Source organism: Lysobacter ciconiae (assembly GCF_015209725.1).
GTDB classification, from domain to species: domain Bacteria; phylum Pseudomonadota; class Gammaproteobacteria; order Xanthomonadales; family Xanthomonadaceae; genus Novilysobacter; species Novilysobacter ciconiae.
Window position 1 is genome coordinate 398604 of sequence record NZ_CP063656.1, and the last position, 57671, is coordinate 456274.

The following is a 57671-nucleotide window of genomic DNA, read 5'->3' on the forward strand; positions in this document are numbered from 1 at the left end:
GCATTGCGCTGCGCGGCCGCCACATCCTCGCCGACGGCGCAGACGCAGAGCACGCGGCCGCCAGAGGTGACGATCCGGCCATCGACCAGTTTGGTGCCGCCGTGGAAGACCTTGCTGTCGCTGCCGTTGCCGGTCTCCGGCGGAATGCCGGCCGGGAAACGGATCACGTCGCCGGTGCGCGGCGTGTCGGGATAGTTCGCCGCCGCCATCACCACTCCCAGCGAGGGTCGCGGATCCCACTGCGCCTGCTCCTGGTCAAGGCGCCCATCGATGCCAGCCTCGATCAGATCGAGCAGATCCGACTGCAGGCGCAGCATGATCGGCTGGGTCTCCGGATCGCCGAAGCGGACGTTGAACTCGATGACCTTCGACGCGCCGTCGGCGTCGATCATCAGCCCGGCGTAGAGGAAGCCGGTAAACGGGATGCCGTCGGCCGCCATGCCGCGCACGGTCGGCTCGATCACCTCGCGCATGATCCGCGCGTGGATCTCATCGGTAACGACCGGTGCCGGCGAATAGGCGCCCATGCCGCCGGTGTTGGGGCCGGTGTCGCCGTCGCCGACGCGCTTGTGGTCCTGGCTCGTCGCCATCGGCAGCGCGGTCACGCCGTCCACGAGCGAGATGAAGCTGGCCTCCTCGCCGGTCAGGAACTCCTCGATCACCACCTGCGCCCCAGCCGCGCCGAACGCGTTCCCCTGCAGCATGTCGATGACCGCCGCTTCAGCCTCGGCCAGTGTCATCGCCACGATCACGCCCTTGCCGGCTGCGAGGCCGTCGGCCTTGACCACGATCGGCGCGCCCTTCTCGCGGATGTAGGCGATCGCCGCATCGACCTGAGTGTGGACGGCGTAGTACGCGGTGGGGATGCCGTGTCGCGCGAGGAAGTCCTTGGCGAAGGCCTTGCTGCCTTCCAGCTGGGCAGCGGCGGCGTTGGGTCCGAAGATCCGGTGGCCGGCGGCGCGGAAGCGGTCGACGACCCCGGCCACCAGCGGCGCTTCTGGCCCGACCACGGTCACCTCGATGTTTTCGCGGGCGGCGAGCTCGAGCAGCCCGTTGATGTCCGTCGCGGCCAGATCGACGTTGCGGCACTTGGCCTCGGTCGCGGTGCCCGCATTGCCCGGGGCGACCAGCACCTCGGAGACGCGCGCTGACCCGGCCAGCTTCCACGCCAGCGCGTGCTCACGGCCGCCGGAGCCGATGACGAGGATTTTCATTGCGGTGTGTTCCCTGACGCGTGGCCCGCGATTTTACCCGACCCGCTCGATCGGCCGGTCCGGTCCGCACAACGATGCCAGCGCCGGCCGGATATCGGGGAAGTCGAACACGAAACCCGAGGCGGTCAGTGCCGTGGGCACAACGCGCTGACCTTCCAGCACGAGGTCGGACTGCTCGCCCAGCGCCAGCCGCAGCGGCCATGCGGGCGCCGGCAGCAGTGCGGGTCGGTGGAGAACACTGGCCGCGGCGTTGGCAAAGTCGGCCTGATGGACGGCGCCGGGGGCAACAAAGTTGTAGGCCTCGACAGGTGCGGGCGCCGCCTGGCTGCTCTCTTCCCCGCGCGTGGCCTCGCGCGGCCAGAGATGGGCCATGCCGCGCAGCAGGTCGTGGATGTGGATCCAGGACAACCACTGCCGCCCGGTCCCGGTCCGTCCGCCCACGCCGAGCTTGAAAGGCAACAGCATCATCGGCAGCGCGCCGCCGTGCCCCAGCACCAGCCCGAAGCGCATACACGCGACCTGCACTCCGTAATCGGCGGCCCTGGAGGCTTCCGCCTCCCACGCCTGGCACAGCTGCGACATGAATACCGGCTGCGGTGGACTGTCTTCCGGGAGTGGCGTGTCGTCGCCCTGGCGCTGGACGCCGTAGTAGCCGATCGCCGAGCCGTTCAGCAGCAGCGCCGGTTTGTGCGTGCTGCGCGAGATCCACTCCACAAGGCTGCGGGTGGTGCCGATCCGGCTCTGCATCAAGGTCTGTTTGCGCCGATCCGTCCAGCGCGCGCCGAGGATTCGTGCGCCGGCCAGGTTCACGATCACATCGACACGATGATCGTCCGGCAGAGATGCCATGTTGCCAATGGCATAAACCCGGCCATCAAACAGCGAACGCGCACGCTCCGGATCACGCGAGAGCGCAGTCACTGCGTGGCCGTCGTCCAGCAGGGCACGGACCAGCTCCTGGCCGATAAAGCCGGTCGCGCCGGTCACCAGGACGTGCTGCTGCTCATCGCAGAATCTGATCGGTTTCACGGGCTGCTCCGTTAGAGCGGGGCTACCGGCGTGCGCGCCATCGGGCGTGCTGCCAACAGCCCCCCAAGCGTGCGTCCTGTGTATATCAGGGCCGGGCGAAAGCCCGTGTGTTGGGCACCATCGCCGGACCCACACCGTTTCGCGGCAAACACCTACGCTTGCGCGTGCATTCCGGTCACCAGGGCACCCGCTTTGGAACGCCCGCCCCGGATGCAAGGCGTCGGCCACTGCCCTAGTATTGAGCCGTCCATGGAGAGGCACATGAGCAGCGGAGTATCTGTTCCCCAGGCCGTGCTGGCCGCATTGTCCCGGTATCGCGACGCCGACCGCCTGTACGCACTGGCGGTGGGCGGCGCGTCGTCCGATCTGATCGTGGAGCGCTGGCAGGGCCGCGAGAGCCTCTCGCAGGGCTTCGAGTGGTGGATTGACGCGCTCTCAACCGACGCCGGCCTGGACCTGGACGCGCTGCTCGGCCAATCGGCCACCTTGTCGACCCACGCCGCGGACGGCGGACGCATCCCGCGGTCGGGACTGATCCGCCAGGCCGAGTGCGTCGGCAGCGATGGCGGCCTTGCCAGGTACCGCCTGTGCCTGGTGCCGTGGACCTGGCTGCTTACCCAGGGCCGCCACAGCCGCGTGTTCCAGGACCGCACGGTACTGGAGATCGTCGAGGCGGTGTTCGATGACTACGCGCCGCTGGCCAACTGGCAGGTCGGCGACGAGGTCGGCCCGTTCCTGGCGCAGGTGCGCCCGCGCAGCTATTGCGTGCAATACCGGGAAACGGATTTCGATTTCGTCAGTCGCCTACTGGCTGAAGAGGGCCTGGGTTGGCGGCTGCAAGAGACGGGCGAAGGTGGCCACGAGTTGGTCCTCTTCGCGCGCAGTGGCAATTGCCCGCAGGATGAGACCGCTGCAGGCGGTGGTGGCATCCGCTTCCACCGCAGCGACGCGACCGAGTCCAGCGATACCGTCCAGTCCCTCGGCGCGCAGCATTCGATTGCCGCCACCGACATCACCCTGCTCAGCCACGACTACAAGAGCATGTCGCTGGCGGCCAGCGCTCCGTTGGATGAGAGTGCCACCGACCTGCGGCTGGAGTCGTATGACGCTACCGGTGCCTACAGCTTTGCCAGTCAGGCCGAGGCCACGCGCTACGCCGGGCTGATCGCAGATGCGGCACGAGCAAAAGGGGCGCGCTGGATAGGGCGCTCGACGGTGCGCAGCTTTCGCGCAGGCCAGTGGTTCGCGCTTACCCAGGCGCCGGTCAACGGCGATGCGCCCCCGGAGCTGCTTCTGGTGGACGTACAACAGGCCGGCATCAACAACCTGCCTGACGCCGTGCGCGAGGGTGCTTCGGAGCATTTCGGCGCCGCGCCGCCGATCGCGGAACCGGTTGCCTTTGGAGCGGGCGGGGATCGCGCGGCGTCACTTTCGGCCAGCACTGGCGCCTTGATCGCGTCCGCTGCGGATGGGAACGGATCGGACGCAAAGAACTGGCAGGCAATCTGGGCCCGCGCCGAAGCCGTCGGCTATGCCAACAGCTTCATCGCCGTCCCGCGCGAGCTGCCCTGGCGCCCCGTGCTGGCTGATGACACCGGGCGGCGCATCAACCCGCGCCCGACCGCGCCCGGCTACCAGAGCGCCATCGTCGTCGGCGATGGTGGCTCCCCGCACGCCACTGGAGTGAAGGAACTGCACTCCGATGCACTCGGCCGCGTGCGGGTGCGCTTCCACTTCCAGGAGGATCAGCGCGCTTCGACTGCCGCCGACAGCTGCTGGCTGCGCGTCGCCCAACGCTATGCCGGCCCCGGCGTGGGCAGCCAGTTCCTGCCGCGCATCGGCCACGAAGTGCTGGTGGGCTTCCTGGACGGCGACATCGACCGCCCGATGGTCGTCGGTGCGCTGTACAACGGCCAAGGCGAAGGCGGCATCGCCCCGACCCCGGGTGGTGCGGCCGCTTCCACCGACGCCAACGACCTGTTTGCCCAGGCCGCCGACCATAGGCCCAGCGCCCAGGCCAACCGCGCCGGCGGCAACGCGCCGGCTTGGCACGGGATGAGCGCGGACGCCGACGGCCACCGTAACGCCGCCGCGATGAGCGGGTTCAAATCCAAGGAGTTCGGTGGCGATGGCCATAACCGGTTGGTCTTTGACGACAGCGACGGCCAGCTGCGCCTGCAACTGGCGACCACCCATGCCGCGACCCAGCTCAACCTGGGTCATCTGATCCACCAGTTCGACAACTACCGCGGCAGCTTTCGCGGCGAGGGCTTCGAGCTGCGTACCGACCAGTGGGGCGCCGTTCGGAGCGAGCGCGGCCTGTGGATCAGCGCCAGTGCCAACGATGCCGAGGCTCCGGCCGGCGAGCACGTGGCCGCGTTGGCCCTGCTGAGGCAGGCCAGCCAACTGGCCGGTTCGTTCAACGAGATGGCCACCACCCACCAGACCGTCCGATTGGCTGCGCATCAGGGCGCGACAGCCGCCAACAGCTCGCGACTGATAGAGGATCAGGCCCCGTTGGAGGCACTGCTGGCAAGTGCGGGAACCGTGGTGACCGGTGCCGCGTTCGGAGAAGGCAATGACGAAGCCCCCGAGCGCAACCCGGCCGGTGGTGACGGCCGCGTTCCCCACAGCGGCGACGCCATCATTGGGCTGACGGCCCCTGCCGGCATCGGAATCGTGGCGGGTCAGAGCCTCCACTGGAGCGTCGGCGAGACTCTGACGATGGCCAGTGGCGAGGCCAGCAACCTGGCTGTCGCCGGCGACCTGCGCATCCACGCCGTCCAAGCGATCGGCTGGCTGGCCGGCGCAGTGGACGGCAATGTCACCAGCGAGCACGCGCTGGCACTGGTGACCGCCGAAGGCGAGCTGGACATCCAGGCGCAGAAAGACGCGATCAAGCTGCAGTCACGCGACCGGCTCAAAGTGGTCAGCGCCAACGCCGAGGTCGATCTTGCGGCCGGCAAGACGGTGCACCTGGCGACCAGCGGCGGGGCAAGCATCACCATAGAAGGCGGCAACATCGTTATCGAATGCCCCGGCAACATTACCGTGCATGCGGCGAAGAAGTCGTTTGTGGGGCCGGCACAGCTGAGTCGGGAGATGAACAGCTGGCCGGAGACGAAATTCGACCAGAGCTACGTGGTACGCCATCGCGCGACCGACGAGCCCATGGCCGACACCCGAGTGGAACTGACCCGTGCCGACGGTGCGCGCATGTCGCTGGTCACCGACGCTGAGGGCAAGCTACCGATACAGAAGGGTCTGGGCCCGGAGAAGGTTGTAATCAAGATCCTCGGAAAGGAATGAAGCAGGCATGCCACGGAAGGAAGACGAAATCAGGATTGGCTCCCATGAAACCGACGGGAAGGGGAGTCCGGTAACCCACACAACGCTGAGCCCGACCAGCGACATCCGCCAGCGGGCCATCCTTGCCCAGCCCACCGCCGTGATCCCGATCATTTTCTTACCGGGGATCATGGGTACCAACCTCAAATCCAATACAGGCTCCAAAGTCTGGCGGCCGCCCAACACCGACGGCGTATTCCCGATCCTTGGTGCGATGGGGCAGATGTTCGCCTATGTGTTTCGTGGGCCCGCGACCCGGCAACGGATGCTGGATCCGACCAAGGTGGAGGTGGATGACCGAGGGTCCATCGATACCGGTGGCGCGCTTGAAAAGGCCGTCGCAAAGGACCGCGGCTGGGGCGCAGTGATGCGCTCTTCCTACCACCCCGTGATGGCGCTGATGCAGAAACGCCTCAACAACATCATGGAAGCGGGCGGATTGCTGGACTGGTGGAGTGAAGAGGGGCAGCACAGCCCGGCCGACTACGGCGACGAAAAGGCGAGTACAGCGCTTAGTGTTGATGATTTCAAGCACGCTGCCGGCTATCGATATGAAGTCTGGGGCGGCGGCTATAACTGGCTGCAGTCCAACGAAGATTCTGGACAGGACTTGATCGATTACATTGATAACGTCGTGCTCGCCCATCACCGCGCCAAAGGGCAAAACGTGAAGAAGGTGATCCTGGTGACCCACTCGATGGGTGGGATTGTCGGTCGAGCGATTGCCAGGGTCCACGAGTACGGCAAGCTGCTCGGGGTCGTCCACGGCGTAATGCCGGCCACCGGCGCGCCTGCCACATATCACCATTGTCGATGCGGTTATGACGGCGTCTCCCAGATCATCCTGGGACGAAACGCAAAGGAGGTCACTGCAATCGTGGGCAACTCGCCAGGCGCACTGGAGTTGCTTCCCAGCGCCGACTACGGCGATGGGCGCGCATGGCTGAAGATAGGCGGACCTGAAGATAATCCATCTCATGCACTCCCGGTATCCGACCCATACACCGAGATTTACCACAGCAGGGAATGGTACGGACTCGTTCCGGAGGAAAGCATGGAGATGCTCGATCCAGCGGGGCTGCATTCAGAGCCTGAATTCGAAGGGGCTGAAGCGGTCGGGTATGAACGCTTCACCCGCCTATTGAGTGACACCCAGCGCTTCCATGAGTCAGTTTCCGGCAAATATCCCGAGCCCGCATTTGTGCACTATGGCGCTGACGAAAGAATGCATGGGTGGACTGACGTCCATTGGCAAGGGGCCCATCTGCCTTCGCTGGAAGGAACGAGGGGCAGTAAGGATAACGGCAACGGGAAGATTAGCATCAAAAACGGTGGCCAAGTCGTCCAACTCAATTTCGGGGAGGCGGATCAACCCGGCGATGGCACCGTTCCGACAGTTTCCGGCGAGGCTCCCAGCAGGGCAGGAGTATGCGCAAGCTTCAGGCAGGGTAGTCAAGGGGCAGGCGCGCGCGTCGTAACTAACGGAAAAGGGAAGGATAAGGGTTACGACCATCAGGATAGTTACAACGACTCGCGGAGCCAGTGGGCGACGCTTTTCAGTGTGACGAGGATTTCGCGAGAGGCAGACTGGGCATGAGTATTTGCAAGGTTCCAATAATCGCTTTCGCTGTCGCCATACTTATTGCAATAACAATACCTGTAGCTGCCGGGCAAGGATCAAAAATGACAACTTACGACCATGGACAAACGGCCACACATTGCTTCGGTCGCCATTTGCTCGATCTTCCCTCCAGCAGCACTGTCAAGTCGAGCTTCGTCGTTGGCGGAGCATCTGTTGAAGTGCGCCGTGGGATAGATGCGCACGAGTTTGCCGCGCTGGTGGAGGCAAACGAGAAGAGACTGCGAACAGCACCCCACAAAACTGAAGGATCCATGTTTCGCGATCGCGTCGACTTTCAGCCTGATCGGATTTTGCTCTCCTCGTGGTTCAGCCCCAACAGTACGGCCACGAACAAGGACATGCTTTATACCCGTATGGCCGACGCTTCGGTCATGCACGTGTTTTCCGTTGAGGGAAGTGGCAGCAACCCGGCAAGGGCCAAGGAATACATGCTGCGCGTTTCGAGAAACCTGAGTCATCGGGCGACGGGTGAAACTCCGGAGGCTCCTGGATTCTGCATCGATCAAGGCCTGATTACTATGAGCAAGCTCAACAAGGAGGAGGTCACTGCGAGTGTCCGAATCAAGGAGCGGCCAGGGCTGACACTCCACTTTATGTCGTACGTCACCGGCGCACCCGACAAGCCGCTGCTGCGCCGCAACTCACGGATCCCGCCCGGCTACGAAGGCACCGCTGCCGGGATGAAGCGTCTCCGTCGCGGAGACCGCAATATAGGTCCGATCAAGGGGCAGGAACTGCTCGTCAGGGGAGACGCAGGCGGCAAGCGCAGCTACGAGTTCCTGTGGGAAAGCCAGGGTGAGAAGGCATCAATCGAGCACCCGTTCCTTTCACTGCGTATGTCAACGACAGACGACACGGACGAGAATGGCGAGATCATGGATGCACCGTTCCAGGACGACTCCCTGGCGCTGGCCTTCTGGGACTCGATCCTGAGCACACTTCGACTGCGCCCCGGCGCAATCAATTCCGGTGGCGCCGACCTTCGATAGGCGGCCCGTCTGCGTGTTGTAGATAAGCCGCGGCCGGCTTGAGCGGGCATCATGCCCGTCATGCCCGCAGCCACACCCCTGAACGCCTCCACCATCACGCGCCGCGCGATCGCGAGGCAGGCGTGGCCGATCATTCTTGCCAACGCGGCGGTGCCGACGCTGGGTCTGATCGACACCGCTGTGATCGGGCATTACGGCAGCGCGGCGGAATTGGGCGCGTTGGCGCTGGGCGCGTTGTTGTTCAACTTCGTCTATTGGAGCTTCGGGTTCCTGCGCATGGGAACTACCGGCTTCACGGCGCAGGCGGCGGGGGCGGGCGACGAGGCGGAGGTGCGTGCGACGGTCGGGCGCGCGGTTTTGCTGGCGGTCGGCTTGGGCATTGCGTTGATGGCGCTGCAGGGTCCGACAACCTGGCTGTACTTCGGGCTGATGGACGGCAGCGACGAGGTGGAATCGATATCCGAAGCCTATTACCGTGCGCGCATCTGGGGCGCACCGGCAGCGCTGACCCTGTTCGTGTGCAGTGGCTTGTTGATTGGGCTCGGGCGCAGCCGGACATTGCTGGGTGTGCAGTTGCTGCTGAACGGACTGAACGCCGGGCTCGACATCTGGCTGGCGGGTGCACTCGGGATGGGCGCCCGCGGCATCGGGCTTGGCACGGCCATCGCGGAGTGGCTTACGTGCGGCGTGGCGGTGTTGGTGGTGGTGCGTCTGCTGCGGGAGCGGCATCACGACAAGGAGCCGTTCCTGCCTGGGGTGCGGATCCGCAACTTGGCTCGGCTGCGTCAGGCCATGGCCGCCAACGGCGACATCATGGTGCGGACTTTGTGCCTGTTGTTCGGCTTTGGCTGGTTCGCCAATGCCGGAGCCCGCTTCGGCGATGTGGTTCTTGCTGCCAACCACATCCTCTTGCAGCTGGTGTCGTTCAGCGCGTTCTTCCTGGACGGCTTTGCCTTTGTGGCCGAAGCACTGGTGGGCGCGGCCTGGGGCGCGCGCGACCGGGCCGGGTTTTCCCGCGTCGTGCGCCTGAGCAGCGAGCTGGCCGCGGTTACCGCGCTGGCCCTGGCCGCGCTGATCCTGCTGTTCGGCGGAACCGCCGTGGCGGGCCTGACCAACCTGCCGGCGGTGCGCGAGGTGGCCATCGGGCATCTGCCGTGGACGGCGCTGTACGTGGTGTTGTCGGTCGCGGCGTTCCAGCTCGATGGCGTGTTCATCGGCGCCACGCGAACGCGTGAAATGCGCAACGCCAGCCTGCTGTCACTCGCCGTCTACCTGCTCGCCGCGTGGCACATGACGGCATTGTGGGGCAATCACGGGCTCTGGGCCGCGTTTGTGGTGTTCGTCGTCGCCCGGGCGCTGGCGCTGGTGCCGTACTACCGAAAATTGGGCACCAGCCCCGCACTCAATGGCGGAAGTGGCGCACTCCGGTGAACACCATCGCGATGCCGTGCTCATCCGCAGCCGCGATCACTTCCTTGTCGCGCATCGAGCCGCCGGGCTGGATGACCGCCTTGATGCCGGCCGCGGCCGCGGCATCGATGCCATCGCGGAAGGGGAAGAACGCATCGCTCGCCATCACCGAGCCCGGGACCGACAGGCCCGCTTCCTCGGCCTTCAGTCCGGCGATCTTTGCCGATACCACGCGGCTCATCTGGCCGGCGCCGATGCCGATGCTGCGCAGGTCGCGGGCGTAGACGATCGCGTTGGATTTGACGTACTTGGCGATCTGCCAGGCGAACATCAGGTCGTCCAGCTGCGCCGCGGTGGGCGCCAGGGTCGAGACGACGGTGAGCTCGTTGCGGCCCACCTGGCGGTTGTCGGCCGACTGCATCAGCAGGCCCGAACCGATGCGCTTGAGGTCGAACCGGTTCCGCCCGTCGCCGTGCGGGATCTTCAGTACGCGCACGTTGGCCTTTTTGGTGCAGTAATCCAGTGCGCCCTGTTCGTAATCCGGTGCGATGAGCACCTCCACGAACTGGCGGTCGAGGATCGCCTTGGCCGTGGCTTCGTCCAGGGTGTCGTTGAACGCCAGGATGCCGCCGAATGCCGACGTCGGGTCGGTGGCGAAAGCCGCCTCATAGGCATCGGCGTTGCTGGCGGCGACCGCGACCCCGCACGGATTGGCGTGCTTGACGATGACGCAGGCGGGAGCATCGAACTGGCGAACGCACTCCCAGGCGGCATCCGCATCCGCCAGGTTGTTGTAGCTCAGCTCCTTGCCCTGCAGCTGGGTAAAGGTGGCCAGCGTGCCCGGCAGCGGGTCCGCGTCGCGGTAGAAGGCGCCTTGCTGGTGCGGGTTCTCGCCATAGCGCAGGTCCATCATCTTGATGAAGTGGCTGTTCTCCTGCGCTGGAAATACCGCGCGAGTGCCATCTTCGCTGATCGAGGACAGATAGTTGCTGATGCACGCGTCGTAGGCGGCGACACGGTTGAACGCGGCCACCGAGAGCGCGAAACGGGTTTTCGCCGACAGCGCTCCGTTGTTGTCCGCCAGCTCGCCGAGCAGGGCGGCGTACTGGGCCGGATCGGTCGCCACCGCGACGCGGGCGTGGTTCTTCGCCGCCGAACGCAGCATCGCCGGGCCGCCGATGTCGATGTTCTCGATGATGTCGTCCATGGAGCTGTCGGGGTCGGCCGAGACCCGCTCGAACGGATACAGGTTCAGCACCAGAAGGTCGATCGCATCGATGCCGTGCTCGGCCATCACTGCGTCATCGATGCCCGCGCGCCCCAGCAGGCCGCCATGGATTATCGGGTGCAGGGTCTTGACCCGTCCGTCCATCATCTCCGGGAAGCCGGTGGCCTCGGACACGTCGGTCACCGCCAGACCCGCCTCGCGGATCGCCTTGGCGGTGCCGCCGGTGGAGAGCAGCTGCACGCCGTGGGCGGTCAACGCGCTGGCAAGATCGATCAGGCCGGTCTTGTCGGAGACGGAAAGCAGGGCGCGGCGAACGGGAACAAGGTCGGTCATTGCGGGCACGAGGGGCTGCGGTGGGGCAGCCATTGTAAGGGCGCCGGCCGCGGGCTAGACCAGGCCGTATTCGCGCAGCTTCTTGCGCAGGGTGGCGCGGTGGATGCCCAGCATCGCGGCGGCGCGGCTCTGGTTGCCATCGCAGTGCGTCAGGACTTCGGCGAACAGGGGGATTTCCAGCTCGCGCAGGGCGATCTCGTAGAGGTCCGCGTTCGCGCTGCCGTCCAGGTCGCGCAGGTAACGCCGGATCGACGTTGCGACGTGATCGCGCAGGGGCACCCGATTGCCGGAACGGATGGTGTCGGTGCGAGTGGCTGCAGCATTCAAGTCGTGTCCCCCCAGACAGTGACCGCCTGTCGCGTACGATGCGCCGCGTTGTGCGGGGCGACGACAGTCGATGAGTCTAGCCTGCGCGGCCGCTCGACAAAACCCGCGGCAGTGGTTTTCATCGGAAATCGAAGTTGAAGGCGACGATCGGGGTCGCCGGTTCCGCGATCCGGAACGACACGCTGGCGCTCTGGCCGGAGGCGAGTGCGGCCTCGTGCGCGGTGTCGGAATGGTAGTCGGTCGGCTGCAGCATCCGCGCGGCCACGGCCTGGCCATTGACGTCGGTCAGTTGCAGGTAGAGGACGGGCCAGGCCTGCGGCAGGGGAGCGTCGTTGCGGAAGCTGGCGCTGACCTCAAGCACGCCGGACTCGTCGGAAGCCGGGCGGACATCGCGCGCGAGCATCGTGTATGCGGCCGGCTCGTGCCACAGCGGGACCTCGCAACCCAGCGCCGCGCATACGCTGGCGATGACGGGGCGCCAGCGCGCACTGGCCGCCAGTTCCGCCCGCTGCAGCAACAGCAGTTGCAGGATCAGGACCGCCGCAAGCAGGCCGAAGGACACAACCCATGGCCAACGCGGTCCGTGGGGGCGGGCAGCCATGCCGACGGTGCGCGCGAACGTCGGGCGTCGGTGGCCGGCGCGCGGATGGCTGACCTTCGCGGTGCTGCGTCCCGCAGGGGGCGACAACTCGGTGCTCGCCTCGCCGCCGACCACGGACTGGATATGCGCACCTGGTTTCGTCGCACCACGATCCGGCCCCGCGCCGTGACCGGTCGGATGTGCCGATGACGGCGCCGGAGGCGTTGCCCCGCTCCCGGAACTTGCCTCGGCGATCGCGGCGGTGCGGACCGGCGTCGTCTCCTGCGTGTCACCAACGTCTGCCTTTGCCGGACCCATGGCGTCGGCAGCCACAACCGGGGCGTCGAGCGTTTTTCCGCAGCGGGGGCACGACTGCGTTGCGTCGCCGCGGCCGACGATGAGCGCAACCAGGAATCCGCAGTGGGGGCAGGGCACGAACATCGCCGCAGTTTAGCCGAGGCGCGCGGGCAGATGACTGCCTGCAAGGCCTGCGCTATCGATCACGCGCAGGCGGGTGCGTCAGCGCCGACGCACGCCGTCGATGCGGATCCAGTCATCCAGCCGTGCGACCTGCAGCTGTTCGAAGGCAGCATCGAATCGCGCGATGACCTCGTCCTCCTGGCCGGCCAGGATGCCCGACAGCGCAATCCGACCGCCGGGAGCGACGCGGGCGGCCAGCTCGTCGGCCAGCGAAATCAGCGCGGAGGCGAGGATGTTGGCGACCACCACCGGGTAGCGCATCGCGGCCGGCTCGTCCTCGGGCAGGTAGACGGCCAGGCGGTCGCGCACGTTGTTGCGCTCGGCGTTGTCGGCAGTCGCGATCAGCGCCTGGGGATCGTTGTCGACGCCGACCGCGCCGGCCGCGCCGAGCTTCAGTGCCGCCAGTGCGAGGATGCCCGAGCCGCAACCGAAATCCAGCACCGTGGCATCGTCCAGCTCGCCGCGTCTCGCCAGCCCGTCCAGCCATTGCAGGCACAGGGCGGTGGTCTGGTGCGTGCCCGAGCCGAATGCGAGCCCGGGATCCAGCCGCACCACGGCACTGCCGTCGCGGTCGGCGCCTTCGGGCAGCGCATGGTTCCACGGCACGATCCAGGTGCGCTCGCCGAATTTCAGCGGCTCGTATTGGTCCATCCAGGCCCGTTCCCAGTCCTGGTCGGCGACCTCGCGGAATTCGACATGCGACCAGTCGATGCCATCGTCGGCCGCCTCCAGCGCGTGCAGCAGCAACTCGCGCGGCGTGGTGCCGGGAAACAGCGCGGTCAGCGACAGCTCGGCCCACAAGGGCATCGCGCCGACGCCGGGCTCGAAGATCGCCTGCTCGTCGGGCGCGTCGGCGTGGGCGTCGCTGAGGGTGACCGCCAGCGCGCCGACATTCTCCAGCGCCCGCTCGTAACGGGGCTGGTCGACTTCGGTGCACGGCAGGGTGAGCTCCAGGAATGGCATGGTCGGCTCAGCTGATCGCCAGCGACTTGTCCTTCTGTTCCTTCAGGCGCCGCTCCAGGTAGTGGATGTTCTGGCCGCCCTGCTGGAAGCCGACGTCGGCCAGGATGCGCTGCTGCAAGGGGATATTGGTCTTGATGCCGTCGATCACCATCTCGCTGAGCGCCACGCGCATGCGCGCGATCGCGGTCTCGCGGTCGGGGCCGTGCACGATCAGCTTGGCAATCATGGAGTCGTAGTTCGGCGGCACGCGATAGCCGGCATACAGATGGCTGTCCACGCGCACGCCGGGACCACCCGGCACGTGGAAGTCGGTGACCAGGCCCGGGCTGGGCATGAAGGTCTCCGGGTCCTCGGCGTTGATCCGGCACTCGATGGCGTGGCCGCTGATGACGATGTCTTCCTGCTTCAGGCGCAGCTTCTGGCCGCTGGCGATCATCAGCTGTTCGCGGATCAGGTCGATGCCGGTGACCATTTCGGTGACCGGGTGCTCGACCTGGATGCGGGTGTTCATCTCGATGAAGTAGAAGCGGCCGTTCTCGTACAGGAACTCGAACGTGCCCGCGCCGCGGTAGTCGATCCGGATGCACGCATCCACGCAGACCTTGCCGATTTCGGCGCGCTGCTCGTCGGTGATGCCCGGCGCCGGGGCTTCCTCGACCACCTTCTGGTGGCGGCGCTGCATCGAGCAGTCGCGCTCGCCCAGGTGGATCGCGTTGCCTTGGCCGTCGGCGAGGACCTGGATCTCCACATGGCGCGGGTTCTCCAGGAACTTCTCCATGTAGACCATGTCGTTGCCGAACGTGGCCTTGGCCTCTGCCTTGGTGGTCTGGATCGCGGTGACCAGCGCCGCCTCGGTGTGGACCACGCGCATGCCGCGTCCGCCGCCACCGCCGGAGGCCTTGACGATCACCGGATAGCCGATCTCGCGGGCAATCTTGATGTTGGTCTGCGGGTCATCGCCCAGCGGGCCGTCGCTGCCGGGGACGCAGGGGACACCGGCTTCCTTCATTGCCCGGATCGCCGCGACCTTGTCGCCCATCAGGCGGATCGTCTCGGCCTTGGGGCCGATGAAGATGAAACCCGACTCCTCGACGCGCTCGGCGAAGTCGGCGTTCTCGGCCAGGAAGCCGTATCCCGGGTGGATCGCCTGCGCGTCGGTGACCTCGGCCGCGGAGATCAGCGAGGCCATGTTGAGGTAGCTCTCGGGCGAGGGCGCCGGGCCGATGCACACGGATTCGTCGGCCATGGCGACGTGCTTCAGGTTGCGGTCCACCGTGGAGTGCACCGCGACGGTATGGATGCCCAGGGCGTGGCAGGCGCGCAGGATGCGCAGCGCGATTTCGCCGCGGTTGGCGATGACGACTTTGTCCAGCATTGCCACGGCCTCAGCCGATCACGAACAGGGGCTGGTCGAATTCGACCGGCTGACCGTTCTCGGCCACCACCTTGAGGATGGTGCCGGACGCATCGGCCTCGATCGGGTTGAACATCTTCATCGCCTCGATGATGCCGATCGTCTCGCCGGCGGTGACCGTCTGGCCGACCGTGACGAATGCCGGCTTGTCCGGCGAGGGGGAGGTGTAGAAGGTGCCGACCATGGGCGCACGCACAACGTGGCCGTCGGGCAGCTCGTTTCCGGCGGCGACGCTGCCGCCGGTGGCGGCCTCGACCGGCGAGGCCATCGGCATCGGCGCTGGCGCGGCCGCCACCGGCTGCTGCGGCGCCGACGCCATCACGGTGCCGCGCGGGGTGCGCGCAAGGCGCACGGACTCTTCGCCTTCCTTGATCTCGATCTCCGCCAGGTTGGACTCTTCCAGCAGGTCGATGAGTTTCTTGATTTTGCGCAGGTCCATGGGAGGTCCTCTGTGGTTGTGTCGGTGGGCCGCGCACCGCGGCCAAAAGGGGTCAGGCCGGCGTCGCGGCCAGGCGACGCAGCGCCGCATCCATTGCGCAGCGGTAGCCGGCGGGGCCCAGCCCGGCGATCACGCCGACGGCCAGGTCGCTGAAATAGCTTGTATGGCGGAAGGGCTCGCGCGCATGCGGATTGGACAGGTGGATCTCGTAGAACGGTAGCGCCGCCGCCGCCAACGCATCGCGAAGGGCGACGCTGGTGTGGGTGAACGCCGCCGGATTGATCAGGATCACCGCGGTGCCATCGCTGCGCGCCGCCTGGATGCGGTCGACCAGCACGTGCTCGGCGTTGGACTGCAGGCTGGCGAGCTCATGGCCTGCGCCAGTCGCGATCGCGCGCAGTTCCGCGTCGATCTCTGCGAGTGTCGTGCGGCCATAGATCTCCGGCTCGCGTTCACCGAGCAGGTTCAGGTTGGGGCCGTGCAGGACCAGCAGTTTTGCCATGGGGCAGTCGCAGTGGAAAGCACGGAAGTGTGGCGGAGTGACCGGCCACTGTCCAGAAAATAACGGGTAATTCGCCGAAGTTACGCTGATTTAAGCGTCTGTTTGAATTTCAGCGGCGCTGCGGACTGGTGCATCGTTGACCTCATCTCTCGACCCAGGCATCGATTTCGCCATCGCGGAACGGGCCGATTTTCTGCTTCAACAGCCGGCCTTGTGCGTCGAGCAGGACGGTGTAGGGCAGGACGCCCTTGACGTTGCCCAGCTGCACGCCGGCATCGGCCGGTCCGGCCGCGTCGATCAGGATCGGGTAGCGCACCGGCACGCGCTCAAGGAAGGCGCGCACGGCGTCGGCGTCGTCCAGCGCAATGCCGACCACCTGCACTCCGTCGGCGCCCTGCTTGCCCGCGAAGCGGTCCAGCTCGGGCATTTCCTCGATGCACGGGCCGCACCAGCTGGCCCACAGGTTGATCAGTTGCGGACGCCCCGCGTGGGCCTGCGGCAATGGCATCAGCGCGCCGTCCAGTCCGGGCAGTTCGAGCGTCGGGATCGGTTCACCCCGGCGCGCGATGGCCAGACCGTCCGGCGGGGTTGGCGCCGTAGCGGCGAGCACGTCCTGCAGCGCCCGCTGGCCGATCTCGGTGCGTATCAGCGGTGCCGGCGGGTTCAGCCAGATGCTCAGGCCGACGCCTGCCATGGCCGCGAGCACTGCGGCGATCACGATTTTGCTGTTCTGGCCCAACTCAGAACGCTTCCACGGCGGCATCGGCCAGGGCCTGGCGGACGATGTCGGGGGTCAACACGGTGGGCAGGATCTGTCCCTCGCCGCCGCCGCTCGGAAACACCACGTAGAGCGGCACGCCGACCGCCTTGTGTCGCTGAAGGAACGCGGTGAGCGCTGGATCGACGTTGGTCCAGTCACCCACCAGATAGGCCGCATCGGCATCGTCGAGCGCGCGCTGGAATCCCTCGCGTCCCAACACGGTCTTCTCGTTGGCCTTGCAGGTGACGCACCAGTCGGCGGTCATGTTGACGAACACCACGCGGTTGGCGGCGCGCAGGTCGGTCAGGCGCTGTTCGCTGAAAGGCACCTTCACCAGTTGGCCTTCGCCGACGGCGGCGTGCTCCAGCACCTTGTCCGGCAGCGGATGGGTATGGATGAGCCACAGCGTCCATCCAGCGCCGAGCAGGGCGATGACCGCCAGCGACGTCGCCCAGGGGCGGGCCCGCGTGCGCGAGTGGTTCCAGGCCCACGCGCCGAGCGCCACCAGGACCGCAGCAACCATCCACAGGCCGACCGCGTCGGCGCCCAGCTGCTTGGCCAGTACCCAGGCCAGCCACACCGCGGTCAGATAGAGCGGGAAGGCCATGACCTGCTTGAAGGTTTCCATCCACGCGCCGGGGCGCGGCAGCGCGCGGGCCAGGGCGGGCACGAAGCCGATCAGCAGGAACGGCAGCGCCAGCCCGAGTCCCAGGGCGAGAAACACCGCCATAGCGATGGCGGCCGGCGCGGTGAAGGCCCAGGCCAGCGCCGCGCCCATGAACGGCGCGGTGCACGGCGTGGCGACCACGACCGCCAACACGCCGGTGAAGAAGTCACCCGCGGGACCGGAGCGCGTCGTCAGGCCGTGGCCGGCGCCGGTCCAGCGACCCGCCAGTTGCCAGACACCAGACAGGCTCAGGCCGAGCGCCAGCATCAACAGCGCGAGCAGCGCCACCACGACGGGCTGCTGCAGCTGGAAGCCCCAGCCCAGCGCGAGTCCCGCCTGCCGCAGGCCCAGGGCGAGAGCCCCCAGTGCCGCGAAGCTGAGCATCACCCCGGCGGTGTACCAGAGCGCCTGCCGGCGCGCCACGCCCGGCGTGTGGCCGTGACCAGCCAGCGACAGCACCTTCAGCGACAGCACCGGCAGCACACACGGCATCAGGTTGAGGATCAGCCCGCCGATGAGGGCGAACAGGAGGATCAGCAACAGGCCCGGTGCGGAGTCCGGCGCGCCAGCGCTGGTCTCGATCGCTGCGGGAGACGCGGTGGATGCAGCAAGCCCCGCGTCGCTGGCGGCGAACGGGTCGTCAGTGCCCAAGGCAGCGCCGGATGCAAGATCGCTGCCCACAGCCGCTGCGTCGGTTTCGGCGGCGCCCGGCAGTTGGGACGCGGTACCGTCGGGGCCGGCTGCGGTCGCCTCGCCGGCCGCCGCAGCGGGAGTCATCCCCCCGGCGTCAGCCCCGGGTTTTGCCGTTGCCGTGACCGTTCCCTTCGGCAGGTCGATCGCGACCTTGCGGGTCATCGGCGGGTAGCAGATGCCGTCGTTCTGGCAGCCCTGGAAGGTGGCGGTCAGCTTGACGGTCGTGGCGTCGGCACGTTCGCGCAGCAGCGGTACCGGCACGTCGATCTGGTCGAAATACACCACGACATCGCCGAAATGCTCGTCGCGGTGCTGGCGTCCGGCCGGCCAGCGCGGCTTGCCGAGCGCGATGCCGCCGTCGGTCGACTCCAGGGTCAGGCGGGTGTTGTCGCGATACAGGTAATAGCCCGACGCCGGGCTGAAGCGCAGCAGCAAGGCGTCGCCGTCCCCGGCGATCGCCTCGAAGCCGAACGCCTGTTCGGCGGGCAAGGGCATGGCGTCGGCGCCGCCCGCAGCACGCGGAAACAGCGCGTTGCCGCCGGGGCCGCCGCCGGCCAATGGTTTGCCCAGCAGGTTGGCGGCCTTGCTGGCGGGTGCCGCAGTGCGGGCCGGCGGGACCGAGGGCAGCGCCACGGTCAGCTTGCGGGTCTGCGGCGGGTAACAGATGCCGGCGTCGGCGCAGCCCTGGTATTTGACCGTCAGGGTGGTGCTGGCACCGCGCGCCTCGCCCGGCAGCTGCGCCGTCAGGCGCTTGCGGTAGGTTTCCACCTTGCCGAAGAACTCGTCCTCGTGCGGCTCGCCGGGCGGCAGCTGCAGCTCACCGGCCGCAAATCCGGCATCGCTGGTCACCGAGGTGCGGTGGCGATACAGGTAATACCCGTCGGCGATCTTCCAGTGGATGGCCACCGCGCCCTGGTCGCTGGCGCGGGCGTCCACGGCGAAGGCCTCGTCGACGGGCAGCAGGTCGTCGGCATTGACCCCCGCCATGGCCGGCAGCGCCAGCCCGGCCAGCAATGCAAGAGCGGTCAGGCCCGCGCCGGCGCGACCGGCCAGCCGGTGGAGCGCCGAGGTGTTGGCGAAGCAGGAGGCGAAGGATTTTGGCACCGGGCGTCGGCGGGGTTCAGTCATCATCTCGGGTCTGTTCCACGACCCAGTCCAGGTAGGGCGCGAGTCCGCCGACCGCTTCGACCGCGATCAGTTCGGGAAGTTCGTAGGGGTGCAGCGCGCGGACCCGGACGGTCAGCGAATCCAGCTGGTCCCGGGTGGTCTTGATCATCAGCAGCACTTCCTGTCCGTGCTCGACCCGGCCCTCCCAGCGGTAGGTGGATCGGACGCCGGGCAGCTGGCTGACGCACGCAGCCAGACGCTCGCCCACCAGTGCATCGGCGACGGTGTCGGCACTGGCCCGATCCGGACACGTGCAATAAGCGATCAGGACGGACATGGTGGTGATTGTACCGGGCCGGCCAGGGGTTCGCCTTGTGTCCGGATCGGCCGCCCGGTGTCGTCATTAGGGGTCCACGCGGCCGGTTCTGCCGCCGCAGGCCAACGGTCGGCGCCACGGGCGCACGGGTCTTTTTTCAACGACAAGGAGAGTGACGATGCACGCACAAAGGCACACAGGCGGGTTTGCGCTGGCGGTTCTTGGCGGAGCGCTGGCAATGATCACGCTGCCGGCCTGCGCCGCTGCCGGAGCAGGCGACTTCACCTCGGCGCCCGGCTATGTCGCCGTCGACGTGGACACCACCGCGTGGGATGACTACTACACCGCCGAGCGGTTTCCCGGCCAGGGCGGGTCGGTGTTCATGCCCGATGCGGACCTCATCGCGCCGGTACGCGCGATGCTGCTGATGGAGTACAGCGAAGGCACGCTTCCGCACGCGCGTTACCGGGTGACCTACGACATGCTCAGCGACGCCACCGACCCCGACGCGACCGTCAGCGAGGTGGAGGTCACCCGCATCAACCTGGGCCCGGCGTTTCGCGAGCAGGCCCTGGAGGGCGTGCCGGTCGAGCACCAGGCGCCCCTCGAGGCGTTCGGAGTGGGTCCGCACGTCAGCTGGCGCTTCCAGATGGCGCCGATCCAGGGAATGACCGCCCACGTCGTGGCCGCCGGCCGCAGAGAATTGTCCGATGCCCAGGTCGCGGCCTTGGATTGCCTGGGCGCGCCGTGTGCGCAGCTGGACTCGGCCGAAGGCCCCGCTGGCAATTGGGAGGAGCGCGAGGCGCCGGCGGCGGGCGCCGACTACCGCGCGCTTACCGTCGAAGGCCCGGATCCGGCTTACGTTGTCGACCAGTTGCTGTCGGTGATGCTGGGTGAGGACGGCCCGCAGCCGACCGGTCCGGCCGGTTCGGACCAGCCGCCCCGCATCACCCTGGTGGTCTCGGTCAACGCCGGCGGTCAGGACGTCATGACCACCGGGCTGGGTCGCAATTCGGTCGTGTACGACGACGCGATCGGTACGGTGTGGGTGCGCTCGGCGCAGCACGCCGACACGCCGGCCGAGATCAGCGAGCTGCAGGTGCCGCGGCAACGCTGAGACATTCCGTCCGGCCCAGCAACCGCTGCCGGACTACTAAGGAGCGACAACGGATGAAAGTTTCAGGTCTCAAGGTAACGGTCGGCATCGCCGTGTCCCTGGTGATCGGCCTCGGCGGTTGCGGGGCGCCAGACCAGGGCAGCGCGGTGCCCGCCAAGGCCGCTGCGGAGGCCAGGCGACAGGCCGCGGCGGTCACCTTTGCGCGCGTCGTCATTGCCACCGATGCCGGCGAGTTCTGGTTCCAGCCGGCCTCGTGCTCGGTGGGTGAGGAGGATGGGGCGCAGGTGTTCACGGTGCACGGCCCGGGCAAGGGGCCCGACGGCAAACCGGTGTACGTCAATATCGACGGCGCCGACCAGGGCCCGATGGCCGATACGGACGTGCGCATCCATGTCGGCGTGGAGGCGCACCTGAAACACGGCGATCCGGCCTGGATCTCCAACAGCGCGGTATCCCACCAGTTCGACGTGCCGGCCACGGCGGTCAACGTGCAGGGCGATACCGTCGTCCTGAGCGGCGTGGTGTTCAGCGCCGACGGCGACAGCCGCCTGGAAGTCAGCGGCCCGATCCGGATCGACTGCGGCAGATAGGCGCGGCGTCGAAGCCAGCAGTGCTGCGGTCCTAACACGGTTATCGATCCGGCAACGTGAATCGATGGAAAACATGACGTAAATGGGCAATACTCGCCCCGGGCTGACAGGAGTTGGCCATCGACAAGGGGTCAGGTGTGGGGGGATGGGCACAGGACGTGCCGCGCTGGATGCCAATCCCGAACCAGAAGGAGCGTGTTCCGTCAGGACGCGCTCCTTCTTTTTTTGTCCGCGGAGCGCGGTACGGCCGCACGCGGGAGAAAAATCTTCGCGGCAGGCCTTGAAAGCCGGCCCGCGCGCCCCATCTTCTGTCGCAGTCCCGGTGCGCCGGGCATGTCTGCATGGGCCGAGCGCCTGCACAGGCATTCCAAATCACTGTATTCCGGATTTTTCAACCATCTACGAGGTTGCTGCAAATGAATATCAAGCCGCTGTTCGACCGCGTGGTCATCAAACGCATGGAAGAAGAGAAGATGTCCGCGGGCGGCATCGTCATCCCTGATTCGGCCACCGAGAAGCCGATCAAGGGCGAAGTCGTCGCCGTCGGCGCCGGCAAGGCACTGGACAACGGCAGCGTGCGCGCGCCGCAGGTCAAGGTGGGCGACAAGGTGCTGTTCGGCAAGTACAGCGGCACCGAGGTCAAGCTGGATGGCACCGACCTGCTGGTGGTGAAGGAAGACGACATCTTCGCGATCCTGGGCTGATCCAGACGTCTCCGGCCACACCGGCCACACCCTTTTTTCCACAATTCCTGTTTGAGGTTCTAGATCATGGCTGCCAAGGAAATTCGTTTCGGCGAAGACGCGCGCTCCAAGATGCTGCGCGGTGTCAACACGCTCGCCAATGCTGTCAAGGCGACTCTCGGCCCGAAGGGTCGCAACGTTGTGCTCGACAAGAGCTACGGCGCCCCCACGATCACCAAGGACGGCGTGTCCGTCGCCAAGGAGATCGAGCTGGCCGACAAGTTCGAGAACATGGGCGCGCAGATGGTCAAGGAAGTCGCCTCGCGCACTTCCGATGACGCCGGCGACGGCACCACCACCGCGACCGTGCTGGCCCAGGCGTTCATTCGCGAGGGCATGAAGGCCGTTGCCGCCGGCATGAACCCGATGGACCTGAAGCGCGGCATCGACAAGGCCGTCACCGGCGCTGTCGCCGAGCTGAAGAACATCTCCAAGCCGTCCTCCAGCAGCAAGGAAATCGCCCAGGTCGGTACGATCTCGGCCAACTCCGATGCCAACATCGGTGACCTCATCGCCAAGGCGATGGACAAGGTCGGCAAGGAAGGCGTGATCACCGTGGAAGACGGCTCGGGCCTGGACAACGAGCTGGACGTGGTCGAGGGCATGCAGTTCGACCGCGGCTACCTCTCCCCGTACTTCATCAACAACCAGCAGTCGATGCAGGCCGAGCTGGATGACCCGTTCATCCTGCTGTACGACAAGAAGATCTCCAACGTCCGCGACCTGCTGCCGATCCTGGAAGGCGTGGCCAAGGCCGGCAAGCCGCTGCTGATCGTCGCCGAAGACGTCGAGGGCGAGGCCCTGGCGACCCTGGTTGTCAACACCATCCGCGGCATCGTCAAGGTCTGCGCCGTCAAGGCCCCGGGCTTCGGCGACCGTCGCAAGGCGATGCTGGAAGACATGGCCGTGCTGACCGGTGGCACCGTGATCTCCGAGGAAGTCGGCCTGGCGCTGGACAAGGCGACCATCGAAGACCTCGGCCGGGCCAAGAAGGTCCAGGTCTCCAAGGAAAACACCACCGTCATCGACGGCGCCGGCGAGACCGGTGGCATCGAAGGCCGCATCAAGCAGATCAAGGCGCAGATCGAAGAGACCTCTTCGGACTACGACCGCGAGAAGCTGCAGGAGCGCGTGGCCAAGCTGGCCGGCGGCGTTGCGGTGATCAAGGTCGGTGCCTCGACCGAGATCGAGATGAAGGAAAAGAAGGCCCGCGTTGAAGACGCCCTGCACGCGACCCGCGCGGCAGTGGAAGAAGGCGTGGTCCCGGGCGGCGGCGTCGCCCTGATCCGTGCGCTGGCCGCCATTGTCGACCTGAAGGGCGACAACGAAGACCAGAACCACGGCATCACCATCGCCCTGCGCGCGATGGAGGCCCCGCTGCGCGAGATCGTGATCAACGCCGGTGAAGAGGCCTCGGTGATCCTGAACAAGGTTCGCGAAGGCACCGGCAGCTACGGTTACAACGCGGCCAATGGCCAGTACGGCGACATGCTCGAGTTCGGCATCCTGGACCCGACCAAGGTGACCCGCACTGCGCTGCAGAACGCGGCCTCCATTGCCGGCCTGATGATCACCACCGAAGCGATGGTGGGCGAGCTGCCGAAGAAGGACGAGCCTGCCATGCAGGGCGGCGGCGACATGGGCGGCATGGGTGGCATGGGCGGCATGGGCTTCTAAGCCACTCCCCAGCGACACCGCGACAAGGAAAAGCCCCGCTTTGGCGGGGCTTTTCTGTATCCGGCCCTCAGGAATCGATCGCGGACCTGGACCCGGACTTGGATCGGGGAGCGGGTCGGCGTCAATTCCTGAGCTGATCAGTTCAATTTTGCACTGCAGCGTGCAAGGCAATAACGAATCCTTCACAGTCGACCTGCATCCCGACGTGGGGGAGGGAGCAGGCCCGCAACCGGTTCGTCCGGGGCGGGCTTTTTATTTTCCGCTCCGGCGCGACGGTCACGGGGCTCGGCTGATCCACGCGTGACGCCATGGGCCACGATCCGCTCATGCGACTATCCGTCCCATGACTCCACCCCAACCAATCGAACCCGCCGTGCTGCTGCGACAGCTGGAGCCTGCTGGTATCGCCGAGCTGGACGACTCCGCCACCGCCCGCTTGCAGGCCGTGGCCATCGCCAGCGACTTTGCGATCGACACCTTCGCGCGCCAGCCCGGCCTGCTGGATCGGCTGTTGCAGGACGATGGCGCGGTTGCGATGCCGCCGCCCGAGCTCGACCACGGTGCTCCCGAGGCATGGCCGTCCGCCTTGCGGCTCTATCGCGCCGCTGAATCCACCCGGCTGGTGTGGCGCGACGTGCTCGGACTGGACGGAATCGACACGACGCTCGCCGGCACCACCATGCTCGCCGAACGTTGCCAGCAACTGGCGCTGGACGCGCTGGAGTCGAGCTTCATCGAGCGCCACGGCGTGTTGCGGGACGCCGCGGGCAGCGTGCTGCGACTGGTGGTGCTGGCACTGGGCAAGCTGGGCGGAGGCGAGCTGAACTTCAGTTCCGACGTCGACCTGGTCTACGGCTACGAGCCGCCGGGCGACCCGGCTGCCGCGTCCGACGGACCGCGGCCGCTGGCGGCGGAACACTACTTTTCCCGCCTCGGCCAGAAGCTCGCACGCCTGCTGGACGACGTCACGGTCGATGGTTTCTGCCACCGCGTGGACCTGCGCTTGCGTCCCTACGGCAATGCCGGGCGCGTGGCCTGGTCGTTCCCCGCCATGGAGCAGTACTTCCAGCGCGAGGGGCGCGACTGGGAGCGGTATGCGTGGCAGAAGGCGCGGCCGGTGGCCGGCGACCTGGCGGCCGGCACGGAGTTCCTGGAATTGCTGCGCCCGTTCGTCTACCGGCGTTATCTGGACTACGGCGCGCTGGACGGCCTGCGCGCGATGAAGGCGGCCATTGCCGCCGAAGTGGCACGCAAGGAGCTGGCCGACGACATCAAGCGCGGGCCCGGCGGGATCCGGGAGATCGAATTCCTCGCCCAGGCGCTGCAGCTGATCCGCGGCGGGCGGGATCCGGACCTTCGTGAGCGTTCGCTGCAGCCGGCGTTGGCCGCGCTGGTCAAGGCCGGGCAGGTGGAGGCCAGGACCGGCGCGCAACTGACCGAGGCGTACCGTTTCCTGCGTCATCTGGAGAACCGCCTGCAGATGTTCGCCGACCAGCAGACGCACGCCTTGCCCGTGGAGCCGACGATACGAGAGCGGATCGCCATCGGCATGGGTTTTGCCGATTGGGACGAACTGCGGGTGGAACTGGAGCGCCATCGCGGGATCGTGGCTGAGGAGTTCGCGGCGTTGCTGGCGCCCCGCCACGGCAACCGCAGCGACGGGACGCTCGCCGAGTATTGGCTGGCGCTGCCCGACGGCGGGGACGCGGCGGTGCTCGCCGAGGCCGGTTTCGAGGACGCCTCCAGTGCCGACAGCCTGTTGCGCGATTTCGCCCGCAGCCCGGGCGTCGTTGCGCTGACCGACGCCACGCGGGCGCGGCTGGACCGGGTGTTGCCCGCGTTCATGGAGGGCGCGGCGCGTTCCAGCCGCCCGGCGCTCGCGTTGCGGCGCCTGCTCGCGCTGGTGCAGAACATCCTGCGCCGGACCGCCTATCTGGCGCTGCTGGACGAGCAGCCGGCCGCGCTGGCCCGGCTGGTCCGTGTGACCAGCCAGAGCGCGTTGCTCGCCGAACGCGTCGCGGTGCATCCGCTGCTGCTGGACGAACTGCTCGATGCCAGTGTCGCCGGCGAACTGCCGGGCCGCGCGGAGCTTATCCAAGCGTGCGCGCAGGTCGGCCTGCAAGGCGACGGCTCGGGCGCGCGCCGGGCGCCGGGCCACGGCGGTCGCCCGCCTGCGACACCGGAGGTCCGCAGCCAGGAAGACGTGGAAGCCGTGCTCAACGCGCTCAACGAAGTGCGCCAAGCGGCCAGCTTCCGCATTGCCATGGCCCACCGGGACCATCGCCAGCCGGCAGTGGACAGTGCGCGCCAGGTGGCGTGGCTGGCCGAGGGCGTGGTGAACCGGGTGCTGGCGATGGCGACGCGGGAAATGCTCGGCGCCCACGGCGAGCTGCCCGCAACGCGCTTCGCGGTGTTCGGCTATGGCAGCCTGGGCGGCGAGGAGCTGGGGTTCGATTCGGATCTCGACCTGGTGTTCCTCTACGACACCCCCGCCAGGGCGGGCGGTATCGACGCGGTGTCGGACGGCCCGCGACCGCTGGACGCGGCGCGCTGGTCGGCCCGCCTGGCGCAGAAACTGGTGGCCTTGCTGGAGGCGCCCACGCGCGCCGGTCGCCTCTACGAGGTGGACGTGCGCCTTCGCCCGGACGGGGCCAAGGGCGTGCTGGTATCGAGCCTGGCCAGTTTTGCTGCCTACCAGCGCGAGCGCGCCTGGAACTGGGAGCACCAGGCGCTGGTGCGCGCCCGCGCGATCGCCGGTGACCCCACCCTCGCCGAGGACTTTGCCGGGGTACGCACCGCCACGCTGTCGCGGCCGCGCGATCCGGACCAGCTGCGCGACGACGTCTCGGCCATGCGCGCGCGCATGCGCGCCGAACTGGACCGCAGCAAGGACGGCGTGTTCGATCTCAAGCAGGGTCAGGGCGGGCTGGTGGACCTGGAGTTCGTGCTGCAATCGCTGGTGCTGGAGCATGCCGCCAGCCGACCCGAGGTACTGGGCCGGCAGGACACCCACGGCCTGATCGTCGCCGTCCACGAGGCCGGAATCATCGACGAGGACACGCGCACCCAGTTGCAGGCCGCGCACGAGATCCTGCTCTCCCGCAGCCTGGACTGCAGTCTGGATCGGCGGCCCCGACGGATGGTGCCCGACGCGCCGGTGGCGCGTGCCCGCGCCGCGATTGAATTGGCCGCGCGCGAGCACGGGCTCGACTTCAGTCGCCGGCTGTGAGCGGCGCCGGCTGAAGGGACAGTCGCTGACGGACCTCGTCTGCCACCCGACCGGTTTCGCGCAGCGGCGTGACCGGGAAGTCCGCCAGGCCGTCCTCGAGTGCGCGCACGCGACCCAGTTCAAGCAGGCGATCCACGAATCGGCGCGGACGCCCGCCCAGCCGCTCCAGCCCGGCGACGAACACCGGTGCCTCGGTAGCGCACGCCTCGGAGAGCATGTTCACCGATTCGGCAGTGCACACGATCCGGTCCGCGCAGGCCAGCAGGCCGGGGTAGGGATTGGCGCCGTCGCCCGGCGGGGTGAACAGCATCCCGCTGCGACCGGCGAAATGCTTTTGCAGCCGCTGACCCAAGCCGGCGGGACTGCGGCGCGAGGTGGTCGCCATGATGCAGCCGCCCGCGGCGTCGACCTGGCGCATCACGCCCAGGGTCAGCGCCTCCAGCCAGTCCGCGTCCAGCTTGGCGTGCGCGCTGGCACCGCCCAGCAGCAAGGCGGTGCGCGGTTGCGGCAGGGTCGCCAGGGCTGTGAACCGCACCCGCGCCTCGTCCAGCCAATGGGCGTTGACCGGATGCAGGCTGCCGAGCACGGGGATCACGTTGCTGCCCACCAGACGGTCGTGCTCGGGCGCTATCACCAGGTCCCAGTGGCGTGTGGCGATGCGTGGATCGAGGATCTGCACCGTCGCACTGCCGCGGCGCCCGAGCAGCCGGGTCGCCAGTGCGGCCTGGCGCCCGCAGCCGATGGCCAGGGCGGGCGGCCGGGCCAGCGCCGCGTGGAACTCGGCGCCGAAGGCGCGCGCGGCGGCGACACCGCGCGGCGCGGTCCAGCGCCACGGCGCACGCGTGTCGAGCTGCCAGTCGCGCATCGGCATGCCCAGCGCCCGCCCCAGCGCCTGCGCCTGGCGCAGGTTGCCGGCGTTGCCGTCGGTGATGGTCCAGACGCTCGGGTTGTTTGCCTGCCGTTTCATCTGTGTCCGCAATACGTTCCAAAGTTGCGCCCGTGCGTGGCGCCTGCCAGCGCCTACACTGACCGGCTTGGCAGCCCGCACGGCGGGCGCCGCATCCACACGGAGATCATAGATGCCCCCGACCCGGACCGAAGCACTTGCACCGGCAGCGCTGGACCAGCTGTTCCGTACCGCGCGCACCCACAACGAGCTGGGTGGCGAGATCAGCGACGACACCCTTCGCCAACTCTACGATCTGGTGAAGTGGGGCCCGACCAGCGCCAACATGTCGCCGGCGCGCTTCGTTTTCGTGAAGTCCGCTCAGGCCAAGGCGCTTCTGGAGCCTGCGCTGGATGAGGGCAATCACGCCAAGACCATGGCCGCCCCGGTTACGGTGATTGTCGGCTTTGACGAGGACTTCCACGAAAAGCTGCCGTACCTGTTCCCGCATACCGATGCGAAGAGCTGGTTCGCCGGTCCGCGGGAAGGCCGCACGGCAGCGGCGTTTCGCAACGGCAGCCTGCAGGGCGCATACCTGATTCTCGCGGCGCGCGCGCTGGGACTGGACACCGGGCCGATGTCGGGTTTTGACAACGCCAAAGTGGATGCGGCGTTTTTTGCCGGCACCGCGATAAAGTCGAATTTCCTCGTCAACCTCGGGTATGGCAACGCCGCGAAGATCTTCCCGCGCTCGCCACGGCTGTCGTTCGAGGAGGCTGCGCGGATTGCCTGACGGTCCGTGATGCCTGCCACCGCTGAGCCCTGCCACCTTCCCCCAGATAACCGGAGTTCTCCCATGATCAAACGCCTGCTCCTCGCCGCCGCGCTGGCCACGACCGCGACTTTTGCCATCGCCGCGCCGGTTACCTACAAGCTCGATCCCAGCCACACCAACGTGATCGCGCAGTGGAACCACTTCGGCTTCTCCAACCCGGTGGCGCACTTCGGCCAGGCCGAGGGCGTGCTGGTCTACGACGCCGAGAATGTCGCTGCTTCCAGCGTGAAGGTCACCCTGCCCCTGTCGGGCCTGAACACCTTCACCGCCAAGTTCGACGAACACGTGCTGGGCAGTGATTTCTTCGACGCTGCCAAGTTTCCGGTGGCGACGTTCCACAGCACCGCGGTGGAGTCGGCCGGCGAGGGCAAGCTCAAGGTCACCGGCGAGCTGACGATCAAGGACAACACGCATCCGGTGGTGCTGGACGTGACCCTGAACAAGGTGGGCGAGAACATGGGCAAGCAGCCGACGATCGGTTTTGATGCCCACACCACGATCAAGCGCAGCGACTTTGGCGTCGGCATGTACGCGCCGGGCGTCAGCGACGAGGTGGACATCCGCATCACCACCGAGGCCTCGGTCGCCAAGGCCAAGTAGGAAACCTCAGGTGATCGTTGAGCGCCGCGCGGCCTCCCGCGCGGACGGCTCGTCCGCGGCGGACGGGCTTGAGCGGTGGCAGAGCTTCTCCGGCGGGGCGCACTACGACCCGCAATGGATGGGCTTTGGCGCGCTGCGGGTGCTCAACGAGGATCGGCTTGCGCCCGGTGCAGGGTTTGCCCCGTGCCGGCGCGCGAACATGGAAGTGCTCACCTGGGTGCTGTCGGGTGCCCTGGCGCACCGGGACGACAGCGGTGCGGAACGGGTGATCCAAGCCGGCGGCCTGCTGTGGCTGGGAACCGGCCACGGGATGCGTTACCGGCATTGCAACGCGTCCGACGCCGAACCGGTGCATTTCCTGCAGGCCTGGCTGCAGCCCGATCGCGTCAACGCCGAGCCCGCCTCAGCCGTCCGCGCGCCCACGCCGGGCGACGGCTGGCAGCTGCTGGCTTCGCCTGACGGGCGCGATGGCAGCGCGGCGATCCGCCAGGACGCGCGCGTCTACCGGTCGGAGCTGGCACCGGGAACCTCGGCGATTCGCACGCTCGACCCCGCGCGTCGCTACTGGCTGCACGTCGCCACCGGCGCGGTGCGCGTCGATGGACGGGATTTGTCCGCCGGCGACGGCCTGGGTTTCAGCGTCGAGTCCGGCCAGCTTGAATTGGCCGGGGCGGGCGCCGCTCCGGCTGCGCTGCTGTGGTTCGAGCTGCCAGCTTGAGGCAACTGCTAAACTGGCCGTCTTGTACCGTCCGTGATCGCCGCCATGACCGCAGTCCATGACCACCCCACCCAGGCCAACGCCGAGCGCCGCTACACCGTCACGCGCGCCGACCTGCCCTTGAGCTGCCCGACGCCGTCGATGGCGCTGTGGAATTCTCACCCGCGCGTGTACCTGTCGATCGAGGAAGACCTGGAGAGCACCTGCTTCTACTGCGGCGCGCACTTCGTCCTGCAGGACTGATCCAACGCGATGCGCCCGATGACGGTGGTCCAGCTGCTGCCGGCGCTGGAATCGGGTGGGGTGGAGCGCTCAACGCTCGAGATCGCCGAGGCCCTCGTGTCGGCCGGCCATCGTGCCATCGTCGTATCCGCCGGCGGCCGCCTGCTGCCGCAACTGCTCGCCCTTGGCGGAGAGCACGTGACCCTGGATATCGGACGCAAGTCGCCACTCACGCTTTCGCGCGTACTGCCGCTGCGCCGGTTGCTGCAACGCGGTGATATCGATATCGTCCACGTGCGCTCGCGCCTGCCGGCCTGGATCGCGCGCTTCGCACTGGCCGGGATCGAACCCGTGCGCCGGCCGCGTCTGGTCTCCACCGTGCATGGGCTCAACTCGCCCTCGCGCTACAGCGCGGTGATGGTCGGCGGCGAACGCGTGATCTGTGTATCGCAGAGCGTCCGCGATTACATCACGGGCCATTACCCGGCGACCGACACCACGCGCCTGCGGGTCATTCCCCGCGGGATCGACCCGTCCGCCTTCCCGCCTGCGGCGCTGCCCGATCGCGCCGCGCGCGCGTGGGCTGCAGCGCAGCATCCGGCGCTGGCAGGCGATGGCCCGTTGCTGCTGCTGCCCGGGCGCGGCACGCGACTGAAGGGCCACGCCGACGCGGTCGAGCTGCTGGCGCGCTTGCGGGCCGACGGTGGCGACGCGCGGCTCTGGCTGCCGGGCGCGCGCGAGCGCGGGCGCGAGGACTACATCGCCGAACTGGAAGCCATGGCGGCGGCGCGGGGCGTCGCCGATGCGATCGCCTTCACCCAGCCCACCGATGCGATCGCCCGCGCCTACGCGGCGAGCGATCTCGTGCTCCAGCTCTCGCGCAAGCCCGAGGCGTTCGGACGCACCGTGATCGAGGCGCTGTCGGTGGGCCGGCCGGTGCTTGGCTGGGCCCACGGCGGCGTCGGTGAGCTGCTGTCACGACTGCAGCCGCAGGGCGCGGTGCCGCCGTTCGACGCGTCGCTGCTGCACGAGCGGGCGCTCGCGCTGCTGGACCGCGGGTCGACAACAGCCGGTACGATGCCCGATCTGTCCGACTTCACCCTGCATGCGATGCAACAAGCGACGCTGAATGTCTATGCCGAACTCATCAACTGACCGGTCCGCCCGCATCGCCGCCGAGCGCGGCCCGGCCGGGCGGGCGATCCAGGGCTGGCGCTGGGCGCCGGCGTGGATCCTGGCCTACGTCGCGCTGTGGCCCGCACCGGGTTATGCCGAGGCGATCCTGGTGCTGGGGGCGCTGGTGGCGATCGCCAAACTGGTCAGCTCGCGCTTCCGCGGCGGCGTGAGCCTGCTCAGTGGCGAGGCCTGGGCGCTGACCAGCGTGCTGTTTTTTGCCTACTGGGTGCCGCAACTGGTGTCGACGTTCGACTCCATCGATCCCGGGCGGGCGCTGCGCGAAGCCGCGGTCGACCTGCGCTATCTGCCCTTCCTCTGGCTGGCGGCCGCGGCGGTGGCCAACGAGCGCGGGCGTCGCGTGACGTTTGGTGGCCTGGCGACCATCATTGCCGTGTGGACCGTGGACGCGCTGATCCAGGCAGGTACGGGCACCAGCCCGCTGTTTTTCGGCATCGATTCGATCAAGCAGGCGATCAGCGGACACGCGATGTGCAGCGTGAGTCAGGTCGCCGTCGTGGATCGCCTCAGCGGCGTGTTCGGTCCGTGCAACCTCAAGCTGGGCATCGTGCTCGCCAGCCTGTCGCCGTTCGCGCTCTACGCGGCGGCCAAGCGCGCGCATGCGCTCGGCTGGCTGCTTGCGGCGGCCGCGGTCGGCGTAGTCGTGATGCTGGCCGGTTCGCGGGCCTCGTGGATCACCTACCTGCTGGTGCTGGTGTTGTCGGGCTGGCGCCTGCTGGGCTGGAAGAAGCTGCTGGGTGTGTTTGCCGCCGGGGCGATCCTCCTGGGCGTGCTGGGCGTGGTGTCCAGCGATGTGCGCCAGCGCCTGGAGCGCACCACCCATGTCTTCGCGGTCAGTGAGGAAGGGGTCGACCGCGCGCTCTCCGGTCGTACCCGGATCTGGGGCGCTGCGCTGTGCATGGTCCGCGAGCATCCCTTCAACGGTGTCGGCGCGCGCGGCTTCCGCGAGGCTTTTCCGGCCTGCGATCCGCAAAGCGACCAGCAGGCCGAGTGGGGAGAGGGGCCGGCCTTCCACGCCCACCAGATCGTCCTGGAAATCCTCAGTGAAACCGGGTTCTTCGGCCTGGTGATGTGGCTGGCCGGCGCGGCCCTGGCGTGGCGCGCGTGGCGTTTCGCCGATGCCCAGGCGCGCGAGCGGGCGCGTCCGGCGATGCTGGCGCTGGTGGTCACCGTGTTTCCGCTGAACACCCACCTGGCGTTCTATTCGACGTTCTGGGGTGGCCTGACGCTGCTGCTCGCGGCGCTCTACGCGGGCAGCCTGCTGGCGGTGCGCAGCACGCCTGAGACCACCGGTACGGAGTGACTAGCGCGGCTGGTAGGGCGAGCTGTCGCCCGGCGGCCGGCGTTTGAAGCGCCGGTGGATCCACAGATACTGGCTGGGCGCCTCGCGCACCATCGCCTCGATCGCGGCATTGACGCGGGTGCTGTCCGCCACCGCATCGCGGGACGGGAAGTCCTCCAGCTGCGCACCCAGCCGGAGCACGTAATCCGCGCCTTCGCGGCGGTGGAAGAAGGGCACCACCGCGCAGCCGGTCATTCGGGCGAACTGGTGGGTGGCGGTGATCGTCGCCGCAGGCACGCCGAAAAACGGCGCGAACACCGTGTCCTTGCCGCGCATGTCCTGGTCGGGCGCGTACCAGAGCAGCCCGCCCTGCTTGAGGTGGCGCATGGCCGGCCGCAGCTCGGCATTGGCGAACATCGCGCTGGCGTGGCCGAGGCGACCGCGCTTGACCGCCCACTCCATCACTGGACCGCGGTGGCGCCGGTACATGCCGGCCAACGGCAGGTGGTCGCACATCAGCCGCCCGCAGATCTCCAGGGTCATGAAGTGGCCCGACACCAGCAGCACGCCACGACCGCTGGCGCGGATCGCCTCGACCGCCTCCAGGCCTTCGATGCGCACCGTTCGCCGCATCGGTTCGACCGATCCCCACCAGGCGCGTGCGAATTCGAACAGACCAATGCCCAGGTCCCGGAAGTTGTCGCGCAGCAGCCTCTCTCGTTCCGCGTCGGACATGCCGGGAAAACACAGGGCGAGGTTGGTCCGGGCGGCGCGCCGGCGGTCACCGGCGACGCGCAACGCGAGTGCGCCGACTCCAGCGCCGAGTACGCGCTGCAAGCCCCACGGCAAGCGGGCGGCGATCAGCAGCACGCCCAGCCCCAGCCACGCCGGCCAATGCCGCGGGCTGAGCGGCGCCGGGCCGGGCGAGGTCGGGCTTGCGACGCCGCGGTCGCGCGGAGGGGATGCTGGAGCCATGCGGTGGATTCTACCGGGCCCGTGCCGGGTGAGCCGCCTGCCTCGGCAACGCTCGGCCGAGTCGGCGCGCAAGGGTCGTACAGTATCCTCAGCCGATGCGAACAGACCTGATCGAGCGCCTCCTGCGCGGCCTGTATTCGACCGTGTTGTACCTGCTGGTGCCGCTGACGGTTTACCACCTGATCTGGCGTGGCTTTCGCCAGCCCAGCTACTTCCAGCGCTGGAACGAACGCTACGCCCGTTACCGCGATTCCCCGCATACCGGCACCCTGTGGCTGCACGCGGTGTCCGTGGGCGAGGTCAACGCCGCCGTGCCGCTGGTGAATGCGCTGCGCCGCGGCCGACCGGACCTGCACCTGCTGGTCACCACGATCACCCCGACCGGGTCGGAGCGCGTGCGGGCGCTGTGGGGGCATGACGTGGAGCACGTCTACCTGCCCTATGACCTGCCCGGCGCGGTGGCGCGCTTCCTGCGCCATTACCGGCCGCGCGCGGCGCTGATCATGGAGACCGAGTTGTGGCCGAACCTGCTGTTCGGTTGCCGCGACCATGGCGTGCCGGCCTACATCCTCAACGCACGCCTGTCGGAACGCTCGCTGCGCGGTTACCGCGTGCTCGCGCCGCTGGTGAGCCGGGCGCTGCGCACGGTGACCACCGTGGCGGCGCAATCGATGGCCGATGCGATGCGCTTCGTGCAACTGGGCGCACGCTCCGGCCAGGTCGTCGACGTGGGCAACCTGAAATACGACGTCATGGTGCCCGAGGGCCTGGAGGCGTTTGCCGACGAATGCCGGACCCACTGCGGGCGCCGGCCGGTGTGGATCGCCGCCAGCACGCACGAGGACGAGGAGGCCGCGGTGATCTCCATCCACCGGCGGCTGCGCGAGCGCTATCCCGACCTGCTGCTGTTGTGGGCGCCGCGCCATCCGGAGCGGTTCCGGGTGGTCGCCGAGCACGCGCGCGCATCGGGGTGGGAGGTGTCGACGCGCTCCCGGGCGCAGTGGCCGTCGGCGACAGACGCGGTGTTTGTCATCGACACCATGGGCGAGCTGCTGCCGTTCTATGCCTGCGCGGACGTCGCCTTTGTTGGCGGCAGCCTGCAGGAGGTGGGTGGGCACAACCTGCTGGAGCCGGCGGCGGCCGGCACTGCGATCGTCACCGGTCCGCACCTGCACAACTTCGAGGAAATCTCGCGCCAGCTCGATGAGGCCGGCGCGTTGCGGATCGGCCAGGACCCGATGGGCGTGGGCGGCGCACTGGAGGAACTGCTGGCGGATCCGGCGCTGCGCCGGCAGATGACCTCGGCAGGGCAGCTGCTGGTGGAATCCGGCCGCGGCGCGCTCGCCCAGACCCTGGTGCTGCTGGCGCCCGCGCTGGGGCCCGGGCAGCGTGATTCGGCCTAGTGCTGGATGGGCGAGGCCACTTCGGCCTCGGCGTTGACCGTCAGCAGGCGGTTGATCTCCGCGACGTCTTCGATGTCCAGTGTGCCCGCCGCTTCTTCCAGCACCAGTCGCTGCTGCAGGTGGTTGTATCGCGCCAGGGCGTACGCCTGCTGGGCAGTGAACAGGTTGCGCTGGTTCACCAGTACATCCAGAACCGTGCGGGTGCCGACTTCCAGTCCGACCTGGGACGCGTCGTAGGCGGCCTGCGCCGATACCAGCGCCAGGCGCCGGGCTTCCACTTCGCTGACCCCGGCCACCAGCGTCTGGTAGGCGTTGCGGGTATTGCGTTCCAGCGCGCGCCGCTGCTGCTCGAGCTGGTCGCTGGCGACATCACGCTGGGCCACGGCCTGGCGCACGCGTGACTGGGTAGCGCCACCGGAGAAGATCGGCACCGACAGCGTCACCCCGACCTGCGGGCCGCGGCTCTCGCTCTCGATCGGATTGGTCACCGAGCCCGGCAGCCCGCTGGCGCTGAAGGTGTTTTCACCCCAGGTCTTGCCGTCCGAATAACCACCGCCCAGATAGAGCGTCGGCCAATGGCCCGAGCGCGCAGTGCCGACGTCGGCTTCGGCCGATTCCACCTGCAGTTCCTTGGCCCGCAACGCCGGGTTGTTCTCCATCGCGGTCTGCACCCAGCCATCGGCGCCGTCGGCGACCGGCAGCGCGGGCTGGAAGTCCTGCGGCAGTCCTTGCAGGTTGCGCACGGGAACACCGGTGATTTCGGTCAGCGCCTGGTAGGCGTCGGCCACGGCATTGCGGGCGACGATCGTGTTGGCCCGCGCGCTGTCGAACTGGGCGCGCGCCTCATGCACGTCGGTGATCGGCGCCAGGCCGACCTCCAGCCGCTTGGAGGCGAAGTCGAACTGCTTCTGCAGCGCCTGCTCGGCGGCTTCGGCGGCGGCCAGGGTTTCCAGCTGCACCAGCACGTTGAAGTAGGTGGCCGAGGTGCGGGTGATCAGGCTCTTGCCCGCCGCGTCGAGCTGGAAATCGCTGGCGCGCGCCAGCGCCTTCTGGCTGTCGAGGATGGTGAAGCGGGCGCGGTCGAAGATCATCTGGTCCACGTTGACGCCCAGGCGCCGGGTCGTGGTCTCGGTCTCGACGTTGCCGGTGAAGGTGATCGGTTGGCCGGTCACCGGGTCGAACTGGTTCTGCGTGGCCGGCCCTTCGCTGCGGCTGCGGTTGTAGGACGCACTGCCGTTGATCTGCGGCAGCATCGCCGCCCGGGCCTGCACCGCGCCCTCGCGGGTCGCCAGCCGTCCGGACTCGGCTGCGGCGAACTGCGGATCGCCGGCACGCGCCAGCTCATAGGTCTGGAGCAGGTCGGCCGCGCCGGCAGTGGCGGGCAGGAGCGCAACGACGAGGGCGAGTACGAGTGGGCGGGTGATCATGCGGGGTCCTTGCGCTCAGAATTCGAAGGCGGGTACGGGTGCCGCACCGGCGAGATAGGGAATGTCGGTCTCGAACAACGATTCAATGCGCGATCCGTTGACGTCCACGTGCACCAGCACGGTCTCCATGACCGGCGAGCGCCCGCGCACGATCAGCATGCGTCCGCCGGGCTTGACCCATTCCAGGAACGCCATCGGGATCGTGTCCACCGCGCCGGTCACGCAGACCACATCGAACTGGCGGGCGGTGCGGTAGGAAAACGCATCCGCGTGGATGACCTCGACGTTGGCGATTGCGCGCGCCGTCAGGTTGGCGCGACCCAGCTCGGCCAGCTCTGCATGCTTCTCGATACTGACCACGTCGCGCGCCAGGCGCGACATGCACGCGGTGAGGTAACCGCTGCCGGTGCCGACCTCCAGCACGTCCTCGTCGGGCTGCAGCAGCAGCGATTGCAGCATGCGCCCCTGGATGACGGGCTTGAGCATCACCTGGCCCTGCGGCAGTGGCAGGTTGCTGTCGGTATAGGCCAGGTTGCGGTGTGGCGCCGGCACGAACGGCTCGCGCGGCATGGTCGCCAGTACGTCCAGGACCCGCGCATCCAGCACGTTCCAGGGGCGTACCTGCTGCTCGACCATCAAGTCCCTGGCCTCGGCGTAGTCAATCATGGTCATCGGGTCGAATCTCGGGCTATGCGTGTCAACCGCGTATTGTACCGGCGACGTGCCACAGCATCACGTCAGCGGGGCCTGTGGCGGAGTGCCGGAAGTCACCGCGACCAAGGTCACGGCTGGCGCATGGACTGGTCCGGGCTGGCGTATGCACGCAGGAACACGTCCACCGCGGACGCCAGGTGGGCGGGAACCTCCGCGGCGGCCAGCCCTTCCAGTCCCAGCAGACGCCGCGCGTGCGGCTCGCCCTTCAGAAGGGCGAGCAACTGCCCGGCCGCCCGCGCCAGCTCGGCGGCGTTTTCGGGATCCAGACGCAACTCGCCCAACTCGGCGCGACGCTTCAGCAGCGCCGCCAGCTCCTGGTGGATGCGGGCGGGGCCTGCCTCCCAGAACGTGCGGACCACCGGCGAGTCGGCCAGCTGCGGCGCCGACAGCATGCGCAGCGCGCCGATCGCCTCCTCGCTGCTGGCCATGGCGTGGAAGGCGCGGGCGATCTCCAGCAGGTGCTCACGCAGCGGCGCTCCGGACGCGCGGTCGAACAGCGCATGCGGCAGTTGCAGCTCGCAGTACGAGCCCACGGCGGCGGCGAACAGGTTTTCCTTGTCGCCGAAGTGGCTGTAGACGGTCAGCTTGGAGACGCTGGCGGCCGCCGCGATCTGGTCCATGCTCACGCCGTCAAAACCGTGCTGCAGGAACAGTAGCCGTGCCGATTCCAGGATCGCCGCGCGCTTGGCCGGATCCTTGGGGCGTCCGGGACCCGCCGGGCCCGACGAGGCCGGGCGGCCTGGCGGGGTGGATCCCGAACCGTGATCGCCGCGGAGGTGCGAATCGCTCATCACCCAATACTAGACCGGGGAGTTTTATATTTATACAGTGCCTGCCACTCCAAGCGCTCAACCCGGGAATCGATCCGACATGTGCAGCCGTAGCCGAACCGGTCGCTCCGCCTCTTTGTTGGGCAATCTCACTGCCGCGCTGCTGGTGCTGCTGGTGGCCGCCTGCACTGGAAGCGATCCCGAGCCCCAGGAAAAGCCTCCCGTGCTGGTCGTGCTGCCCGGTGCCGGCGCGGCGACGGAAATGTCGCTGACCGGGGAGATCCGCGCGCGCGAGGAGAGTCCGCTGTCCTTCCGGATCGGCGGCAACATGCTCGAGCGGCGGGTCGAGGTCGGTGACCACGTCAGCGAGGGCGACGTGCTGGCGACGCTGGATCCCGACGACCAGCAGGCCCAAGCGAGTGCCGCGCGGGCCAAACTGGCTGCGCTCGAGGCAGACCTCAAAAGGGCGCGCGCCGACCAGGCCCGCTACGCGCAACTGGTCAAGGACCAGTTGATCAGCCGATCCAACATGGATGCGCAGACTGCCGCCGCCGAAGCGGCGCAGGGGCAGGTCAATGCGGCCCGCGCCGAGCTGCGCATGGCCAGCAACCAGGCCGGTTACAGCAAGCTGGTCTCGCCGGCGGACGGTGTGATCGCCAGCCGCCAGGCCGAGGCCGGGCAGGTGGTGGCCGCCGGGCAGCCGGTCTTCACGCTGGCTGCGGACGGCGCGCGCGAGATCGTCTTTGCCGTGGCCGAGAACGCCAAGGAGGAGGTCCAGCCCGGCAAGGCGGTGCAGGTCGAGGTCTGGTCGCAGCCGGGCAAGCGCTGGCCCGGCACCGTGCGCGAAGTGTCGCCGTCGGCCGATCCCGCGTCGCGGACCTTCGCCGCCAGGGCCACCGTGGACGCACCCGAAGGTGCGCTGCAACTGGGCCAGAGCGCGCGGGTCATCATCCCCACCAATGCCGCGGGCGGCGCGACGTTCAGCGTCCCGCTCACCGCGTTGCAGCGCCAGGGCGATGGCGTGGCGGTGTTCGTGGTCGACCGCGCCAGTTCCACCCTGAAGCTCCAGCCGGTGTCCATCGGTGCGTATGGCAACGACAGCGTGCCCGTGCTCGATGGCCTGGCCAAGGATGACTGGGTGGTCGCCGCCGGCGGCCATCTGTTGCGCGAGGGTCAGGAGGTGGCGCCGGTGGACCGCGACAACCTGCCGCTGGGCAACTGACCGTGATGCGGTTCAATCTTTCCGCGTGGGCCCTGCGCCATCGCAGCCTGGTCGTCTACATGATGCTGGTTGTGGCGATCGCCGGCACGTTCTCCTACCTCAAGCTGGGCCGCAGCGAGGATCCGGCGTTCACCTTCAAGGTCATGGTGATCCACACCGTGTGGCCGGGCGCGACCGCCGAGCAGGTCGGCCGGCAGGTGACGGAGCGCATCGAGCGCAAGCTGATGGAGACCGGCGAGTACGAGTTCATCCGCTCCTACTCGCGCGCCGGCGAGTCGCAGGTGATCTTCGCCGCGCGCGACTCCATGCGGTCCTCGCAGGTGCCCGAGCTGTTCTACCAGGTGCGCAAGAAGATCGGCGACCTGCGCCCGGAGCTGCCGGCCGATATCGTCGGTCCGTTCTTCAATGACGAGTTCGGCGACACCTTCGGCAACATCTATGCGCTGACCGGCGCCGGCTTCGACTACGCCGTGATGAAGGACTACGCCGACCGCATCCAGCTGGCCCTGCAGAAGGTGCCCGACGTCGGCAAGATCGAGCTGTTCGGGGTCCAGGACGAGAAGGTCTGGATCGAGCTTTCCAACACCAAGCTGGCCACGCTGGGCGTTTCGGCGGCGGCGGTGCAGGATGCGCTGCAGCAGCAGAACGCCGTCGTCCCCGGTGGGTTCTTCGAGACCGCCAGCAGCCGCGTGCCGGTGCGGGTCAGCGGCCAGTTCGAGTCGGTCGAGCAGATCCGCCAGTTCCCGATCCGGGTCGGCGACCGCACCTTCCAGCTCGGCGACGTGGCCACGGTGGAGCGCGGCTTCTCCGATCCGGCCCAGCCGGGCATGCGCTTCATGGGTCAGGACGCGATCGGCATCGGCGTGGCGATGCGCGATGGCGGCGACATCCTGGCGCTCGGCAAGACCCTGGAAAGCGAGTTCGAGCAACTGCAGAAAACCCTGCCGGTGGGCATGGCGCTGCACAAGGTGTCCGACCAGCCGGCGGCGGTGAAGGAGTCGGTCGGCGAGTTCGTCCGCGTCCTGGCCGAGGCGGTCGGCATCGTGCTGCTGGTGAGCTTCCTGTCGCTGGGCTTCCGCACCGGTCTGGTGGTCGCCTTGTCGATCCCGCTGGTGCTGGCGATGACCTTCACGGTGATGGAGATCTTCGGCGTCGGCCTGCACAAGATCTCGCTGGGCGCGCTGGTGCTGGCACTCGGGCTGATGGTCGATGACGCGATCATTGCGGTGGAGATGATGGCGATCAAGATGGAGCAGGGCTTCGATCGCCTCAAGGCGGCGGCGTTTGCGTGGGAGTCGACCGCGTTCCCGATGTTGACCGGCACCTTCATCACCGCGGCCGGCTTCCTGCCGATCGCGACGGCGGCGTCGAGCACCGGCGAATACACGCGCTCGCTGTTCGAGGTGGTGACCATCGCGCTGCTGGTGTCGTGGGTCGCGGCGGTGGTGTTCGTGCCCTTCCTGGGCGACAAGCTGCTGCCGCACATCGAGCGCGGCGCGCATGGCCATCCGGCCCCGCCGAAACCCGGTTCGCTGGCCGCGCGCTGGCAGGCCCGGCGCCAGGCCTGGGCGGACCGGCATCCGGCCTTCGCCGACGTGATTGCGCCGCTGCCGCAGGACGTCGGGCAACCGCACGATCCGTATGCGACGCGCTTCTACCAGCGTTTCCGCAGCTGGGTGGTGTGGTGCGTGCGCCATCGCTGGTTGGTGATCGTGCTCACCATCGCCGCGTTCGTGCTGTCGCTGCTGATGTTCCGCTTCGTGCCGCAGCAGTTCTTCCCCGAGTCGGTGCGCCCCGAGCTGATGGTCGACATGGAGCTGGCCGAGGGCAGTTCGCTGCGCGCGACCCGCGCCCAGGCCGAGCGGCTGGAAGCGCTGCTGGCCGAGCGCGACGACCTGACCAACTACACCGCCTACATCGGTACCGGCTCGCCGCGTTTCTACCTGCCGCTGGACCAGCAATTGCCGTCGGCCAACTTCGCCCAGTTCGTGCTGATGCCCGAGAGCCTGGAGGCGCGCGAGGCGCTGCGCAGCTGGATGATCGACGAGGTCGTGCCGCTGTTCCCCGACCTGCAGCTGCGCGTGACCCGGCTGGAGAACGGCCCACCGGTCGGCTATCCGGTGCAGTTCCGCGTCTCCGGCGAGCACATCGACCAGGTGCGCCGGATCGCCTACGCCGTGCGCGAGGAGATCCGCAACAACCCGCACGTGGCCAACGTCAACCTGGACTGGGACGAGCCGGGCAAGGTCGTGCGCCTGCAGGTCGACCAGGCACGGGCGCGCGCGCTGGGCATCACCTCGGCGCAGCTGTCACAGGTGCTCAGCGGCTCGCTGTCGGGCATCCAGGTCAGCACCTACCGCGAGGGCAACCAGCTGATCGGGATGGTCCTGCGCGGCGGGGAGGAGGAGCCGATCGCGCTGGATCAACTCTCCACGTTGATGGTGCCGACCGCCAGCGGCCAGAGCGTGCCGCTGGCCCAGGTCGCCACGCTGGAGTACGGCTTCGAGGAAGGCATCATCTGGCACCGCGACCGCAAGCCGACCATGACCGTGCGCGCCGACATCTACGACGGCACCCAGCCGGCGTCGGTGATGGGGCAGATCTCGCCGACCCTGGACGGGATCCGCGACGAACTGCCGTACGGCTACTCGGTGGACGTGGGCGGCAGCGTGGAGGACTCGGCCCGCGGTCAGGACTCGATCGCCGCCGGCGTGCCGCTGTTCCTGTTCGTCGTGTTCACGCTGCTGATGGTGCAGCTGCGCAGCTTCTCGCGCAGTTTCATGGTCCTGCTGACCGCGCCGCTGGGGATGATCGGCGTCACCCTGTTCCTGCTGGTGTTCCGGGTGCCATTCGGCTTCGTGGCGATGCTGGGCACCATCGCCCTGTCCGGCATGATCATGCGTAACGCGGTGATCCTGGTTGACCAGATCGAGCAGGACCGGCGCGACGGCCACGAGACCTGGGATGCGATTGTCGAGGCGACGGTGCGCCGCTTCCGGCCGATCGTGCTGACCGCGCTGGCCGCGATCCTGGCGATGATCCCGCTCTCGCGCAGTGCCTTCTTCGGCCCGATGGCGGTGGCGATCATGGGTGGACTGCTGGTGGCCACCGTGCTGACACTGCTGTTCCTGCCCGCGCTGTATGCGGCCTGGTTCCGGGTCAAGGTGCCCGAGTCCGGCTCGCCTCGCACAGCGTAGCGGGCGCTACCCAACGCGCAGGCCGCCGTGGCCTGCGTCGGCAATGCACGCCGTTTCAATCAGCATGGCCGCGCGAGTACGCAACTGGCGCGCTCGACACTCTCTGAACCAAAGGGCCGTGTGATGCTTGGTGAACGGCTGCCTCCTGCCCGCGTTTCCGTCCTTGCGGCCGGCGCGCGCCAGCAGCCGCGCCCATGGATCCAGTTCGATCCGGAGCAGATCGAACGCTCGTATAACAGGTCGCCCTTCCTGGTGAAACACCGCCTGGCAGAACGGCCGCAGTTCATGCTGCCATCGCTGTTCGCGCTCTGCCGGCGGATGCCCACACCAGCGGTCAAGGTGCGTATCGGCAAGATACCCGGCGACGCGGATTTTGACTCTTCGCTCCATCGCTACAACCACGGGCTCACCCTGGAAGATGCGGTCGAGCACTTCGAGGAGCGGGAGGCCTACATCGTTGTCTACAACCCGGAGCGTGATGCGGAATACCGCCCGGTGATCGAAGGCTTGCTAGGCGAGATCATCGTGGGTATCGAACGGCTCGATCCCAGGCCGACCTGGTACTCCACGTACTTCTTCATATCGGCCCGACACGCCGTGACGCCGTACCACATGGATCGCGAGATGAATTTCCTGCTGCAGATCCGCGGCCACAAGACCGTCAGGCTCTGGGACCCTGCCGATGCAACGATCATGACGCAAGCCCAGAAAGACCGCCTGCTCAGCGCGGAAGGGGAGGCGAGGCCAGCGTATCTGCCTTCGTTTGCCACCAAGGCAAAAGTGTTCGAACTCGAGCCAGGCCTCGGTGTGCACCATCCGTTCATTGCGCCCCATCTGGTGACCACCGGACCAGAGCTGTCCATCTCCCTGGCCATCACGTTTCGGACCGCGCGGTCGGACGTCTGGGCGGATGCACACCGTTTCAATCACCGCATGCGGCGCCTTGGTCTGCACCCGCGGGCGGTTGAGAGCAATCCCGCCGTCGACGCCACCAAGGCCGCATGCCTGCGTGGCTTGCGCGGGATGCGCAACGCGGTGCGCGGTGGGACGGAACGGGAGGGGGCGTAGACCACGGGAGACGCCTGAAGGTTGTGGCGGTCGCGGCGCGTGTAGCCACGCCATCCCGCGTTTCGGGTCACGGTGCCGGAGTCTGGGACAATGCAACGCTGACCGACCCCTCTGACGGACGAATCCCATGACCCAGTCCCTACGCATCGCAATGGCCCAGTTCGACTTCGCCGTCGGCGCGGTGGATGAGAACGCCGACCTGATCGTGGAACTGATCGAGCAGGCGCGCGACGATCACGGCGCCGACCTGGTGCTCTTCCCCGAGCTGGCGATATCGGGCTACCCGCCCGAGGACCTGTTGATGCGGCCGGGTTTCCTGCGCGCTTGCGAGGCGGCGATCGGGCGGGTGGCCAAGGCCGCCACCGGCATCACGGTGGTCGTGGGCTGGCCGGAGTCGGCCGGGTCGGTGGTCTACAACGCCGCCAGCGTCCTGCGCGACGGCGTGATCGAGAAGACCTACCGCAAGCGCAAGCTGCCCAATTACGCGGTGTTTGATGAGCGCCGCTATTTCGTCGTCGACCCCGACGGCGGGGACTGCGTGTTTGAAGTCAAAGGCACCCGGCTGGGTTTGCTGGTGTGCGAGGACCTGTGGTTCCACGAGCCGATCGCTTCCACCGTGGCGGCCGGCGCGGAGCTGGTGCTGTCCATCAACGCCTCCCCGTTTGAGCACGACCAGCACGGCCGGCGCGACCAGTTGCTGGAGGACGCCTCGCGCGGCAGCGGCGTGCCGATCGCCTATGTCAATTGCGTGGGCGGCCAGGACTCGCTGGTGTTCGACGGCGCGTCCCTGGTCGCCGATGGCGATGGCTGCGTGCACCCGGCGGCGTCGGCCTTCACCGAGCAGTGGCTGGTGGTCGATTTCGAACCGGCCAGCAAGCGCTTCCACCCGGTGCTGTGGCAGCAGGACGGCGACGAGAGCCGCGATGCGCTGGCGTGGCGCGCGGTGGTATCCGGCACGCGTGACTATTGCCGCAAGAACGGCTTCCGCAACGCGTGGGTGGGCCTGTCGGGCGGACTGGATTCGGCGGTCGTGCTGGCCATCGCGGTGGACGCGCTGGGCGCCGACAACGTCACCGCGGTGCGCATGCCCTCGCGCTACACCGTCAGCCTGTCCAACGACCTGGCCGCCGAGCAATGCCAGGAGCAGGGCGTGCGGCTGCTCGACCTGCCCATCGAGCAACCGTTCCAGGGCTTCCTGGCCGCGCTGGAGACGGTATTCGAAGGCCAGGCGGTGGATACCACCGAGGAGAACCTGCAGTCGCGGATCCGCGGCGCGCTCCTGATGGCGCTGAGCAACAAGTTCGGCGGCCTGCTGCTGACCACCGGCAACAAGAGCGAATACGCGGTCGGCTATTCGACCATCTACGGCGACATGGCCGGCGGCTACGCGCCGATCAAGGACCTCTACAAGAGCGAGGTCTTCGAGCTGGCGCGCTGGCGCAACACCGTCGGCGACCCGGTCGTCCCGGTCGGTGTGATCGCGCGAGCCCCGTCCGCGGAACTGCGCGCCGACCAGAAGGACGAGGATTCGCTGCCGCCCTACGACGTGCTCGACGCGCTACTGCGCCGCTGCATCGACCAGGAGCAGTCCCGCGATGAGATCGTCCGCGCCGGTTTCGATGCCGCGACGGTGGACCGCATCCTGCACCTGGTCCGCATCAGCGAGTGGAAGCGCCACCAGGCCGCGCCCGGCCCGAAAGTGTCGCGGCGCGCGTTTGGGCGGGAAAGGCGGTATCCGATCAGTAATGGGTTTCGGGATTAGCTTTCGGACCCTCCAGTTAGATAGCGGTCAAGGCGACTGACGGCTTGCTTTCGTGAGAGCGCTCTCCCCGGGATAGCGTCACGTGAGATTGGGTACGGGCAGCCATCGGCTTGTTCATGGCCTCATAAAATGTGCCGCAAGCAGCAACCCAATTACCCAATAGACCCAGTGGGGAATCATAGGCGCATCCCGCGGGTGCGGCGGACGAGACTCTGCGTGCCCATCAACGCGCTCGGACCAGTGACTGCGGCGCGGCGTCTCCACTGCGAAGTCGCCGCGCTGCAGGAGCTTATAGAGGTAAGTTCGGCTGCGATCCGTCTTCCCCGTTCGCTGCATGAGCGCCTGGCGCAAAGCATGGGCATCGGCGAGTGCCCCGTGGACATCCGATCGCTCAATCGCGAAGTGTGCACACACTGTGTCGAGTTTCTTGTTCGCCAAGGGAGCCCAGGGCCACTGGCGCTGTGTGCAGCGCCACCTCCGTCGCTCGATGCCGGAAATTACCTGCCCAATCATACGAATGTCGAAGCGGGCGTTGTGCGCGATCAGGGCACTGGCACGGTCCAGCATTGAGGTCAGAGCCGGAACATCAAACGCAAGTCCGCGAAGCGCTTCCACCGACATGCCATGAACACGCTGGGCATGTGGATTCATTGGAACCGTCGGGCATGCAAGACCATGCCATTCCGCGATGGGCTCGCCGAAGCCCTTCGCGTCGAGCTCCACCAGGACCGCTGCGATACTTACCGGCTGGTCGGCGGCGCTCAAGCCTGTGGTCTCGCAATCTAAAAAACACACGATCATTGGTTCCAAAATGTAGCCCCTTGGATTTACCGAACCCCGGCCTCCATTCACAGCGCCCCGAAAACCCGGAATTGAACCGCGATCACGCGATCAATGTCGTGCCGGCTAGGAATGTTTGGATTAAAGGGGGCTAATGCTCTCGATTTTCGCAACGCAACGGTACCCCGAATGGAACTCGGCCGGTCTACCCCGCGGAAGTTCCACGGCTGCTGACTACATAACTCTGAGTGGGGTTCAGTCGTGTGCCCAAGCTCTGAAGGCAAGTGCCTGGACGGAGGTGTATACTCTCCCCCAGTATCCGAGACGTCACGTCATGCCGCACTCCCCCGAAGAAAAGAAACGTGTCCTGGCCAGGGTCCGCCGCGCGCGGGGACAGCTGGAGGCGCTGGAGCGTGCGCTGGAGGCGGGTGCGGACTGTGGGCCGGTACTGCAGCAGATCGCCGCGATCCGCGGTGCGGTCAATGGATTGATGTCGCAGGTGCTGGAAAGCCATCTGCGTGAGGAGCTGGGAAGCCCTGCTGAGGATCCTTCACGCCGCCAGGCGGGCATCGACGATGCCGTGGCGCTGGTGCGCGCTTACCTGAAATGATTTGGAGAACGCCATGAAATCACGTGCCGCCGTCGCTTTCGAAGCCGGAAAGCCCCTGCAGATCGTCGAGATCGATGTCGAGCCGCCGCGCAAGGGCGAGGTCCTGGTCAAGATCACCCACACCGCGCTGTGCCACACCGACGCGTTCACCCTGTCGGGCGATGACCCCGAGGGCGTGTTTCCGGCCGTGCTCGGGCATGAGGGCGCGGGCATCGTGGTCGAGGTCGGCGAGGGCGTGACCAGCGTCAAGCCGGGCGATCACGTCATTCCGCTGTACACCGCCGAGTGCGGCGAGTGCCTGTTCTGCAAGAGCGGCAAGACCAACCTGTGCGTCGCCGTACGCGCGACCCAGGGCAAGGGCGTGATGCCCGACGGCACCACCCGCTTCTCCTACAACGGCGAGCCGATCTACCACTACATGGGCTGCTCGACCTTCAGCGAGTACACCGTCGTCGCCGAGGTCTCGCTGGCCAAGGTCAACCCGGATGCCAATCCCGAACACGTCTGCCTGCTCGGCTGCGGGGTCACCACCGGCATCGGCGCGGTCCACAACACCGCCAAGGTGGCCGAGGGCGACAGCGTGGCGGTCTTCGGCCTGGGCGCGATCGGGCTGGCGGTCATCCAGGGCGCGGTGCAGGCCAAGGCCGGGCGGATCATCGCCATCGACACCAATGCCGAGAAGTTCGAGCTGGCCCGGCAGATGGGCGCGACCGACTGCGTGAACCCCAGGGACCACGACAAGCCGATCCAGGAAGTCATCGTCGAGATGACCGGCTGGGGCGTGGACCACAGCTTCGAGTGCATCGGCAACGTCGACGTGATGCGCGCCGCACTGGAATGCGCGCATCGTGGCTGGGGCCAGTCGGTGATCATCGGCGTTGCCGGTGCGGGCAAGGAGATCAGCACGCGGCCGTTCCAGCTGGTGACCGGGCGCAAGTGGATGGGCACCGCGTTTGGCGGCGTCAAGGGCCGGACCCAGCTGCCGGGCATGGTCGAGGACGCGATGCGCGGGGATATCCAGCTGGCGCCGTTCGTAACCCACACCCTGCCGCTGGAGCGGATCAACGAGGCGTTCGAGCTGATGCACGCGGGCGAGTCGATCCGCACCGTGATCCATTACTGATGGTCAGCGATCGATCCCGGCTACGCCGGGCCATCCATCGTCGAGAGGTGAACAATGAAACAGATTGAACAGCACGCCAGTTTTGGCGGCAGCCAGGAAGTCTGGCAGCACGCGTCCAGCACGCTGGGCGTTGACATGGACTTTGCGGTCTACCTTCCGCCGCAGGCCAGGCAGGGGCCGTGCCCGGTCCTGTACTGGCTGTCGGGCCTGACCTGCAACGAGCAGAACTTCATCACCAAGGCGGGCGCGCAGGGATACGCGGCCAAGCACGGGGTGATCCTGGTGGCGCCCGACAGCAGCCCGCGCGGCGAAGGGGTCGCCGATGACGAGGCCTACGACCTGGGCCAGGGCGCGGGCTTCTACCTCAACGCGACCCGCGAGCCGTGGGCAAAGCACTACCGGATGTACGACTACATCACCCAGGAGCTGCCGGCGCTGGTGGATGCGCATTTCCCGACCACCACCGCGCGTGGCATCAGCGGTCACTCGATGGGCGGCCACGGCGCGCTGGTGATCGCGCTGCGCAACCCGGGCATGTTCCGCAGCGTGTCGGCATTCTCGCCGGTGGTTGCGCCCAGCCAGGTGCCGTGGGGCGAGAAGGCGTTCGGTGCCTATCTTGGTGAGGATCACGACGAGTGGATGCAGTGGGACGCCACCGCGCTGGTCGCCAATGCCAGCGAGCGCCTGCCGCTGCTGGTCGACCAGGGCGATGCCGACAACTTCCTCGACGAGCAGTTGCGCCCGCAGCTTCTGCAGCAGGCCTGCGAGGCGGCCGGTCACCCGCTGACCCTGCGAATGCAGCCGGGCTATGACCACAGCTACTACTTCATTGCCAGCTTCATCGGCGAGCACATCGCCCACCACGCCAAGGCGATGAAGGGCTGATCACCGGGGATAGGGATGTCGCGCGGGGTGGCCTGAAGGCACTCCGCGCGCGGCCCGGCTGGTTCAGGACGACACGGTCGTCTGGTCCGCTAGACGAAAGTCGGTAAACGCGAAACGTCCGTCGCGCAGCACGGTGTCCCCCCGCTGCAAATGAAGCGGCCGCCGGAACATCGGGCCATCTTCAACCAGGGTGTGGAACTCGCCGTTCTCGCCGCAGGGATCTGTCCCGGCGGGAAGGTCCGCCAGCAGTTCGGTGTCGAACAGGCAGCCGGCGAAGCGCGCATCCAGTTGCTGCGTATCCACGCAACACAGGTGGGTGCGCAGGCCACCGTCGAGCATCTCGCGCGCCAGCATGGTGGTGTCGCTGCCGAACAACGGCGTGAGGATGCTCCAGCCGTGGCGGGCGCACATCGCCTCGCGCCATTCGCGTACGTCAGTGAGCAGGAGGTCGCCGAACGCGATGGTGTCGATGCCCGGCCAGCGATCGCGCGCCTGACCAAGACTGGCGGCAAAGGCGGCTTCGTAGGTGACGTTGTCGGAGCCGTGCGGAATCACCGATTCCAGCAGCGGCACGCCGGCCGCATCCGCCTGCGCGCGCAAAACGTCGCGGCGAATGCCGTGCATGGCCACCCGTTGGAAATCGCCGTTGAGGGTGGTCAGCAGGCCGACCACCTCGACGTGGTCGCGGCTACGCAGGTGATGCAGGGTCCAGGCGGCGTCCTTGCCGCCGCTCCACGCGAGCAGGATCCGGCGCGACATCGGTCGCTCAGGCGGACTTGACGTCGCGCAGTTCCCACGCGCTGCCGGCGAGCAGGCGCAGGCGCTGCTTCAGGACGGTTCCCGGGATGTTGGTGGTCACCACCAGGTCGATGTGCAGGTCGTCCTGCGCACCTTCCACCGTCGCGTCCGGATCGGTCGCGGCGAGCGAACGGTCCACCTCGTCGGGTTCGTCCTGCTTGCGACGCCAGCGCTCGAACAGGCCGTCGCCGCGCAGCGCGGCCTGCAGTTCGGCGGCGAAGCCCTCGCCACTCTGCGCGGTGAAGGACAGATCCGGGTCGGCGCCGCGTGCGCGCGCGCCGTCGGGGAGGGTGATGTAGTAGCGGGTGGCCATGCGTAGTCCCTGGATGGAATGACGCCAGCTTACGGCCCACGCCATCGGGTCGCGGTGAACGCTGATCGGTCGCAGCGCTCGGGCTGGCGCGCGGCGGTGTCCGGATACATCAGCCGGGAGACGTATACGCATGAGCACGGTCAGCGCGTGCGTTCCGAATTGCGAGCTAGGGAGAAAGTGTTTATGGCACGACGCGTGAGATCTTACCGGGCGCCCAACGTGGGGTTGCGGGTCCTGATGCCAGCGGTACTGGCGGCAACCCTGGCAGTGGCGGCACCGGCTGCGGCGATGGAGTCGCAGGCCGACTTCATGTTTGAGATGCTCGGCGCGATGACGTGTGAACCTCCGCCTCGGGAGTTTGATCTGGCCGAGTACCGACAGATGGTTTCCGACAATCCGGAGTTGCCATTGACCCGAGGCACGATGGAGGGCGGGATGAGCAGCAGCCTCGCCGGCGGCACTGCGTATGGTGACGATGGGCGGGGAAGCTACATGGTCGGCATGCAGGGCATCTTGCTGGACCACAGCGATGACGTGACGGCGTTGTGCGTGATCCTCGCCCACATCGGCCAGAAGGCGGCGGGTCCCGCCTCCGGGGCCATCTTCGGGGAGGAAAATATCGAGGCGTCCAGCGATGGCGACTTTCTGGGTGTCTTCAAGTTGGTCACGACCGATGAGCGCGACCACTCGCGCACATATGCGACCGGCACCGTCAGCGGCGGCAGCCTGACACTCGACGAGCTGGAAAGGGACGTGGTGGCAGGCTCGCTGGTGCTCGAGGGCTCCTACACGCCCGTGGGCACCAAGAGCGTCATGCCCCTAAGTGTGAGCGTCGCGATTCCGCGTGCCGAGAATGTGCTTGAGCCTGTCTGGACGCTGGAGCGCAAGTAAGGGCGTCGAGTCCGTCGCGGCGGTGGCATTATCGGTTTCCCGGGAGCGGCGTCGCTCCCACGCCACCTGGAGTGCCCATGCGTCGCATCCTTGCCGTTTCCGCGCTGTCTCTTGCCCTGTGCGTCGCATGCTCAACGGGCGCGCCGACAAAAACCGCGGCTCCCACCGCCACGGCCGCCCAGACCTCCGCGGTCCAGGGCGCCTCCGAGGACGCGCGCCTCAACGCGTGGTTCGAGCGCAAATACGAGGAGCAGCTGCAGTTCAGCCCGATCCAGATGACCTTCCTGGGCCGCAAGGACCGCTATTCCGAGATCGACGACCTGTCGCGCGCGGCAGGTGAGCGCCAACTCGCGTGGCAGATCGCTGCGCTGCAGGAGATGCAGTCGAACTTCGATTACGATGCCCTCGGCGACGATGCGCAGCTCTCGTGGGACCTGTTCAAGTACCAGGTCGAGCAGTCAAAGGCCGGCCACCGGTTTGTCGATCACCAGTATCCGTTCGAGCAGATGGGTGGCATGCAATCGCAGCTGCCGACCTTCCTGATCAATTTCCACAAGGTGGAGGATGAATCGGATTACCTTGCCTATATCGCCCGACTTCGCGAGGCGCCGCGGGCTTTCGGGCAGCTGATGGAGCAGGTGAAAATTTCGGCGAAGAAGGGCATCCGGCCGCCACGTTTCGCCCACGAGGGCGTGCTCGAGCAGGGTGGCAAGGTGGTCACCGGAGCCCCCTTTACCGACGGCGCCGACAGCGCGCTGTGGGCCGACGCGCAGGCCAAGGCCGATGGGCTTGTGAAGGCCGGCAAGATCGACACGGCACGTGCGTCCGAGTTGAAGGCGCAGGCCCGCGCCGCGCTGGTGGAAGCGGTGCAGCCGGCATATTCGGAAATGCTCGCCTGGTTCAAGGCCGATCTGCCCAACGCCAAGGCCAATCCCTCCGGCGTCGGCACCACCCATCCCGATGGCAAGGCCTATTACGCCCAGCGCCTGCAGGCATCGACCACGACCGACCTCACGCCCGATGAAGTGCACCAGATCGGACTGGACGAAGTGGCGCGGATCCGCGGCGAGATGGAGGCGCTGAAAGAGCGCGTCGGCTTCAAGGGCGACCTGCAGGCGTTCTTCCACTTCATGCGCACCGACCCGCAGTTCAAGTATCCCAACACCGATGCCGGGCGCCAGGCCTACATCGACGATGCCAGCAAGGCGATCGCGACCATCAAGCAGCAGTTGCCCCACTACTTCGGCCTGCTGCCCAAGGCCGACATCGTGGTCAAGCGGGTGGAGGCGTTCCGCGAAGTGGACGGCGCCGCGCAGCACTACTACCCCAGCACCCCGGACGGCAGCCGTCCGGGCGTGTACTACGCGCACCTGTCGGACATGAACGCGATGCCGAAGACCGAGCTGGAGGTCATCGCCTACCACGAGGGACTGCCGGGCCATCACATGCAGATCGCCATCGCGCAGGAGCTGGAGGGTGTGCCGGAGTTCCGCAAGCAGGCCGGGTTCACCGCCTACGCCGAGGGCTGGGGCCTGTACGCCGAGTGGCTGGCGCGCGAGATGCCGGGTACCTACACCGACCCGTACTCCGAGTACGGTCGCCTGACCTCGGAGATGTGGCGCGCGATCCGCCTGGTGGTCGACACCGGGCTGCACGCCAAGGGCTGGACCCAGAAGCAGGCCGTCGCGTATTTCGCCGAGAACAGCTCGATCCCGACCGAGGCGGTCGAGGCCGAAGTGCGCCGCTACATCACCTGGCCCGGCCAGGCGACGGCTTACAAGATCGGCATGATCAAGATCCAGCAGCTGCGCGCGAAGGCCGAAGCCGAACTGGGCGACGACTTCGACATCCGCCATTTCCACGACGCCGTGCTTGGCGGCGGCGCGATGCCGCTGACCCTGCTGGAGCGGCGCATCGACCAGTGGATCGCGGACGAGAAAAAGGCGGGGTGAGGTCGGGGCGGGACCTGCCGACCTTCGCGGCGAATGTCCCCCGGCCTCCGCCTGCGGCGGAGGCCTCCTCCTTTATTTCGCCCCGAAGGCCGGCAGGTCCCGCCCCCGCGCTGTGGGTGTGAAACCGCCGGTTTTACCTACTGCAACCGCCGCCACTATTTAACGTCGGGGATGCTTGCCCTTGGGTGTGAAGTAAAGGAGGAGGCACCGGCTTGACCGGTGCCGGGGGACATTCGCACCCAAGGGCATGCATCCCTCACCCTTCGCACTCCTACTACCGCACCGCCGCTGGATACGCCGGCGGCAAACCGCCGCGCTCGGCCGGGACAGTCGGCTGCAGATACCGGTCCCGCAGATCCGTCTGCCGGCTGCGCATCTGGATCGGCTTGCCGTCGAACCAGACCTGGGTGGCCACCGCGTTCACCTCCAGAGGATCGCCGCTCCACAGCACCAGGTCGGCACGTTTGCCGACGGCGATGCTGCCGACGCTGTCCGTGACGCCGAAGACCTTTGCCGGTACCGACGTCAGTCCGGCGACGCCGAGATCCCAGGGCAGGCCGTGGGCGACGGCGTTGCCCGCCGCCTGGCGGATCTTGCGCGCGTTGTGGGAACCGTCGCCGCTCTGGCTGAAGCCCACCGCCACCCCGGCCGCGGCCAGTCGGGCGGCGTTTTCCGGCGTCGCGCCGATCTGGTCGAAGCCGGCTGGCAGCGTGTCCAGCGGATTGACGAACACGGCTACGTCGGCAGCGGCGAGCTGGGGCGCGAGCTTCCATGCCTCGGCGCCGCCGAGGATGGCGATCCTGACCTTGTGTTTGGCCGACCAGCGCAGCAGCTGGCGGATATCGGCGGCGCGATCCACGCCGACCACGACGCGGCCGCCGTTGTCCAGATAGGTCGCCAGGGATTTGCGCCCGGCGGGTGTCAGCAGCGCCACCTTGGCGTCGAGCGGAATCCGGCCGCGCACCTCGTCCACCAACTGGTCCAGGATCATCCATTGCGCGGCCCGCGACTGTCCGCTCAGACCGGCCGCATCCGCGCCGATGTCGACAAACAGGGCCTTCGGCCCGATCGGGTCCGCGCTGCCGTCGAGGCGGAACACACCGCCCTGGCCGCCGATGATCGAGCCTTCACTGTCGCTGCCCGCGCCCAGCAGGGTCCAACCGATGCCCTCGATACGGGCGACGGGAACCAGCAGCGAATCGGGGTTGTAGGCGAGCGTGACGTCAAACTCCGGGCGCACCGGCATGCCCGCTGCGCCCAGGCCGAGACGGCTGTCCACGGTGGAGCGCTCGCCGGAGACCTCCTCGATGCCGATCCCGGTGATGCCGCCGAACAGGGCCGGCGTCAGGCGGCGCTCGCCCGCGTCGACAACCCGCACGCTGGCCGGCGCGCTCAGGGCGGCGCCGATCTGGCGGATGACGCCACCGCTGACCAGCACGTCGGTGTTGGTCAACGTCGCCGGGCTCGCGCCGGTGTGCACGGTGGCGTTGCGGATCAGCAGCTCCCGCGCGGTGGCAGGAACCGCGCACAGCGCCAGCACGGCAGCGGCCAGCGACGTCATTGCCAGGCGCTTCACAGGGCGCCTCCGGTGGTGGCGGGCTGGCCGAGCATGAAGTCCGAGGTCGCCCGGCGGGAGGGGTCGTTGATGTCGTGCACGCGTGCGCCGTCGACGTAGACCTGCTCGGCCTTGGCGTACACGCTGAAGGGGTTGCCGCTCCAGAGCACTACGTCGGCCATTTTCCCGACCTCCAGGGTGCCGGTTTGATCGGCGATGCCCATCGATTTCGCTGGGTTGGCGGTCAGCCAGAGGATCGCCCGCTCCGGTGCGATCTCGATGCCCGCCAGTTGCGCGTGTGCCATGACCTTTGCCGCCTCCTGGTTGAGGCGCTGGATGTCGTCGGCCGAATCGCTGTGCAGGATCGCGCAGCTGCCCGGCTGGCGGTCGACCAGCGCGATGTTTTCCTGGATGCCATCGAAAGCCTCCAGCTTGAACCCCCACCAGTCCGACCACAGCGCCGCGCAGGTGCCGGAGCGGGCCAGCTTGTCGGCGATCTTGTAGGCCTCCACGCCGTGGTGGAAGGCGGCGATGCGGAAGCCGAACTCGTCGGCCAGGTCGAGCATCGTCGCCATCTCGTCGGCGCGGTAGCAGTGGATGTGCACGCGAATGTCGCCGTTGATCGCGCCAGCCAGCGTTTCCAGCTTGAGGTCCTGCTTGCCGGCGCTCTCGCCCTCGCCCTCGGCCTGCTTGCCCCAGCGGCGCTTTTTGCTCGTCGAATCGTTGCCGCTGCCGTTCTTTTTCAGGTACTCGGCGGCCTCGATGAACGCGGCCCGGTAGCCGGCCACGTTGCCCATGCGGGTCGCCGGGCCGCCCTTGTCACCATAGACGCGCTTGGGGTTCTCGCCACAGGCCATTTTCAGCCCCCACGGCGCGCCGGGAAACTTCATCGCCTGGTAGCTGACCGCGGGCACATTCTTGAGCGTCACCCCGCGACCGCCGATCAGGTTGGCCGAGCCGGGCAGGATCTGCAGCGAGGTGATGCCGCCGGCGCGGGCGGCGTTGAAGCCCGGATCCTGCGGCCACACCGAGTGCTCGGCCCAGACCGCCGCGGTCACCGGAGCGGTCATCTCGTTGCCGTCGCTGTGCGCGCGCACGCCAGGACTCGGGTAGACGCCCAGGTGCGAGTGCACATCGATGATGCCGGGGGTGACCCACTTGCCGCGCCCGTCCACGACCGTGGTGTTGGCAGGCACAGACAGGTTTACCCCTACTCCGGCGATTCGGCCTTCCACCATCAGCACGTCGGCCCCCTCCATCCGCTCGCCGGTGCCGGTGAGCACGGTCGCTCCCTGCAGCAGCACGGCCGGCGAGGCGATGACCTGGTAGGTGCTCGGATACGGGTCCGGACGCGGCGCGCTGGCGGCTTGGGCGGACGGCGAGGCCATCCCCAGCGCCAGCGTCAGCGCCGCCGCGAGGAGGGCGGTGTTTGGTCGAGACATTGGATTTCCCCGATGTGTTGCAGCGGCCGTTGCGGCCGCATGGCGATGGATTCACCGTAGCCGCGGACCACAGCCGTGCCAAGAGTGACAATGGTCATGCCGGGGGTTCGGGCAGCCGCCGGAGGCAGGCTCACCGCGCCGTAGACGCGGCTGCTGCTACCGTCGACACCTCTTCCGATTGACGAGGTGCCCGATGGACACGACGGCCGAAGCGGTCCTTGAATTCTGGCGTGAGGCCGGCCCCGACATGTGGTTCGGGGGCGGCGAAGCCTTCGACCGACGGGTGCGCGAGCAGCTGGGGGAAGCGCACATGGCCGCCTCGCGCGGCGAGTTGCACGAGTGGATGGAGTCGGCGGAAAGCGCCATGGCGCTGGTCCTGCTGCTGGACCAGGTCCCTCGCCACATCTTCCGCGGCAGCGCGCATGCCTACGCCACTGACCCCCTGGCCTGCGAGGTCGCCACGCGGGCGGTCGGGCACGGCTTCGACACCCAGATCGATCCCGAGCTGCGACGCTTCTTCTATCTGCCCTTCACCCACAGCGAGGACCCGATGCAGCAGCAGCGGTCCGTCGAACTGCACCGGACCATGCCCGGCGAGGAGCCTGACAAGTGGGCCGTGCACCATCAGGCGATCATCGAGCGTTTCGGGCGGTTCCCGCACCGCAACGCGCTGTTTGGACGTGCCACCACGCCGACCGAACAGGCGTGGCTGGACGAGGGCGGCTTCAGTGGCTGAAGCCGCCGCGGGCGCGTCGGCTCAGTAGGTCGGCACGCTCGGATCGACCTTCGCGCTCCACTCGGCGATGCCGCCGCTGACGTTGTACAGGCGCTTGAAGCCGAGCGCGCGGAAGTCCTCGGCGACCTGGGCGCTGCGGGCACCGGTGTGGCAGATGAATGCCAGCCCGGTGTCCCGTGGCAGGTCCTCCAGCTCCGCGCGACCGTTGCCGTCGAGCGTCTTGAACGGAACCTTGACCGAGGCCACCGCGCGTTCTTCGGCCGGGCGCACGTCCACCAGCACAACGTCGCCGTCGACCACCTTGACGGCCGCCTCGGTCACTTCCAGCACGCTTACCTTGGGTGGTGCGTTGGGGTTGTCGATCACCAGACCGCGGCCACGCTCGTCCTCGACCCAGTCGATCGACAGGCCGCGCGCGCGCTGGGCGCTGGCGACGTCGAACTGCACGCGCAGGCCTTCGGCCTCGCTGGTGATGGCGTTGTCATCGACCGGCGCCAGCTGCAGGCGGGCGTTGAAGCGCGGGTCGATCTCGACCTGCAACGCGTATCCCTTGCCGGCGTTGCCCACGGCTTCGCCGAGCATTTTCGCCGCTGCGGGGGTGATCGTGATCGCCGGCGGCGTGCGGTCCGGGGCCGGCACGCCCAGCGCCGTGTAGAGCTCGCCGGAGCGGGCAATCTGCTCGATGATGTCGCTGCCGCCGACCAGCTCCTTGTCGATGTAGAGCTGCGGGATCGTCGGCCATTCGCCGTAGACCTTGATGCCTTCGCGGATCTCGGGATCCGAGAGCACGTCCACGTGCTGGTACTTCACCCCGGTCGCGCCCAGCAGCCCGACCGCCTTGGCCGAGAACCCGCACTGGGGCGCCGCCGGCTCGCCTTTCATGAACAGGACGACGCGGTTGGTGGTGAGCAGTTCTTCGATGCGCGAGCGCAGTGCGGGATCAAGTGACATGACAAGGCTTCCGTAAGATGCGGACGGATTACGTCCCGGGTAGGCCGGCCAGTGTAACGAGGCGTGGCTGACGCTGGCATGATCCAGGTCATGGCGACCCCCGACCCGCACCGCGTTCCCCGCCGTCCCCACGCGTGGTGGATGATCCTGCTCGCGTCCCAGCTACTGGTCGCGGCCCTGTGGTGGCGCTGGGGCTGGCCGGTCGGCCTGCCGGTGATGCTGGCCAGCCACCTGCCGTTCCTGTGGGGCACGCTGAAACCCGATTCGCGGCTGTTCAGCCCGGTCCTGTCGCGGCTGCCGACCCACGAGCGCGTGGTGTGGCTGACCATCGACGACGGTCCATCGGATGACACCGTGGCGGTGCTGGACCTGCTGGATGCGCATGCCGCCAAGGCGACGTTCTTCCTGGTGGGCGAGCGTGCGCGTGAACGACCCGAGCTGGTGCGCGAGATAGTGCGGCGCGGCCACGGAATCGGCAACCACAGCCACAGCCACCCGCAGTCGGTGTTCTGGGCGCTGGGTCCGGCGCGGATGCGCGAGCAGATCGGCCGCGCGCAGGCCGA

50 protein-coding genes (2 of these 50 cut by a window edge) are annotated in these 57671 nt (G+C 67.8%); 27 read left to right on the forward strand and 23 right to left on the reverse strand.

Features of this window, described 5'->3' with window-relative positions:
* Positions 1-1214, reverse strand: the 5' portion of a protein-coding gene (purD, locus tag INQ41_RS01810; protein WP_193985721.1) for a phosphoribosylamine--glycine ligase. The gene continues 82 nt to the left of window position 1, outside the view; only the first 1214 of its 1296 coding nucleotides appear in the window; it begins with the start codon at positions 1212-1214; its stop codon lies off the left edge, out of view.
* A gap of 33 nt (positions 1215-1247) precedes the next feature.
* The gene (locus INQ41_RS01815; protein WP_193985723.1) at positions 1248-2243 is read right to left on the reverse strand and encodes a TIGR01777 family oxidoreductase; all 996 of its coding nucleotides are present in this window, start codon (positions 2241-2243) and stop codon (positions 1248-1250) included.
* A gap of 261 nt (positions 2244-2504) precedes the next feature.
* Here INQ41_RS01815 and INQ41_RS01820 point away from each other — a divergent pair, with 261 nt between their 5' ends.
* From INQ41_RS01820 to INQ41_RS01835, 4 genes are all read left to right on the forward strand, one after another.
* Entirely contained in the window at positions 2505-5552 is a 3048-nt protein-coding gene (locus tag INQ41_RS01820; RefSeq protein WP_193985725.1) for a type VI secretion system Vgr family protein, read from the forward strand.
* Between the two features lie 7 nt (positions 5553-5559).
* Positions 5560-7188, forward strand: coding sequence for an esterase/lipase family protein (locus INQ41_RS01825; RefSeq protein ID WP_193985726.1), 1629 nt, complete (start codon positions 5560-5562; stop codon positions 7186-7188).
* An 86-nt stretch (positions 7189-7274) separates the two neighbouring features.
* Entirely contained in the window at positions 7275-8222 is a 948-nt protein-coding gene (locus tag INQ41_RS01830; RefSeq protein WP_193985728.1) for a T6SS immunity protein Tli4 family protein, read from the forward strand.
* A gap of 51 nt (positions 8223-8273) precedes the next feature.
* Positions 8274-9653, forward strand: coding sequence for an MATE family efflux transporter (locus INQ41_RS01835; RefSeq protein ID WP_228076667.1), 1380 nt, complete (start codon positions 8274-8276; stop codon positions 9651-9653).
* Here the strand turns inward: INQ41_RS01835 and purH are convergent.
* From purH to cutA, 10 genes are all read right to left on the reverse strand, one after another.
* A complete protein-coding gene (gene purH / locus INQ41_RS01840) occupies positions 9625-11193 on the reverse strand; it encodes a bifunctional phosphoribosylaminoimidazolecarboxamide formyltransferase/IMP cyclohydrolase (RefSeq protein ID WP_193985730.1) in 1569 nt (522 codons plus the stop codon). The genes INQ41_RS01835 and purH overlap by 29 nt on opposite strands.
* A gap of 54 nt (positions 11194-11247) precedes the next feature.
* Entirely contained in the window at positions 11248-11520 is a 273-nt protein-coding gene (fis, locus tag INQ41_RS01845; RefSeq protein ID WP_193985732.1) for a DNA-binding transcriptional regulator Fis, read from the reverse strand.
* Positions 11521-11638: 118 nt separating this feature from the next.
* Positions 11639-12121 (reverse strand): DUF3426 domain-containing protein, encoded by a 483-nt coding sequence (locus INQ41_RS01850; protein ID WP_193985733.1) that lies wholly within the window; start codon positions 12119-12121, stop codon positions 11639-11641.
* A 498-nt stretch (positions 12122-12619) separates the two neighbouring features.
* Positions 12620-13543 carry a 50S ribosomal protein L11 methyltransferase gene (gene prmA, locus INQ41_RS01855; RefSeq protein ID WP_193985735.1) on the reverse strand — a complete coding sequence of 308 codons (924 nt, stop codon included), beginning with the start codon at positions 13541-13543 and terminating at the stop codon, positions 12620-12622.
* 7 nt (positions 13544-13550) lie between these two features.
* Positions 13551-14918, reverse strand: a complete 1368-nt coding sequence (accC, locus tag INQ41_RS01860) for an acetyl-CoA carboxylase biotin carboxylase subunit (protein WP_193985737.1) — start codon at positions 14916-14918, stop codon at positions 13551-13553.
* A 10-nt stretch (positions 14919-14928) separates the two neighbouring features.
* Positions 14929-15396: an acetyl-CoA carboxylase biotin carboxyl carrier protein gene (gene accB, locus INQ41_RS01865; RefSeq protein ID WP_193985739.1), complete on the reverse strand. Its 468-nt coding sequence runs from the start codon at positions 15394-15396 to the stop codon at positions 14929-14931.
* A gap of 52 nt (positions 15397-15448) precedes the next feature.
* Entirely contained in the window at positions 15449-15898 is a 450-nt protein-coding gene (aroQ, locus tag INQ41_RS01870) for a type II 3-dehydroquinate dehydratase (protein ID WP_193985740.1), read from the reverse strand.
* Positions 15899-16040: 142 nt separating this feature from the next.
* On the reverse strand, positions 16041-16637 hold the full coding sequence (locus INQ41_RS01875) for a TlpA family protein disulfide reductase (RefSeq protein WP_228076669.1): 597 nt from the start codon (positions 16635-16637) through the stop codon (positions 16041-16043).
* A gap of 1 nt (position 16638) precedes the next feature.
* Positions 16639-19005 (reverse strand): protein-disulfide reductase DsbD family protein, encoded by a 2367-nt coding sequence (locus INQ41_RS01880; protein WP_193987155.1) that lies wholly within the window; start codon positions 19003-19005, stop codon positions 16639-16641.
* 133 nt (positions 19006-19138) lie between these two features.
* Positions 19139-19462 (reverse strand): divalent-cation tolerance protein CutA, encoded by a 324-nt coding sequence (gene cutA, locus INQ41_RS01885; protein ID WP_193985742.1) that lies wholly within the window; start codon positions 19460-19462, stop codon positions 19139-19141.
* Between the two features lie 157 nt (positions 19463-19619).
* Here cutA and INQ41_RS01890 point away from each other — a divergent pair, with 157 nt between their 5' ends.
* The 5 genes from INQ41_RS01890 (at position 19620) to glnE (ending at position 26797) form a co-directional block, all read left to right on the forward strand.
* Positions 19620-20558 carry a hypothetical protein gene (locus tag INQ41_RS01890; RefSeq protein ID WP_193985744.1) on the forward strand — a complete coding sequence of 313 codons (939 nt, stop codon included), beginning with the start codon at positions 19620-19622 and terminating at the stop codon, positions 20556-20558.
* A 53-nt stretch (positions 20559-20611) separates the two neighbouring features.
* A complete protein-coding gene (locus INQ41_RS01895; protein ID WP_193985746.1) occupies positions 20612-21148 on the forward strand; it encodes a hypothetical protein in 537 nt (178 codons plus the stop codon).
* Between the two features lie 416 nt (positions 21149-21564).
* Positions 21565-21852, forward strand: coding sequence for a co-chaperone GroES (gene groES / locus INQ41_RS01900; protein ID WP_193985748.1), 288 nt, complete (start codon positions 21565-21567; stop codon positions 21850-21852).
* Between the two features lie 66 nt (positions 21853-21918).
* Complete coding sequence (gene groL, locus INQ41_RS01905) at positions 21919-23568, forward strand: chaperonin GroEL (protein ID WP_043959235.1); 1650 nt, start codon at positions 21919-21921, stop codon at positions 23566-23568.
* Positions 23569-23911: 343 nt separating this feature from the next.
* A complete protein-coding gene (glnE, locus tag INQ41_RS01910; RefSeq protein ID WP_193985750.1) occupies positions 23912-26797 on the forward strand; it encodes a bifunctional [glutamate--ammonia ligase]-adenylyl-L-tyrosine phosphorylase/[glutamate--ammonia-ligase] adenylyltransferase in 2886 nt (961 codons plus the stop codon).
* Here the strand turns inward: glnE and INQ41_RS01915 are convergent.
* The gene (locus INQ41_RS01915) at positions 26781-27764 is read right to left on the reverse strand and encodes a mitochondrial fission ELM1 family protein (RefSeq protein ID WP_193985752.1); all 984 of its coding nucleotides are present in this window, start codon (positions 27762-27764) and stop codon (positions 26781-26783) included. The two genes, glnE and INQ41_RS01915, sit on opposite strands and share 17 nt — an antisense overlap.
* Positions 27765-27876: 112 nt before the next feature.
* Between INQ41_RS01915 and INQ41_RS01920 the strand changes: the two genes are divergently transcribed.
* The 6 genes from INQ41_RS01920 (at position 27877) to INQ41_RS01945 (ending at position 32555) form a co-directional block, all read left to right on the forward strand.
* A complete protein-coding gene (locus tag INQ41_RS01920; RefSeq protein WP_193985753.1) occupies positions 27877-28476 on the forward strand; it encodes a malonic semialdehyde reductase in 600 nt (199 codons plus the stop codon).
* A gap of 63 nt (positions 28477-28539) precedes the next feature.
* The gene (locus INQ41_RS01925) at positions 28540-29118 is read left to right on the forward strand and encodes a YceI family protein (RefSeq protein ID WP_407074244.1); all 579 of its coding nucleotides are present in this window, start codon (positions 28540-28542) and stop codon (positions 29116-29118) included.
* 10 nt (positions 29119-29128) lie between these two features.
* On the forward strand, positions 29129-29836 hold the full coding sequence (locus tag INQ41_RS01930) for a pirin family protein (protein ID WP_193985764.1): 708 nt from the start codon (positions 29129-29131) through the stop codon (positions 29834-29836).
* 45 nt (positions 29837-29881) lie between these two features.
* Positions 29882-30079: a zinc-finger domain-containing protein gene (locus tag INQ41_RS01935; protein WP_193985766.1), complete on the forward strand. Its 198-nt coding sequence runs from the start codon at positions 29882-29884 to the stop codon at positions 30077-30079.
* 9 nt (positions 30080-30088) lie between these two features.
* Entirely contained in the window at positions 30089-31213 is a 1125-nt protein-coding gene (locus INQ41_RS01940; RefSeq protein ID WP_193985769.1) for a glycosyltransferase, read from the forward strand.
* Entirely contained in the window at positions 31194-32555 is a 1362-nt protein-coding gene (locus INQ41_RS01945) for an O-antigen ligase family protein (RefSeq protein WP_193987156.1), read from the forward strand. The genes INQ41_RS01940 and INQ41_RS01945 overlap by 20 nt, the downstream gene beginning before the upstream one ends.
* On the opposite strand, the gene lpxL is transcribed toward INQ41_RS01945, so the two are convergent.
* Positions 32556-33509, reverse strand: coding sequence for an LpxL/LpxP family Kdo(2)-lipid IV(A) lauroyl/palmitoleoyl acyltransferase (gene lpxL, locus INQ41_RS01950; RefSeq protein ID WP_193985771.1), 954 nt, complete (start codon positions 33507-33509; stop codon positions 32556-32558).
* A gap of 95 nt (positions 33510-33604) precedes the next feature.
* Here lpxL and waaA point away from each other — a divergent pair, with 95 nt between their 5' ends.
* Positions 33605-34912 carry a lipid IV(A) 3-deoxy-D-manno-octulosonic acid transferase gene (gene waaA / locus INQ41_RS01955; RefSeq protein WP_193985773.1) on the forward strand — a complete coding sequence of 436 codons (1308 nt, stop codon included), beginning with the start codon at positions 33605-33607 and terminating at the stop codon, positions 34910-34912.
* Here the strand turns inward: waaA and INQ41_RS01960 are convergent.
* The 3 genes from INQ41_RS01960 to INQ41_RS01970 form a co-directional block, all read right to left on the reverse strand.
* Positions 34909-36339: a TolC family outer membrane protein gene (locus INQ41_RS01960; RefSeq protein WP_193985776.1), complete on the reverse strand. Its 1431-nt coding sequence runs from the start codon at positions 36337-36339 to the stop codon at positions 34909-34911. The genes waaA and INQ41_RS01960 overlap by 4 nt on opposite strands.
* Positions 36340-36354: 15 nt before the next feature.
* The gene (locus INQ41_RS01965; protein WP_193985778.1) at positions 36355-37011 is read right to left on the reverse strand and encodes a protein-L-isoaspartate O-methyltransferase family protein; all 657 of its coding nucleotides are present in this window, start codon (positions 37009-37011) and stop codon (positions 36355-36357) included.
* A 110-nt stretch (positions 37012-37121) separates the two neighbouring features.
* Entirely contained in the window at positions 37122-37844 is a 723-nt protein-coding gene (locus tag INQ41_RS01970; RefSeq protein ID WP_193985781.1) for a TetR/AcrR family transcriptional regulator, read from the reverse strand.
* A 118-nt stretch (positions 37845-37962) separates the two neighbouring features.
* Here INQ41_RS01970 and INQ41_RS01975 point away from each other — a divergent pair, with 118 nt between their 5' ends.
* The 4 genes from INQ41_RS01975 (at position 37963) to INQ41_RS01990 (ending at position 45072) form a co-directional block, all read left to right on the forward strand.
* The gene (locus INQ41_RS01975; RefSeq protein WP_228076671.1) at positions 37963-39045 is read left to right on the forward strand and encodes an efflux RND transporter periplasmic adaptor subunit; all 1083 of its coding nucleotides are present in this window, start codon (positions 37963-37965) and stop codon (positions 39043-39045) included.
* A 2-nt stretch (positions 39046-39047) separates the two neighbouring features.
* Positions 39048-42242, forward strand: coding sequence for an efflux RND transporter permease subunit (locus INQ41_RS01980; protein WP_282436984.1), 3195 nt, complete (start codon positions 39048-39050; stop codon positions 42240-42242).
* 27 nt (positions 42243-42269) lie between these two features.
* Positions 42270-43310, forward strand: coding sequence for a cupin-like domain-containing protein (locus tag INQ41_RS01985; protein ID WP_193985788.1), 1041 nt, complete (start codon positions 42270-42272; stop codon positions 43308-43310).
* A 127-nt stretch (positions 43311-43437) separates the two neighbouring features.
* Positions 43438-45072 carry an NAD+ synthase gene (locus INQ41_RS01990; protein ID WP_193985790.1) on the forward strand — a complete coding sequence of 545 codons (1635 nt, stop codon included), beginning with the start codon at positions 43438-43440 and terminating at the stop codon, positions 45070-45072.
* Positions 45073-45186: 114 nt separating this feature from the next.
* On the opposite strand, the gene INQ41_RS01995 is transcribed toward INQ41_RS01990, so the two are convergent.
* Positions 45187-45837 (reverse strand): 3'-5' exonuclease, encoded by a 651-nt coding sequence (locus tag INQ41_RS01995; RefSeq protein WP_193985792.1) that lies wholly within the window; start codon positions 45835-45837, stop codon positions 45187-45189.
* A gap of 349 nt (positions 45838-46186) precedes the next feature.
* Here INQ41_RS01995 and frmR point away from each other — a divergent pair, with 349 nt between their 5' ends.
* The 3 genes from frmR to fghA are packed head-to-tail and all read left to right on the forward strand — an operon-like array spanning position 46187 to position 48470.
* Entirely contained in the window at positions 46187-46462 is a 276-nt protein-coding gene (gene frmR, locus INQ41_RS02000; protein WP_193985794.1) for a formaldehyde-responsive transcriptional repressor FrmR, read from the forward strand.
* 13 nt (positions 46463-46475) lie between these two features.
* Positions 46476-47585: an S-(hydroxymethyl)glutathione dehydrogenase/class III alcohol dehydrogenase gene (locus INQ41_RS02005; RefSeq protein WP_193985796.1), complete on the forward strand. Its 1110-nt coding sequence runs from the start codon at positions 46476-46478 to the stop codon at positions 47583-47585.
* A 54-nt stretch (positions 47586-47639) separates the two neighbouring features.
* Positions 47640-48470, forward strand: a complete 831-nt coding sequence (gene fghA / locus INQ41_RS02010; protein WP_193985797.1) for an S-formylglutathione hydrolase — start codon at positions 47640-47642, stop codon at positions 48468-48470.
* Between the two features lie 63 nt (positions 48471-48533).
* Here fghA and INQ41_RS02015 read toward each other — a convergent pair whose 3' ends face one another.
* A complete protein-coding gene (locus INQ41_RS02015; RefSeq protein WP_193985799.1) occupies positions 48534-49229 on the reverse strand; it encodes a Dph6-related ATP pyrophosphatase in 696 nt (231 codons plus the stop codon).
* A gap of 7 nt (positions 49230-49236) precedes the next feature.
* Complete coding sequence (locus INQ41_RS02020; RefSeq protein WP_193985801.1) at positions 49237-49581, reverse strand: hypothetical protein; 345 nt, start codon at positions 49579-49581, stop codon at positions 49237-49239.
* A 195-nt stretch (positions 49582-49776) separates the two neighbouring features.
* Here INQ41_RS02020 and INQ41_RS02025 point away from each other — a divergent pair, with 195 nt between their 5' ends.
* Together INQ41_RS02025 and INQ41_RS02030 are read left to right on the forward strand one after the other, a co-directional pair.
* Positions 49777-50472, forward strand: coding sequence for a hypothetical protein (locus tag INQ41_RS02025; protein WP_193985803.1), 696 nt, complete (start codon positions 49777-49779; stop codon positions 50470-50472).
* A gap of 77 nt (positions 50473-50549) precedes the next feature.
* Complete coding sequence (locus tag INQ41_RS02030) at positions 50550-52424, forward strand: DUF885 domain-containing protein (RefSeq protein WP_193985804.1); 1875 nt, start codon at positions 50550-50552, stop codon at positions 52422-52424.
* A 274-nt stretch (positions 52425-52698) separates the two neighbouring features.
* Here the strand turns inward: INQ41_RS02030 and INQ41_RS02035 are convergent, their stop codons facing one another.
* Together INQ41_RS02035 and INQ41_RS02040 are read right to left on the reverse strand one after the other, a co-directional pair.
* Positions 52699-53985 carry an amidohydrolase family protein gene (locus INQ41_RS02035; protein WP_193987157.1) on the reverse strand — a complete coding sequence of 429 codons (1287 nt, stop codon included), beginning with the start codon at positions 53983-53985 and terminating at the stop codon, positions 52699-52701.
* A gap of 11 nt (positions 53986-53996) precedes the next feature.
* A complete protein-coding gene (locus INQ41_RS02040) occupies positions 53997-55421 on the reverse strand; it encodes an amidohydrolase (protein WP_193985806.1) in 1425 nt (474 codons plus the stop codon).
* A 193-nt stretch (positions 55422-55614) separates the two neighbouring features.
* On the opposite strand from INQ41_RS02040, the gene INQ41_RS02045 reads away from it, so the two are divergent.
* Positions 55615-56157: a DUF924 family protein gene (locus INQ41_RS02045; protein WP_193985808.1), complete on the forward strand. Its 543-nt coding sequence runs from the start codon at positions 55615-55617 to the stop codon at positions 56155-56157.
* 21 nt (positions 56158-56178) lie between these two features.
* On the opposite strand, the gene grxD is transcribed toward INQ41_RS02045, so the two are convergent.
* On the reverse strand, positions 56179-57108 hold the full coding sequence (gene grxD, locus INQ41_RS02050; protein ID WP_193985810.1) for a Grx4 family monothiol glutaredoxin: 930 nt from the start codon (positions 57106-57108) through the stop codon (positions 56179-56181).
* A gap of 90 nt (positions 57109-57198) precedes the next feature.
* Here grxD and INQ41_RS02055 point away from each other — a divergent pair, with 90 nt between their 5' ends.
* Positions 57199-57671, forward strand: the 5' portion of a protein-coding gene (locus INQ41_RS02055) for a polysaccharide deacetylase family protein (RefSeq protein ID WP_193985811.1). 310 nt of this gene lie beyond the right edge of the window; the window shows 473 of its 783 coding nt (coding positions 1-473); its start codon is at positions 57199-57201; its stop codon lies off the right edge, out of view.

Bases quoted from the DNA above. Each gene is read 5' to 3' on its own strand.
- INQ41_RS01820 (WP_193985725.1), top strand. From the start codon at position 2,505: ATGAGCAGCGGAGTATCTGTTCCCCAGGCCGTGCTGGCCGCATTGTCC.
- INQ41_RS01825 (WP_193985726.1), top strand. From the start codon at position 5,560: ATGCCACGGAAGGAAGACGAAATCAGGATTGGCTCCCATGAAACCGAC.
- INQ41_RS01830 (WP_193985728.1), top strand. From the start codon at position 7,275: ATGACAACTTACGACCATGGACAAACGGCCACACATTGCTTCGGTCGC.
- INQ41_RS01835 (WP_228076667.1), top strand. From the start codon at position 8,274: ATGCCCGTCATGCCCGCAGCCACACCCCTGAACGCCTCCACCATCACG.
- purH (WP_193985730.1), bottom strand. From the start codon at position 11,193: ATGACCGACCTTGTTCCCGTTCGCCGCGCCCTGCTTTCCGTCTCCGAC.
- INQ41_RS01850 (WP_193985733.1), bottom strand. From the start codon at position 12,121: ATGGCTGCCCGCCCCCACGGACCGCGTTGGCCATGGGTTGTGTCCTTC.
- prmA (WP_193985735.1), bottom strand. From the start codon at position 13,543: ATGCCATTCCTGGAGCTCACCCTGCCGTGCACCGAAGTCGACCAGCCC.
- accC (WP_193985737.1), bottom strand. From the start codon at position 14,918: ATGCTGGACAAAGTCGTCATCGCCAACCGCGGCGAAATCGCGCTGCGC.
- accB (WP_193985739.1), bottom strand. From the start codon at position 15,396: ATGGACCTGCGCAAAATCAAGAAACTCATCGACCTGCTGGAAGAGTCC.
- aroQ (WP_193985740.1), bottom strand. From the start codon at position 15,898: ATGGCAAAACTGCTGGTCCTGCACGGCCCCAACCTGAACCTGCTCGGT.
- INQ41_RS01880 (WP_193987155.1), bottom strand. From the start codon at position 19,005: ATGGCGGGGGTCAATGCCGACGACCTGCTGCCCGTCGACGAGGCCTTC.
- cutA (WP_193985742.1), bottom strand. From the start codon at position 19,462: ATGTCCGTCCTGATCGCTTATTGCACGTGTCCGGATCGGGCCAGTGCC.
- INQ41_RS01890 (WP_193985744.1), top strand. From the start codon at position 19,620: ATGCACGCACAAAGGCACACAGGCGGGTTTGCGCTGGCGGTTCTTGGC.
- INQ41_RS01895 (WP_193985746.1), top strand. From the start codon at position 20,612: ATGAAAGTTTCAGGTCTCAAGGTAACGGTCGGCATCGCCGTGTCCCTG.
- groES (WP_193985748.1), top strand. From the start codon at position 21,565: ATGAATATCAAGCCGCTGTTCGACCGCGTGGTCATCAAACGCATGGAA.
- groL (WP_043959235.1), top strand. From the start codon at position 21,919: ATGGCTGCCAAGGAAATTCGTTTCGGCGAAGACGCGCGCTCCAAGATG.
- glnE (WP_193985750.1), top strand. From the start codon at position 23,912: ATGACTCCACCCCAACCAATCGAACCCGCCGTGCTGCTGCGACAGCTG.
- INQ41_RS01915 (WP_193985752.1), bottom strand. From the start codon at position 27,764: ATGAAACGGCAGGCAAACAACCCGAGCGTCTGGACCATCACCGACGGC.
- INQ41_RS01920 (WP_193985753.1), top strand. From the start codon at position 27,877: ATGCCCCCGACCCGGACCGAAGCACTTGCACCGGCAGCGCTGGACCAG.
- INQ41_RS01925 (WP_407074244.1), top strand. From the start codon at position 28,540: ATGATCAAACGCCTGCTCCTCGCCGCCGCGCTGGCCACGACCGCGACT.
- INQ41_RS01935 (WP_193985766.1), top strand. From the start codon at position 29,882: ATGACCGCAGTCCATGACCACCCCACCCAGGCCAACGCCGAGCGCCGC.
- INQ41_RS01940 (WP_193985769.1), top strand. From the start codon at position 30,089: ATGCGCCCGATGACGGTGGTCCAGCTGCTGCCGGCGCTGGAATCGGGT.
- INQ41_RS01945 (WP_193987156.1), top strand. From the start codon at position 31,194: ATGCCGAACTCATCAACTGACCGGTCCGCCCGCATCGCCGCCGAGCGC.
- lpxL (WP_193985771.1), bottom strand. From the start codon at position 33,509: ATGGCTCCAGCATCCCCTCCGCGCGACCGCGGCGTCGCAAGCCCGACC.
- waaA (WP_193985773.1), top strand. From the start codon at position 33,605: ATGCGAACAGACCTGATCGAGCGCCTCCTGCGCGGCCTGTATTCGACC.
- INQ41_RS01960 (WP_193985776.1), bottom strand. From the start codon at position 36,339: ATGATCACCCGCCCACTCGTACTCGCCCTCGTCGTTGCGCTCCTGCCC.
- INQ41_RS01965 (WP_193985778.1), bottom strand. From the start codon at position 37,011: ATGACCATGATTGACTACGCCGAGGCCAGGGACTTGATGGTCGAGCAG.
- INQ41_RS01970 (WP_193985781.1), bottom strand. From the start codon at position 37,844: ATGAGCGATTCGCACCTCCGCGGCGATCACGGTTCGGGATCCACCCCG.
- INQ41_RS01990 (WP_193985790.1), top strand. From the start codon at position 43,438: ATGACCCAGTCCCTACGCATCGCAATGGCCCAGTTCGACTTCGCCGTC.
- frmR (WP_193985794.1), top strand. From the start codon at position 46,187: ATGCCGCACTCCCCCGAAGAAAAGAAACGTGTCCTGGCCAGGGTCCGC.
- INQ41_RS02005 (WP_193985796.1), top strand. From the start codon at position 46,476: ATGAAATCACGTGCCGCCGTCGCTTTCGAAGCCGGAAAGCCCCTGCAG.
- fghA (WP_193985797.1), top strand. From the start codon at position 47,640: ATGAAACAGATTGAACAGCACGCCAGTTTTGGCGGCAGCCAGGAAGTC.
- INQ41_RS02015 (WP_193985799.1), bottom strand. From the start codon at position 49,229: ATGTCGCGCCGGATCCTGCTCGCGTGGAGCGGCGGCAAGGACGCCGCC.
- INQ41_RS02020 (WP_193985801.1), bottom strand. From the start codon at position 49,581: ATGGCCACCCGCTACTACATCACCCTCCCCGACGGCGCGCGCGCACGC.
- INQ41_RS02030 (WP_193985804.1), top strand. From the start codon at position 50,550: ATGCGTCGCATCCTTGCCGTTTCCGCGCTGTCTCTTGCCCTGTGCGTC.
- INQ41_RS02035 (WP_193987157.1), bottom strand. From the start codon at position 53,985: ATGACGTCGCTGGCCGCTGCCGTGCTGGCGCTGTGCGCGGTTCCTGCC.
- INQ41_RS02040 (WP_193985806.1), bottom strand. From the start codon at position 55,421: ATGTCTCGACCAAACACCGCCCTCCTCGCGGCGGCGCTGACGCTGGCG.
- INQ41_RS02045 (WP_193985808.1), top strand. From the start codon at position 55,615: ATGGACACGACGGCCGAAGCGGTCCTTGAATTCTGGCGTGAGGCCGGC.
- grxD (WP_193985810.1), bottom strand. From the start codon at position 57,108: ATGTCACTTGATCCCGCACTGCGCTCGCGCATCGAAGAACTGCTCACC.